This is a genomic window from Sphingomonas sp. GCM10030256 (genome assembly GCF_042666415.1).
GTDB lineage: Bacteria > Pseudomonadota > Alphaproteobacteria > Sphingomonadales > Sphingomonadaceae > Sphingomicrobium.
Window position 1 is genome coordinate 110,573 of record NZ_JBHTDI010000002.1, and the last position, 56,083, is coordinate 166,655.

52 protein-coding genes and 1 tRNA gene (2 of these 53 cut by a window edge) are annotated in these 56,083 nt (G+C 67.5%); 31 read left to right on the plus strand and 22 right to left on the minus strand.

Translation table 11 applies throughout. The annotated features are described in order from the left end of the window. The 3 genes from ACFQPG_RS08335 to ACFQPG_RS08345 form a co-directional block, all read right to left on the minus strand. Window positions 1-2,910, minus strand: the 5' portion of a protein-coding gene (locus tag ACFQPG_RS08335) for a TRCF domain-containing protein (protein WP_380811959.1). Its footprint begins 273 nt before the window's first position; the window shows 2,910 of its 3,183 coding nt (coding positions 1-2,910); it begins with the start codon at window positions 2,908-2,910; its stop codon lies off the left edge, out of view. 75 nt (window positions 2,911-2,985) lie between these two features. Next, a complete protein-coding gene (locus tag ACFQPG_RS08340) occupies window positions 2,986-3,414 on the minus strand; it encodes a DUF6766 family protein (RefSeq protein WP_380811961.1) in 429 nt (142 codons plus the stop codon). A gap of 132 nt (window positions 3,415-3,546) precedes the next feature. After that, complete coding sequence (locus ACFQPG_RS08345; RefSeq protein WP_380811963.1) at window positions 3,547-3,729, minus strand: hypothetical protein; 183 nt, start codon at window positions 3,727-3,729, stop codon at window positions 3,547-3,549. Window positions 3,730-3,922: 193 nt separating this feature from the next. Between ACFQPG_RS08345 and ACFQPG_RS08350 the strand changes: the two genes are divergently transcribed. Beyond that, entirely contained in the window at window positions 3,923-4,168 is a 246-nt protein-coding gene (locus ACFQPG_RS08350) for a hypothetical protein (RefSeq protein ID WP_380811965.1), read from the plus strand. A 320-nt stretch (window positions 4,169-4,488) separates the two neighbouring features. Here ACFQPG_RS08350 and ACFQPG_RS08355 read toward each other — a convergent pair whose 3' ends face one another. The 5 genes from ACFQPG_RS08355 to ACFQPG_RS08375 form a co-directional block, all read right to left on the minus strand. Next, the gene (locus tag ACFQPG_RS08355) at window positions 4,489-4,833 is read right to left on the minus strand and encodes a hypothetical protein (protein WP_380811967.1); all 345 of its coding nucleotides are present in this window, start codon (window positions 4,831-4,833) and stop codon (window positions 4,489-4,491) included. A gap of 97 nt (window positions 4,834-4,930) precedes the next feature. Next, window positions 4,931-6,184, minus strand: coding sequence for an N-succinylarginine dihydrolase (locus tag ACFQPG_RS08360; protein WP_380813094.1), 1,254 nt, complete (start codon window positions 6,182-6,184; stop codon window positions 4,931-4,933). Beyond that, entirely contained in the window at window positions 6,181-7,194 is a 1,014-nt protein-coding gene (locus ACFQPG_RS08365; protein WP_380811969.1) for an arginine N-succinyltransferase, read from the minus strand. Before ACFQPG_RS08365 ends, ACFQPG_RS08360 begins: the two co-directional genes overlap by 4 nt. Beyond that, window positions 7,191-8,399 carry a hydrolase gene (locus tag ACFQPG_RS08370; protein WP_380811971.1) on the minus strand — a complete coding sequence of 403 codons (1,209 nt, stop codon included), beginning with the start codon at window positions 8,397-8,399 and terminating at the stop codon, window positions 7,191-7,193. The genes ACFQPG_RS08365 and ACFQPG_RS08370 overlap by 4 nt, the downstream gene beginning before the upstream one ends. A 133-nt stretch (window positions 8,400-8,532) precedes the next feature. Then, on the minus strand, window positions 8,533-9,000 hold the full coding sequence (locus tag ACFQPG_RS08375) for an RNA pyrophosphohydrolase (RefSeq protein WP_380811973.1): 468 nt from the start codon (window positions 8,998-9,000) through the stop codon (window positions 8,533-8,535). 160 nt (window positions 9,001-9,160) lie between these two features. Here ACFQPG_RS08375 and ACFQPG_RS08380 point away from each other — a divergent pair, with 160 nt between their 5' ends. The 6 genes from ACFQPG_RS08380 (at window position 9,161) to ACFQPG_RS08405 (ending at window position 16,754) form a co-directional block, all read left to right on the plus strand. Beyond that, the gene (locus ACFQPG_RS08380) at window positions 9,161-11,134 is read left to right on the plus strand and encodes a 2-oxoacid:acceptor oxidoreductase subunit alpha (protein ID WP_380811975.1); all 1,974 of its coding nucleotides are present in this window, start codon (window positions 9,161-9,163) and stop codon (window positions 11,132-11,134) included. Between the two features lie 73 nt (window positions 11,135-11,207). Beyond that, window positions 11,208-12,227, plus strand: a complete 1,020-nt coding sequence (locus ACFQPG_RS08385) for a 2-oxoacid:ferredoxin oxidoreductase subunit beta (RefSeq protein WP_380811977.1) — start codon at window positions 11,208-11,210, stop codon at window positions 12,225-12,227. Between the two features lie 57 nt (window positions 12,228-12,284). Continuing rightward, complete coding sequence (locus ACFQPG_RS08390; RefSeq protein WP_380811979.1) at window positions 12,285-12,950, plus strand: spermidine synthase; 666 nt, start codon at window positions 12,285-12,287, stop codon at window positions 12,948-12,950. Beyond that, window positions 12,950-13,978 (plus strand): metal-dependent hydrolase, encoded by a 1,029-nt coding sequence (locus ACFQPG_RS08395; RefSeq protein ID WP_380811981.1) that lies wholly within the window; start codon window positions 12,950-12,952, stop codon window positions 13,976-13,978. The genes ACFQPG_RS08390 and ACFQPG_RS08395 overlap by 1 nt, the downstream gene beginning before the upstream one ends. A 15-nt stretch (window positions 13,979-13,993) precedes the next feature. After that, window positions 13,994-15,358, plus strand: a complete 1,365-nt coding sequence (locus tag ACFQPG_RS08400; protein ID WP_380811983.1) for a cryptochrome/photolyase family protein — start codon at window positions 13,994-13,996, stop codon at window positions 15,356-15,358. A gap of 79 nt (window positions 15,359-15,437) precedes the next feature. Beyond that, window positions 15,438-16,754, plus strand: coding sequence for a class I SAM-dependent methyltransferase (locus tag ACFQPG_RS08405; protein WP_380811985.1), 1,317 nt, complete (start codon window positions 15,438-15,440; stop codon window positions 16,752-16,754). Here the strand turns inward: ACFQPG_RS08405 and ACFQPG_RS08410 are convergent. The 5 genes from ACFQPG_RS08410 to purF all read right to left on the minus strand — a co-directional run bounded on the left by ACFQPG_RS08410 (window position 16,751) and on the right by purF (window position 22,701). Beyond that, window positions 16,751-19,324, minus strand: coding sequence for a BTAD domain-containing putative transcriptional regulator (locus ACFQPG_RS08410; protein WP_380811987.1), 2,574 nt, complete (start codon window positions 19,322-19,324; stop codon window positions 16,751-16,753). The genes ACFQPG_RS08405 and ACFQPG_RS08410 overlap by 4 nt on opposite strands. Before the next feature lie 170 nt (window positions 19,325-19,494). After that, window positions 19,495-19,860 carry a UrcA family protein gene (locus ACFQPG_RS08415; RefSeq protein WP_380811989.1) on the minus strand — a complete coding sequence of 122 codons (366 nt, stop codon included), beginning with the start codon at window positions 19,858-19,860 and terminating at the stop codon, window positions 19,495-19,497. A 75-nt stretch (window positions 19,861-19,935) separates the two neighbouring features. Beyond that, complete coding sequence (locus tag ACFQPG_RS08420) at window positions 19,936-20,283, minus strand: UrcA family protein (RefSeq protein WP_380811991.1); 348 nt, start codon at window positions 20,281-20,283, stop codon at window positions 19,936-19,938. Between the two features lie 151 nt (window positions 20,284-20,434). Further along, window positions 20,435-21,151: an SDR family NAD(P)-dependent oxidoreductase gene (locus ACFQPG_RS08425; protein ID WP_380811993.1), complete on the minus strand. Its 717-nt coding sequence runs from the start codon at window positions 21,149-21,151 to the stop codon at window positions 20,435-20,437. A gap of 98 nt (window positions 21,152-21,249) precedes the next feature. Beyond that, window positions 21,250-22,701 (minus strand): amidophosphoribosyltransferase, encoded by a 1,452-nt coding sequence (gene purF, locus ACFQPG_RS08430; RefSeq protein ID WP_380811994.1) that lies wholly within the window; start codon window positions 22,699-22,701, stop codon window positions 21,250-21,252. A gap of 92 nt (window positions 22,702-22,793) precedes the next feature. Between purF and ACFQPG_RS08435 the strand changes: the two genes are divergently transcribed. Both ACFQPG_RS08435 and ACFQPG_RS08440 read left to right on the plus strand, forming a co-directional pair. Continuing rightward, complete coding sequence (locus ACFQPG_RS08435) at window positions 22,794-23,234, plus strand: hypothetical protein (RefSeq protein WP_380811995.1); 441 nt, start codon at window positions 22,794-22,796, stop codon at window positions 23,232-23,234. A gap of 323 nt (window positions 23,235-23,557) precedes the next feature. Further along, window positions 23,558-25,354 (plus strand): acyl-CoA dehydrogenase C-terminal domain-containing protein, encoded by a 1,797-nt coding sequence (locus tag ACFQPG_RS08440; RefSeq protein WP_380811997.1) that lies wholly within the window; start codon window positions 23,558-23,560, stop codon window positions 25,352-25,354. Between the two features lie 27 nt (window positions 25,355-25,381). Here ACFQPG_RS08440 and ACFQPG_RS08445 read toward each other — a convergent pair whose 3' ends face one another. From ACFQPG_RS08445 to ACFQPG_RS08455, 3 genes are all read right to left on the minus strand, one after another. Next, window positions 25,382-27,967 (minus strand): EAL domain-containing protein, encoded by a 2,586-nt coding sequence (locus ACFQPG_RS08445; protein WP_380811999.1) that lies wholly within the window; start codon window positions 27,965-27,967, stop codon window positions 25,382-25,384. A 149-nt stretch (window positions 27,968-28,116) separates the two neighbouring features. After that, the gene (gene cysK / locus ACFQPG_RS08450; RefSeq protein WP_380812001.1) at window positions 28,117-29,040 is read right to left on the minus strand and encodes a cysteine synthase A; all 924 of its coding nucleotides are present in this window, start codon (window positions 29,038-29,040) and stop codon (window positions 28,117-28,119) included. Then, window positions 29,037-30,317 carry an MFS transporter gene (locus ACFQPG_RS08455; protein WP_380812003.1) on the minus strand — a complete coding sequence of 427 codons (1,281 nt, stop codon included), beginning with the start codon at window positions 30,315-30,317 and terminating at the stop codon, window positions 29,037-29,039. The genes cysK and ACFQPG_RS08455 overlap by 4 nt, the downstream gene beginning before the upstream one ends. Window positions 30,318-30,506: 189 nt before the next feature. Here ACFQPG_RS08455 and radA point away from each other — a divergent pair, with 189 nt between their 5' ends. From radA to ACFQPG_RS08480, 5 genes are all read left to right on the plus strand, one after another. After that, window positions 30,507-31,868 (plus strand): DNA repair protein RadA, encoded by a 1,362-nt coding sequence (gene radA / locus ACFQPG_RS08460; protein ID WP_380812005.1) that lies wholly within the window; start codon window positions 30,507-30,509, stop codon window positions 31,866-31,868. 182 nt (window positions 31,869-32,050) lie between these two features. Continuing rightward, window positions 32,051-32,566, plus strand: a complete 516-nt coding sequence (locus ACFQPG_RS08465) for a CvpA family protein (RefSeq protein ID WP_380812007.1) — start codon at window positions 32,051-32,053, stop codon at window positions 32,564-32,566. After that, window positions 32,563-33,870 (plus strand): cysteine--tRNA ligase, encoded by a 1,308-nt coding sequence (gene cysS, locus ACFQPG_RS08470; protein WP_380812009.1) that lies wholly within the window; start codon window positions 32,563-32,565, stop codon window positions 33,868-33,870. The genes ACFQPG_RS08465 and cysS overlap by 4 nt, the downstream gene beginning before the upstream one ends. Before the next feature lie 28 nt (window positions 33,871-33,898). Continuing rightward, on the plus strand, window positions 33,899-34,345 hold the full coding sequence (locus tag ACFQPG_RS08475) for an iron-sulfur cluster assembly scaffold protein (RefSeq protein ID WP_380812011.1): 447 nt from the start codon (window positions 33,899-33,901) through the stop codon (window positions 34,343-34,345). Beyond that, window positions 34,342-36,120, plus strand: a complete 1,779-nt coding sequence (locus ACFQPG_RS08480; RefSeq protein WP_380812013.1) for a monovalent cation:proton antiporter-2 (CPA2) family protein — start codon at window positions 34,342-34,344, stop codon at window positions 36,118-36,120. Before ACFQPG_RS08475 ends, ACFQPG_RS08480 begins: the two co-directional genes overlap by 4 nt. A 3-nt stretch (window positions 36,121-36,123) precedes the next feature. Here ACFQPG_RS08480 and aroB read toward each other — a convergent pair whose 3' ends face one another. Together aroB and ACFQPG_RS08490 are read right to left on the minus strand one after the other, a co-directional pair. Next, window positions 36,124-37,194 carry a 3-dehydroquinate synthase gene (gene aroB / locus ACFQPG_RS08485; RefSeq protein ID WP_380812015.1) on the minus strand — a complete coding sequence of 357 codons (1,071 nt, stop codon included), beginning with the start codon at window positions 37,192-37,194 and terminating at the stop codon, window positions 36,124-36,126. Continuing rightward, the gene (locus ACFQPG_RS08490; protein ID WP_380812017.1) at window positions 37,191-37,748 is read right to left on the minus strand and encodes a shikimate kinase; all 558 of its coding nucleotides are present in this window, start codon (window positions 37,746-37,748) and stop codon (window positions 37,191-37,193) included. Before ACFQPG_RS08490 ends, aroB begins: the two co-directional genes overlap by 4 nt. Window positions 37,749-37,798: 50 nt before the next feature. Between ACFQPG_RS08490 and ACFQPG_RS08495 the strand changes: the two genes are divergently transcribed. From ACFQPG_RS08495 to ACFQPG_RS08515, 5 genes are all read left to right on the plus strand, one after another. Continuing rightward, window positions 37,799-37,960: a hypothetical protein gene (locus ACFQPG_RS08495; RefSeq protein ID WP_380812019.1), complete on the plus strand. Its 162-nt coding sequence runs from the start codon at window positions 37,799-37,801 to the stop codon at window positions 37,958-37,960. Continuing rightward, entirely contained in the window at window positions 37,935-39,761 is a 1,827-nt protein-coding gene (locus ACFQPG_RS08500) for a hypothetical protein (protein ID WP_380812021.1), read from the plus strand. Before ACFQPG_RS08495 ends, ACFQPG_RS08500 begins: the two co-directional genes overlap by 26 nt. Continuing rightward, on the plus strand, window positions 39,758-40,648 hold the full coding sequence (locus ACFQPG_RS08505) for a tyrosine recombinase (protein ID WP_380812023.1): 891 nt from the start codon (window positions 39,758-39,760) through the stop codon (window positions 40,646-40,648). The genes ACFQPG_RS08500 and ACFQPG_RS08505 overlap by 4 nt, the downstream gene beginning before the upstream one ends. An 11-nt stretch (window positions 40,649-40,659) precedes the next feature. Further along, a complete protein-coding gene (locus tag ACFQPG_RS08510) occupies window positions 40,660-41,601 on the plus strand; it encodes an acetyl-CoA carboxylase carboxyltransferase subunit alpha (protein ID WP_380812025.1) in 942 nt (313 codons plus the stop codon). 74 nt (window positions 41,602-41,675) lie between these two features. Further along, window positions 41,676-43,136 (plus strand): M48 family metalloprotease, encoded by a 1,461-nt coding sequence (locus ACFQPG_RS08515; RefSeq protein ID WP_380812027.1) that lies wholly within the window; start codon window positions 41,676-41,678, stop codon window positions 43,134-43,136. Between the two features lie 37 nt (window positions 43,137-43,173). On the opposite strand, the gene ACFQPG_RS08520 is transcribed toward ACFQPG_RS08515, so the two are convergent. Together ACFQPG_RS08520 and ACFQPG_RS08525 are read right to left on the minus strand one after the other, a co-directional pair. Further along, entirely contained in the window at window positions 43,174-43,344 is a 171-nt protein-coding gene (locus ACFQPG_RS08520) for a Flp family type IVb pilin (protein WP_380813097.1), read from the minus strand. A gap of 117 nt (window positions 43,345-43,461) precedes the next feature. Beyond that, window positions 43,462-44,202 (minus strand): SAM-dependent methyltransferase, encoded by a 741-nt coding sequence (locus ACFQPG_RS08525; RefSeq protein WP_380812029.1) that lies wholly within the window; start codon window positions 44,200-44,202, stop codon window positions 43,462-43,464. A 42-nt stretch (window positions 44,203-44,244) separates the two neighbouring features. Between ACFQPG_RS08525 and ACFQPG_RS08530 the strand changes: the two genes are divergently transcribed. The 8 genes from ACFQPG_RS08530 (at window position 44,245) to folE (ending at window position 48,814) form a co-directional block, all read left to right on the plus strand. Further along, window positions 44,245-44,976: a ComF family protein gene (locus ACFQPG_RS08530; RefSeq protein ID WP_380812031.1), complete on the plus strand. Its 732-nt coding sequence runs from the start codon at window positions 44,245-44,247 to the stop codon at window positions 44,974-44,976. A gap of 42 nt (window positions 44,977-45,018) precedes the next feature. After that, window positions 45,019-45,273: a glutaredoxin 3 gene (gene grxC, locus ACFQPG_RS08535; RefSeq protein ID WP_380812033.1), complete on the plus strand. Its 255-nt coding sequence runs from the start codon at window positions 45,019-45,021 to the stop codon at window positions 45,271-45,273. After that, window positions 45,270-46,100: a carbon-nitrogen hydrolase family protein gene (locus tag ACFQPG_RS08540; protein ID WP_380812035.1), complete on the plus strand. Its 831-nt coding sequence runs from the start codon at window positions 45,270-45,272 to the stop codon at window positions 46,098-46,100. The genes grxC and ACFQPG_RS08540 overlap by 4 nt, the downstream gene beginning before the upstream one ends. Next, a complete protein-coding gene (locus ACFQPG_RS08545) occupies window positions 46,097-46,510 on the plus strand; it encodes a DUF1178 family protein (RefSeq protein ID WP_380812037.1) in 414 nt (137 codons plus the stop codon). Before ACFQPG_RS08540 ends, ACFQPG_RS08545 begins: the two co-directional genes overlap by 4 nt. Before the next feature lie 35 nt (window positions 46,511-46,545). Next, a tRNA-Arg gene (locus ACFQPG_RS08550) sits at window positions 46,546-46,622 on the plus strand. A gap of 41 nt (window positions 46,623-46,663) precedes the next feature. After that, the gene (locus ACFQPG_RS08555) at window positions 46,664-46,909 is read left to right on the plus strand and encodes a DUF6356 family protein (protein ID WP_380812039.1); all 246 of its coding nucleotides are present in this window, start codon (window positions 46,664-46,666) and stop codon (window positions 46,907-46,909) included. Then, entirely contained in the window at window positions 46,899-48,206 is a 1,308-nt protein-coding gene (locus ACFQPG_RS08560; protein ID WP_380812041.1) for an FAD/NAD(P)-binding protein, read from the plus strand. The genes ACFQPG_RS08555 and ACFQPG_RS08560 overlap by 11 nt, the downstream gene beginning before the upstream one ends. Continuing rightward, entirely contained in the window at window positions 48,203-48,814 is a 612-nt protein-coding gene (gene folE, locus ACFQPG_RS08565; protein WP_380812043.1) for a GTP cyclohydrolase I FolE, read from the plus strand. Before ACFQPG_RS08560 ends, folE begins: the two co-directional genes overlap by 4 nt. Here the strand turns inward: folE and ACFQPG_RS08570 are convergent. Continuing rightward, window positions 48,808-50,115, minus strand: coding sequence for an APC family permease (locus tag ACFQPG_RS08570; RefSeq protein ID WP_380812045.1), 1,308 nt, complete (start codon window positions 50,113-50,115; stop codon window positions 48,808-48,810). The genes folE and ACFQPG_RS08570 overlap by 7 nt on opposite strands. Before the next feature lie 85 nt (window positions 50,116-50,200). On the opposite strand from ACFQPG_RS08570, the gene fabD reads away from it, so the two are divergent. Together fabD and fabG are read left to right on the plus strand one after the other, a co-directional pair. Beyond that, a complete protein-coding gene (gene fabD / locus ACFQPG_RS08575; protein ID WP_380812047.1) occupies window positions 50,201-51,139 on the plus strand; it encodes an ACP S-malonyltransferase in 939 nt (312 codons plus the stop codon). 100 nt (window positions 51,140-51,239) lie between these two features. Continuing rightward, window positions 51,240-51,980, plus strand: a complete 741-nt coding sequence (gene fabG, locus ACFQPG_RS08580) for a 3-oxoacyl-[acyl-carrier-protein] reductase (RefSeq protein ID WP_380812049.1) — start codon at window positions 51,240-51,242, stop codon at window positions 51,978-51,980. Here fabG and ACFQPG_RS08585 read toward each other — a convergent pair. Continuing rightward, the gene (locus tag ACFQPG_RS08585; protein WP_380812051.1) at window positions 51,934-52,908 is read right to left on the minus strand and encodes a phosphatase PAP2 family protein; all 975 of its coding nucleotides are present in this window, start codon (window positions 52,906-52,908) and stop codon (window positions 51,934-51,936) included. The genes fabG and ACFQPG_RS08585 overlap by 47 nt on opposite strands. 179 nt (window positions 52,909-53,087) lie before the next feature. On the opposite strand from ACFQPG_RS08585, the gene dnaK reads away from it, so the two are divergent. Then, window positions 53,088-55,031, plus strand: a complete 1,944-nt coding sequence (dnaK, locus tag ACFQPG_RS08590; protein WP_380812053.1) for a molecular chaperone DnaK — start codon at window positions 53,088-53,090, stop codon at window positions 55,029-55,031. Window positions 55,032-55,150: 119 nt separating this feature from the next. Continuing rightward, window positions 55,151-56,083, plus strand: the 5' portion of a protein-coding gene (gene dnaJ / locus ACFQPG_RS08595) for a molecular chaperone DnaJ (RefSeq protein WP_380812055.1). The gene runs 183 nt beyond the window's last position; 933 of the gene's 1,116 nt are visible here — the first part of the coding sequence; its start codon is at window positions 55,151-55,153; its stop codon lies off the right edge, out of view.

A 56,083-nucleotide genomic window follows, 5' to 3' on the forward strand; every position in this document is an offset into this window, starting at 1 on the left:
CTCCTCCTCGAACGCCTCGAGGGCCGCCACCTCCTTGATCCGTGCCAACCGGATGTAGAGATCGACGCGGGTCTCTTCCTCGGGAATCCACTCAGCGGGCAGGAGGCCGCCAGCGCCGAGATTCAGGACCGGGCTCCACTCGTCCACCTGCTCGCCGCGTGCTTCGCGCAACGCGGCGTGCAGCAGATGCTGGTACAAGTCGACGCCGATCAGCTTCATGTGGCCCGACTGCTCGTCGCTGAGGAGGTCGCCCGCGCCGCGCATGTCGAGGTCGCGGGCGCTGATGGCGAACCCTGCGCCGAGCCGGTCGAACGCCTGCAGCGTATTGAGCCGGGTCAGGGTGCGCGGGGCGATCTGCGCGTCCGGCTCCGTCAGCAGGTAGATCTGCCCGCGCCTCGCACCCCGGCCGACCCGCCCGCGGAGCTGGTGCAGCTGTGATAGTCCGAAACGATCGGCCCGCCACACGATCATGGTATTGGCGCGCGGTACGTCGAGCCCCGCCTCGATGATGTTCGTTGCAAGCAGCACGTCCCCATCGCCTCCGGCGAAGCGCACCATGGCTTCGTCGATTTCGGAAGCGGGCATCTTCCCGTGCGCCTGCAGCAGCTCCAGCTCGGGGACCAGCTTGACCAGGTGCGCGGCCATCCGCTCGATGTCCTCGATGCGCGGCACCACGACAAAGCTTTGCCCGCCGCGGCTTCGCTCACGCAGCAAGGCGGTGCGCACCGTGTCCGGGTCGAAGGCGGCGACGGTCGTCCGGATGGGCTGCCGACGCGCCGGCGGGGTGGCGATCACCGACATCTGCTGCAATCCCACAAGGGCGCTCTGCAAGGTGCGCGGGATCGGTGTCGCGCTGAGCGCCAGCACATGGCCCGCGCCAAGGGCCCGCAGCTTGGCCTTGTCGGCAGCTCCGAACCGCTGTTCCTCGTCGATGATCACCAGTCCGAGGTCGGCGTAGCGCAGCGTCTTGCCCGCGACCGCCCCGGTTCCCACCACGACGTGGATCGACCCGTCCTTCAGCCCAGCCGCGACGCGCTTTTTCTCCGCTGCGGAGGTCAGGCGCGAATAGCCCGCCACCTCGATCCCGCTGTCGGCGAAGCGCTCGCGGAACGTCTCCAGATGCTGCCGGGCGAGAACGGTTGTCGGCGCCGCCAGCACGACCTGCTTGCCCGCCAGCGCCGCGATTGCGGCAGCGCGTAGCGCCACTTCGGTCTTCCCGTAGCCCACGTCCCCGATCACCAGCCGGTCCATCGGCTTGCCTGCCGACAGGTCGCTTCGCACCGCCTCGATCGCGCGAGCCTGGTCTGCCGTCTCGGTAAACGGAAACCCTGCCGCAAAGCTTTCGTAGGCTGCGGCATCGGGCTCCAGCACCGGGGCGGTCTGCTTGATACGCTCCGCCGCCAGCGCGACCAGACCGCGCGCACTTTGCGCCACGCTCGCAGCAATCTCGCCGCTCCGCTTTTCCCAGCTTGACCCGTCAAGCTTGTCCAGCGTCACGGCATCCTCGTCCGCACCATAACGCCAGATCCGGTCAGCGTCGGACACTGGCACCAGCCGCCGGGTCTCGCCCGCGAAACGCAGAGCGAGCGCGTCGCCCGCCTCGTCGGGGAGCGCCTCCAGGCCGGCTACGACAGCGATGCCATGATCCTCATGGACGACCACGTCGCCAATGCGGATCTCGCCGAAGTCGAACAACTGCGCGTCGCTTCGGCCCGCCTGGTCGCTGTCCCGCTGCGCCCGGCTGCCGATCAGGTCGGCGGCTGAGATGGCAAGCGTGTCGCCCATCCTGAAGCCGCGCGGTACCGGCATCTCCAGCAGTTGAATGGTCCCGATCGGCGCCGCGATCGCCTCCGCCCAAGTGGTCGCACGCTGCGGTTCGGCTCCGACCGATCGGCTAACCCGGGCGGCGATGAAGCGCAGATCTCGCTCGCTGCCCAGAAGCACCACCCGACCGTTCTTCAGCGCTTCGAGCACCGCCTTGGCCGAAGCCCGGGCAGGGGAGCGCATCTCGACGAAACGGGGCGGTGGATCGCCGAAATCCTCGGCCAGCTCCGCTTCGGCATGCTCCTGGAGGGCCGCGCTCCACCGCTGGTCGGGGCAGATATCGCACATGGCCCGCTTCGGCCGGCGCCTGGCGGCATCCGCGGCGAGCGCCAGGAAGCGCCGCCGGCGCCGATCCGCACCGGCGTCCAGGGCGAGGGCGGCGCCCGGCAGATGGTCGAGCAGGGTCACCCCCTCGCCGAGCGCGGGCTCGCTGACCCGACCAAGCTCCAGCCGCTCGCACTCGCCGTTGGTCAGCTGGGTAGCGGCGTCATACGGCCGGATGGAGACGATGCGTCCATCCTGGACTTCGATCCGGAATGGCTCGCCGGCATCGGCTGGAAAGACATCGATCACCTGACCCCGGACAGCCAGCTCGCCCGGCTCGTCGACGCGATCGTCCTCTATGTACCCCAGGTCCTCCAGCTTGGCCGCGAACGCTTGCAGATCGAGTTCCTGCCCGTTTTCCACCAGCGGCGGCGCTGCGTCGAACCGGTCGGGAGCGGGGTAGAGGCGGGCGGCCGCTTCGCCGGTGGACACCAAGGCGATCCGCGGCCGCTCCTTCTCGCCAAGCGTCGCCCGCAAGCGTCGAAACGCCGCGGTGCGCTGGCCCACGTTGGATGGGGAGGGCGGCGCCGCATCGCCTGGCAGCGAGTCGCTGGCCGGGCAAAGGACCACCAGCACGTCCGGAGCGCCGCCCTGCAGCGCGCGCGCCAGCTCCAGCGCTCGTGGCTCGTCCGCGGCGAGCACGATGACATCCTGCTGTTTCAGCGCCGCCAACAGCGCCGCCGCATATTCGCCGAGCGGCCTTCTTTCTTCAGCCGAGCGCTTTGGCTCGGCCGCATCCACGTCTTTGATGGCGGTCGCCATTCACGTCCCTTACCCGCTGGAGCGACTGCCCGAACGGGTCAGGAACCGCTGCGTTCCGCTCGCTCGCGGCTCAACTCATTGCCGCGCCAATTCCTTCCCGGCAGTCTTCGACAACTCCGACCCGTGGCCGTGCGGAGTCGAGCCGCTATGCCGTTCGTATTCATGGTCGATTCGGGCGATCAGCTCATCCGCCTTGTCTCCTCCGATCGCGCGCAGGATCGCGTCGATCTTGACCTCCGAGCGGTCGTCATTCTCCTTCGACGAAGGCGACCCGACATAGAGGAAGTAGGCGAGCCCGACGACCTGCCATAGCAGTTGGAGAAACTCCGACTGCCAGTTCTCGAACGTATCGCGCATCATCTCGTTGAGGTAGCCGGCCCATTCGGCCGTCTGGCCATGCTGCTGGGCCTCGTCGGCGAACGCCCGCCATCCGAAGAACCAGTGCAACCCTAGGGACACCAGGAAAAAGGTCGCCGTGATCCACGCATAGGCATATTTACGCATCCCGTTCCTCCACACGCATTTTGTTCTGCGTGTGAAACGAACGCTACAACTGTAGGTTGCAGAGTAGATGCTGCCCGCAAGTCAGTTCAGGCTGGAGGGAGGGCCCCGAACTATTCCCTGGCTCGAAGGGCCTCAGGCTGCTGGCGCGAGCTGGTCGCACTCCGCGGCCCGGGCGGCGAACTGCCGGGCCAGCTTGGCATGCCATTCGCGTGCGGCATCGGTCATGGAACGCTGCGCGGCGAGCCGCTCTTCGGCTGCACGCCGGCTGTAATAACGCTGGTTCGACTCCACTGGCCCGCCCTCGCCTTTGCTCACGAACGTAGGTTCCCCGACGAGCAACTCTGCTCCCGATTTCCTTCCGAATGGTTAATGGCGCGCGACGCGCCTTGTCCCGGTGGAGGACAGACCTGTGCTTCCGGGGTGACAGGTTCCCCGAAGAAGCAGATCATCGACGAAACCGAACGACTCACCGCTCGTTGGACCCGAAACAGAGTCAAAGGACATGCCCATGCTGACCTCCATTGCTCATGCTCATCGGTCTTTCGATCCCGCCAAGCGCGGCTACCATGCAGTCTACCGCGAAAATGCGGTGAACCATTGCCCCGGCTGTGGTCGCTCGCATTGGATTATCGGCCGCATGCTGGCCGAGTGCGGGTTCTGCGCCACCGCGCTTCCGCTAAGCGAGGCGTCCGCCGCCGGCCACGCCAGCTTCATGCGCCGGGGTGGACACGGGATGCACGCCCACGCGGCCTAAGCAGCGTAGCCCGCTTTAACGCGGGCGCCCTCTGCGCTATAATCGTCATGTGAAAACGGCTCGCCTCCTCCTTGCGGCGGGGCTTCTCGCCTGGGCTCCCTCGGTAACGGCCGCGTCCGGCGACTTCATGCTTGTCAACGGCACCGGCCAGACGCTGAGCGAACTCAGCTTCCGCCCTGCGGAGGGCGGCAGCTGGAGGCCGCTGGCCGGCGGCGCGATCGGGGGCGGAGGCCGTCAGCCGGTCAGTCTGCCAGGCGAGACCTGCGCTTTCGATATCCGCGCGAAGCTACCCGGGGGTGGGCAGGTCACCTGGGCGGACGTCAATCTCTGCGATACGAAACTGGTGACCCTGAACCGGCGGGCCGACGGAACGAGCTGGGTCGACTACGGCTGATCCGCGGCGCGTGCCGCAATGGCACTGCCTGGCGCGGCGCAGCCGCCGCCTTGACCGGCTCCACCCGGACGCTGTCCAGCAGCTTGGCGCCGGCCAGGAACACGACCCCCGTGCAGGCAAGGAAAAACAGCCAGCCGGTGACGCCCGGATAGGTGTCGAGATACGTCCGGCCCCGCTCGACCGCGCCGAGGGAGATGGCCCAGATCACCAGCCACGCCTCCCAGCGTGTCTTGATCACGAACAAACGGCCAAGACGCTTCACCATCGTCATTGGTTAAGCAACGGCCATGCCAACGGCGCAGTTCCGCCGTTTTTCCGTTAATCATGCAGGTTAAACGTCAATTAACCCGACAGTGGTGAGTACCCGATCAGATCAACTCACCCAGGTTCAGCGCCTCCAGAAGCGCCGCCCGTGCCCGCTCCACCTGCGCAATCAACGCCGGGTCTCCAAGCTCGTCCACGTCAATGCGGTCTGGCCACTCGCGCCCAACCAAATCGACCAGCTGGTCGAGCCTGGACTCATCCACTAGGAAGCGCGGATCGATCGTCGCGGGATCAGCCACAACCCGGAGGCGGAGGCATGCCGGCCCGCCACCGTTGGCCATCGATTCACGAACGTCCACCACTTCGACCCGGCGGATGGCTCCATTGCCCGCCAGGTGCCGCTGAAGCCAGCCCCACACAGAAGCGGTTTCGTGGGCTTCCCCGGGGACGACCAGAGTCGTCACACCGTCAGGCGGGGTCACCAGCTGGGCGTTGAACAGGTAGGACCGGATCGCGTCATCCAGGCTGACCTCAGCGGTCGGAACCTCCACATATTCTAAGCCGGGCAACTTCTCGCCAAGCTCCTTCAAGAACCGCTCCTTGCCGGCGAACGCCAGTTCGTGCGCGAACAGGACCCGCTCGTTCGCCACCGCGACGACATCGTTGTGGAACGCCCCCGCCGCGATCGCCTCTTCCGATTGCTGCACGAACAAGGTCCGCGCCGGATCGAGCCGGTTCAGCCGGGCAATCGCCCGTGAGGCCTCGAGATGCTGACGCGCCGGGAACGCGCCGCCGCTCACGCCATAGACGAACACCTCCACCCCCAGGGCGTCGTGCCGCTCGGCCAGCCGCATGTGGTTGGCCGCACCTTCATCGCCGAACGCGGGTGGCACCGGGGCGTGGACCGCGAAGTGCCGCTCGTCGGCAAAGGCGACGCGCAGCTGTGCCATGGTCGCCAGCCATTCGTGGCTGCGATGGGGCATGGTTCGAAGGTTGGCGACAGTCAGGTGAGTCCGCCCATCAGCGGTGTCCGGGGCCGGGGACACAGTCGCAGCATTGGCCGCCCACATGGCCGACGCGGACATTGCGTTGGCCCGTAATACCGCATCCGCTTGCGCAGCGTCCGTCCCAAGATCCGCCAGCCAAGCGCGCGCGGGGCGCGGCTGCGGCACGAACAGGCCTTGCGCCAACCCGAGCCGCAGGTTGGCGCGCATCTTCTCCAGCCCCTGCAGCGCCGCCGCTCGGGGCCGGCTGACCGCCCCCGCATTACGCATTGCTGCCAGGTTGCCGAAGCTCAGGCCGGCGTAATTGTGGCTCGGCCCAACGATCCCGTCGAAATTGATCTCCCGCAGCATCAGCGGCTCACCGCCACGACGCTGTCGCCTTCGCCGATCTCGAGTAGCTCGGCCGCTTCATCGCTGATGCCGACTCCATCGTCGGTCCGCTGGATTTCGGCCATGCAAGCGCGGAACTGCTTCAGCCGCCCGGCCGCCAGCAGCACCTTCAACGGGCCTCCCGCCCCAACGCTGGCGACCCGCTCCTGGGTCGCCTCGCGCACCGTGCGGATCTGGTCGGTCCGCGCGGTCACCGTCGGACCGCCATCGAAAATGTCGACGTAGCGGTCGTACGCAAACCCTTCCTGCTCCAGCATGCGCAGCGCCGCGCGGCCGGTCGGGTGAGGCTGCCCCATCACCGCCCGGGCGCTTTCCGGAAGCATCGACACATAGATCGGCGTCTTGGGCATCAGGTCGGCGATGAACTGCGTTCCGTGCATCGCGTTGAACTGGTCCGCTTCCGGAAAGCTCATGTCGAAGAATCGCCCGGCCAGCGCGTCCCAGAACGGTGAATTGCCCGCCTCGTCCATGACCCCGCGTAGCTCCGCGATCACCCGGTCCCCGAACCGCTCGCGATGCTGCTTTATGAACAGATAGCGGCTACGGGCGAGCAGCAGGCCCAGGCCGCCGGCTCGCATCGCCGGGTGCAGGAACAACCCGCCGACCTCGCTCGATCCCTCGAGGTCCGTGGTCAGGGTCAGCGTCTGGTTGCGGAAGGTCTTGCCAAGCTCGGGCGACCATTGGGTCAGGGTCGACACGTGGTAGCTGTAGAACGCCTGGGTCACCCCGACCTGGCCGAACACCTGGCAGGTGCCTCGGATCAGCGGCTCCTTGGGATCTTCCAACATGAAGATGTAGCAGCTGTTGCTCTGGCTGTCCTCGCTCTGGGCGAAGGCGCTTTCCGAGTGGGCGAGCTTCTGCACGAGCGTGCCCTTGTCGGCTGGAAGGTTGGTGAACCCGCCGCCGGTCAGCTTGGCCATTTCGTACATGGCGTCGAAGTCGTCCGCGCGCGCCGGACGCACCCGGAAGCTCATTGCGCGCCTGCCGCCAGGCGAAGAACGGTCAGCGCCGACAGCGCCGCGCGCTCGGCCAGAGACTCGACGATCAGATATTCCTCCATGCTGTGGATCTTGCCGCCGCGCACGCCCATTGTGTCCACTACCGGCACCCCGCATGCGGCGATGTTGTTGCCGTCGCACACGCCGCCGGACGGCTGCCAGCCGATGCTCTGGCCGAGGTCGGCACCCGCCTGCCGAACCAGCCCAAACAGGCGCTCCGCACCCGCGCTCATCGGCTTGGGCGGACGGCCAAAGCCGCCGTGCACGTGCACCTGGACGTCATGCTCGGCCGCCACCATGGCCACGGCCGCATCGATCAGGCTCTGCGCCCGAGCCTGGTCCTCGGCGGTGGCCGGTCGCAGGTTGACGCGCAGCACCGCGTGGTCCGGAACCACGTTGTTCGGTCCGCCGCCATCCACCCGCGCGACGTTGACCGACAGCCGTGGCCCCTTGCCCTTGTCCAGCCGCAGCGCGAGATCGGCGGCGGCGACGATCGCGTTGCGTCCATCTTCCGGATTGCGCCCGGCGTGGGCCGATCGTCCCGCAATCACGAAACTGAAATTGCCGCTGCCCGGCCGGGCCCCGGCGAGCGTCCCGTCCGGTAGCGCCGCGGGCTCATAGGTCAGCGCCGCCCGTTTTCCCCGCGCCGCCTGCGCGAGCAGCGCCGCGGAGGAGGGCGAACCGACCTCCTCGTCGGAGTTGATGACGATCTCATAGCCAAGCCCCGAGGCGAGGGAAGTGCTCTCGGCCGCCCTCAGCGCCGCGAGCATCACGGCGAGGCCGCCCTTCATGTCGGCGACGCCCGGCCCACCGAGCACGCCGGCCTCCTTCCAGGTCAGCGACTGGAACGGATGGTCGGCGCCATAGACCGTGTCCATGTGGCCGGTGAACAGCAGTTGCACCGGCGCGTCCGGCCGGACCATCAGGTGCAGGTGCCGTCCGTGGTCAAGCTCACGCACGCGTCCGTCCGGCTCGACATGCTTCACCGGTGCTGCTTGAACCAGGTTCAGTGTGCCCGGCAGGGCCGAGAAGGCCTCCGCCAGCATCGCTGCCATGGTGTCGAGGCCGACCAGGTTGGAAGACCCGCTGTTGACCGTCGCCCACTGCTCGACCTGGGCCAGCATCGGCTCCGCGCCCGCGCGCTCCACCGCATTGTGTTCGAGGCTCGTCAATTCCCCCATGGCCGAGCGCTCTAGCGAAGGGAGAAGGGGAAGGCCACATGCACGTCATTGCGAGCGGAGCGAAGCAATCCAGTTCTTCTTTCAGCGAAGATCACTCGATTGCCGCGGAGCCCGCGGCCCCTCGCAATGACGATCAAAGATACTCCGCCCAATGTTCGATCAGGCAGCGGTACAGGTCCCGTTTGAACGGCACGATGATGCCGGGAAGCTGGCGCGCGTCGATCCATTTCCAGTCGCAGAACTCCGGGTGCGCCGTGGCGATGTTCACGTCGCTCTGCCGGCCGAGGAAACGGCACAGGAACCAATCCTGCTCCTGCCCACGCCACTTGCCGCCCCACAGGTGCGGGCGAAGCTCGTCGGGAAGATCGTAGCGCAGCCGCTCCGGATGGTCCGCAACCCGCTCGACGAGGTGCGGCGGGATTCCCGTCTCCTCCTCGAGCTCGCGAAGCGCGGTTGCCCACGGCTGCTCGCCTGCGTCGATCCCGCCCTGCGGCATCTGCCAGGCCTCATCGGTATTATCGATCCGCCGCCCGACCCAGACCTGCTTGTCGGCGTTCAGCAGCATCACGCCGACCCCGCGGCGGTATTCGGTGTTGGTCATGTCCCGTCATTGCGAGGAGCGTGGCGACGAAGCAATCCAGTTTTCTTGCCGGAAGAAACTGGATCGCTTCGCTTTGCTCGCGATCACGCCGGCAACCCTCGCAATGCTGCCACAATGGGATTAGAGAGGAAGGGAACACCCTAAAATCGCAGGACTTCGCATGGCTACGGCCACACATCTCCTTACCCCCGAAGAATCGCACGCCGACGTTCACCCCGAAGCCGTGGTCGTCCGCTTTGCCGGCGACAGCGGCGACGGCATGCAGCTGACCGGCGGCCAGTTCACCCTGTCCACCGCGCTGGCCGGCAACGACCTATCGACCTTTCCGGATTTCCCGGCCGAGATCCGCGCGCCGCAAGGGACGACGTTCGGCGTCTCGGCGTTCCAGATCAATTTCGGTTCGGTCAGCATCGACACTGCCGGCGACCAGCCCGACGTGCTGATTGCGATGAACCCGGCGGCACTGAAGACCAATGTCGAGCAACTGCGCGACGGCGGGCTGATCATCGCGGACGAGGGCGAGTTCTCGCAGCGCAACCTCGCCAAGGCGGGCTACGACGCCAACCCACTGGAGGACGATAGCCTCCATCGCTGGCAGCTGGTCAAGTTCAACATCTCGCAGCTGACCCTCGATGCGGTCAAGCCGTTCGGCCTCGGCAACAAGGAGGCGCTGCGCTGCAAGAACATGTGGACGCTGGGTCTCGCGCTGTGGATGTTTGACCGCAGCCGTGAGCCGATCGTCGACTGGCTCAAAAGCAGGTTCGCCAAGGCGCCCCAACTCGCCGAAGCCAACATCGCGGCGCTCCACGCCGGCCACGCTTATGGCGAGACGGTGGAGCTGGGCGCCTCCATCAAGCCGCGCCACATCGATCCCGCGCCTGCGGAGCCAGGCCTTTACCGCACCGTTACCGGCGCCGAGGCGCTTGGCGTAGGGCTTGTCGCGGGCGCGCAGCTGGCCGGCCTGCCGATGTTCTTCGGCTCCTATCCGATCACCCCGGCCTCGCCGATCCTTCACCACCTGTCGCGCCTGAAGGAGTTCGGAATCACGACCTTCCAGGCGGAGGACGAGATTGCTGCAATTTGCGCCGCGATCGGTGCCTCCTATGCGGGGCAGCTTGGCGTCACCTCGTCGTCCGGCCCCGGCATCGCGCTCAAGACCGAGGCGATCGGCCTTGCCGTCATTACCGAGCTGCCGCTGGTGATCGTCAACTCGCAGCGTGGCGGGCCCTCGACCGGCTTGCCCACCAAGACCGAGCAGTCCGACCTTTATCAGGCGGTCTATGGCCGCAACGGCGACGCTCCGCTGCCGGTGATCGCCGCCCGCTCGCCGGCGGATGCGTTCGACTGCGCAATCGAGGCGTGCCGCCTTGCGGCCCACTACATGACCCCGGTGATGCTGCTGACCGACGGCTACATCGCCAATGCTGCCGAGCCGTGGAAGGTGCCGGACATGAGCACCTACCAGCCATTCCCGATCTCGTTCTTCGACGAGGCTCCGGGGGAGAGTGCCAAGGTCCTTCCGTTCGAGCGCGACGCCAAGCTCGCCCGCCGCTGGATCAAACCGGGTACGCCGGGCCTGATGCATCGCATTGGTGGCATCGAGAAGAAGCCCGGCAGCGGCGACATCGACTATTCGCCGACCGCCCACGCCGAAATGACTCGGGTTCGCGCCGCCAAGATCGCTGGGATCGCGGACAGCATCCCGGACCAGGACGTGTGCCTCGGCAATGAGGGTGGGCGGCTCGCCGTGGTCGGCTGGGGGTCGACTTTCGGGCCGATCCACCAAGCGGTCCGCCGCATGCGGGCACGCGGCCTGGACGTCAGTCACATCCACCTGCGCCACATCGCGCCGATGCCGAAAAATCTCGGCCCGCTGCTCCAAAGCTACGACCGGATCATCGTGCCCGAGATGAACACCGGCCAGCTGAAGACCATCCTCCGCGATCTTTTCCTGGTCGACGCGAGATCGCTGACCAAGGTTTCGGGCCAGCCTTTCCGCATCTCCGAGATCGAGGAAGCGATCGAAGAGGCGCTCGCCGGACAGGTCGGCGGCGATCTTCCGGCCGACCCAACCCAGCTGCCCGAGCCGGAATCCGGCCGTGACCCCGGCATTGGCCAGAGTACGGCGGCATGAAACCGATCAACGCATTTCCGCTGATCATGATGCTGATCATCGTCCTTTTCCTCGTCTACTGGCTTGTGTTCCGATGAACGAACTTTCCACCATCCAGAAAACCACCGCAAAGGACTGGGCCTCCGACCAGGAGGTTCGCTGGTGTCCGGGTTGCGGCGACTATGCCGTGCTGAAGGCGGTGCAGCGCACGATGCCGGACCTCGGCGTCGCGCGTGAGAAAACCGTGTTCGTCTCCGGGATCGGCTGCTCGAGCCGCTTTCCCTATTACATGGAGACCTACGGCTTCCACACCATCCACGGCCGCGCGCCGGCGGTGGCGACGGGCATCAAGCTGGCCAATCCCGAGCTCGACGTGTGGATCATCACCGGCGACGGCGATGCGCTGTCGATCGGCGGCAACCACACGATGCACGTGCTGCGCCGCAATCTCGACTGCCAGATCCTGCTGTTCAACAACGAGATCTACGGCCTGACCAAGGGGCAATATTCCCCCACCAGCCGCATCGGCACCCGCTCGCCCTCGACCCCGTTCGGCTCGGTCGATCGTCCCGCGCGGCCGTGCGCCTTTGCGCTCGGCGCTGGAGCCCGCTTCGTCGCCCGCGGTATCGACGTGCACAAGAGCCTGCCCGACGTGCTCAAGGCCGCTCACGCGCACAAGGGTGCGGCATTCGTGGAGATCTTCCAGAATTGCGTCGTCTACAATGACGACGTCTTCGCGCCCTTCACGGCGCGTGAGGCGGCGAGCGAGATGCAGCTGTGGCTGAAGCCCGGCGAGAAGATGCTGTTCGCGGGCGGCGCCAAGGGTCTCGCGCTGGATACGGAAATGCTGACCTTGCGCGTGGTCGCGGGCGACGACCCTGCCGTGCTGGTCCACAATCCGAAGAACCGGATGCTCGCCCACATGCTGGTCGAGATGCCGGGGCAGGGCTTCCCCGTCGCACTCGGCGTGCTCTACGACGATCCCGCCCCGACGTTCGAGGCCGCCGTCATCGAGCAGAACGCCACGGCCGCGGCGGGCAAGACGCCGGACCTTCAGGCGCTGGTCAGCAAGGGCCAGAGCTGGCAGGTCGAAAAGGAGCCGCGTGCGGAGTAAGCCGCTCACCCTTCTTGCGAGCGTCACCTTCGGCTTTCTCGCAGTGACGAACGCGGCGTGATCCCCCGCGAACTGATCGCCACCGCCCGCACCCCCGGCGGCGAGGAGATGCGGCTGTTCCGCCGCGGCTCCGACCATATGATCCTGGTCGGCCGCGACGAGCTCATGTCCACCCGAATGAGCGGTTCGGAGGAGGCGCTGGCCCAGCTGACGGCGGCGCGGCTCGGCGAACGCAAAGCCCAGCACTGGCTGATCGGCGGCTATGGCATGGGCTTCACCCTCCGCGCCGCGCTGGCCGAGCTTTCGCCCGACGCGCAGGTCACGGTCGCCGAACTGGTGCCCGAGATCCTCGAGTGGGCGCGTGGCCCGATGGCCGAACTGACCGGCGGAAGCCTCGACGACGAGCGGGCAACCATCCGCATCGGCGATGTCGCCGACGCGATCGCCGGTGGCCGGTTCGACGCGATCCTGCTCGATGTCGACAACGGCCCCGACGCGCTGGTCCGGCCGGAGAACGACCGGCTCTACTCCCCCGGCGGGCTCGGCGCCGCGCGCGCCGCGCTGAAGCCGGGCGGCCTGCTCGCCATCTGGTCCGCCGCGCCCGACCCGCGCTTCACCCGCACGCTGCAAGCGGCCGGCTTCAAAGTAGACGAAGAGGTTGTCCGCGCCCGGGCCAACGGCAAGGGCCCGCGTCACCACATCTGGTTCGCAACCCCGCGCTGATGGACAATCTGACGCACAGCCTGGCCGGCGCGCTGCTCGGCCAAATGGGGCTCAAGCGCCTTACTGCGCGGGCTATGCCGACCCTGATCATCGCCGCCAACATCCCTGACCTGGATGCGATCACCACGGTTCTCGGGACCGAGAGCCTGGCAATGCGCCGGGGCCTGACCCACGGACCGGTCGCGCTCCTCGTTCTGCCGCTGCTGCTCACCGGCCTGATGCTGCTGTGGAACCGCTGGCGGCCCGCGGAGCAGCAGGTCCGGCCCGGCGCCCTCCTGCTGGTGGCGTATATTGGCACGCTCAGCCACCCCGCCCTCGACTGGCTCAACAGCTACGGCATCCGCCTGCTCGAACCGTTCAGCAGCCGCTGGTACGCCGGCGACACCCTCTTCATCATCGATGTCTGGGTCTGGGCCGCGCTGATCATCGCATTCGGCTGGTCGCGCTTTCATGAAAAGCGCAGCAGGAAATGGCAGCGTCCGGCCTGGCTCGGATTCACCGCCATCTGTGCCTACATCCTCGCCAATGGGCTGATCACCGGCCAGGCCGAGGCGCTCGGCCGCCAGGCCGTGCCTGCCTTGGTGCGGCAGGACATCGGCTCCCCGGCCGACGGGCTGAGCTATCGGTCCGAAATGGCGGGGCGTTCCGCCGGAACGCCGGTGGTGCCGGAGCTTGTCGTCGCCAATCCGCAGCCCCTCCGCTTCTGGCGTCGCCGTGTCCTGTGGCGCGGGTCGGGGCTGGCCGGGGCGCTGGACTATGACTGGCTGCGGGAAAGCGACGGCATCATCTTCCGCGGGCCAACGTACCGCACCCAGCTCGATCACCCCGCGCTCGCAGCTACGCGCGGCCGCCCGGAAGTGGTCGCCTTCCTGTTCTGGTCGCGCATGCCCTACGTCACGGCTGAGGAGGGCCGATTTGTGCTGAAGGACCAGCGCTTCGCGTCCTCGCTGCGCCGCTCCGCTGGCCGGACGGTGGGCGAGTATGATCCGTTCACCGTCCCGCTCTCCCCGGAACCGAAGCGCCGGTAGCTCGCTCCGCTGTCCATGTCCGACACTCAACTCGTCTGGCTCCGCCAGGACCTTCGCCTTGCCGACCAGCCCGCCTTCACGGCCGCCGCGAAAGCGGGACCGGTGCTGGCGCTCTACGTCCTCGACGACGAGACCCCTGGGGAATGGTCGATCGGCGGCGCCCAGCGCTGGTGGCTGCACCACAGCCTCGCCAGCCTGCAGCATGATTTGATTGCTAGGGGCGGAGCGCTGATCCTCCGGCGCGGCCGCTCGGTCGAGGTCGTGCGGCAGATGGCCCAAGAGGCCGAAGTGGCGGCCATCCATGGCACCCTCCACTACGAACCCTGGTGGCGCCATGCGGAGGAGGAACTCGGCGATCGACTGACGCTGCACGAGGGCGATGTGCTGCACGAGCCGTCCACGATCCGCTCGGGTAGCGGCGGCGGGTTCAAGATATACGGTCCCTACTATCGCGCGTTGTCCCGCCATCTCCCGCCGCCGCAGCCCTTGGCGGCTCCGACGCGGCTGGACGCGCCTGCCAATCGGCCCGCCAGCGACCGTCTGGAGGATTGGCAACTGCTCCCCACGCGCCCGAACTGGGCGGAAGGCTTCTCCATCTGGAAGCCAGGAGAGCATGGCGCGGCTGAGCATCTCGAGCGTTTCGCCGAAGAGGTCGGCCGCTATGCCGAGCGCCGCGACCTTCCGGCCGAGGTCGGCACTTCCAACCTGTCGCCTCATCTGCATCATGGCGAGATCAGCCCGCGCCAGGTCTGGCATTCCCTCGGCGGAAGTGCGGGCGACAAGTTCCGCCGCGAGCTGGCTTGGCGGGACTTTGCCCGTTCCGTACTGCTGAACTTCCCGGACCTCGGCAGCCGCGAGCAGCGGCCGAACGGCCTCGCTCACCGCACCGGCAAGCAGGCTGACTCGGATCTCGAGGCGTGGAGCAGGGGCCGCACCGGTTATCCGATCGTCGACGCCGGCATGCGCCAGCTGTGGGCGACCGGCTGGATGCACAACCGGGTGCGGCTGATCGCCGCGAGTTTCCTGGTCAAGCATCTGCTCCTCGACTGGCGGCGCGGCGCGCGGTGGTTCTGGGACACGCTGGTCGATGCGGACTATGCGAACAACGGCCAGAACTGGCAGTGGATCGCCGGCACCGGCTTCGACAGCCAGCCCTTCTACCGTGTCATGGCGCCGCTGCTGCAATCAGAGAAGTTCCGTGCGGCCAACTTTATCCGGCGCTGGGTTCCGGAGCTGGCGCACCTGCCGGATCGCACCATCCACGATCCCTGGCACCACAACGCCGCACCCCAAGGCTACCCCACGCCCCTGATTGGCCACGGCGAGGCGCGGGAGCGGGCATTGGCGGCTTACCGGGACGCGCGAACCCGGTCCTCCTGACCCCTCGCTCGGAGCGTAGCATGGCGGCGCTTCGCAACGTGTCTCGACTTCGCTCGATAGGAACGGATAGGGGAACGTCATGGCCACTCGCGGCGAACATCTGGTGCGGGCCGACCGTGCGTTTGCAACCGGGGGCGGGCTGCTCGGGAGGATCGCGGCGCCTGCGTTCGCGCGAGTGCTCCACCAGCTCGATGAGCGGCTTCGCGAAGGCGGCATCCACGCGACCCTACCCAATGGCGAGCGGCGCCGCATCGGCTTTCACGCGTCGGGACCGGAGCCGATCGTCGAGCTGCGCAGCTGGCTGGCGCTGGTCCGACTCGCCACGTCGGGCAGTGTCGGCTGGTACAAGGCATGGGAGCGGGGCGAGTGGGCCTCGCCGGACCCGGTTTCATTGTTCGAGCTGTTCATGCGCAACGCGGTTAGCCTCGGCGCCGCCGCCCGGGCGAAAGGGCCGGCCCGGTGGATCAACAAGCTCGCCCATCTGGCGCGCGACAATGCGCCCGGCCAGGCCCGCGAGAATATCGCCGCGCATTACGACCTCGGCAACGACTTCTATGCCGCCTGGCTCGACCCGAGCATGACCTACTCGAGTGCGCGGTTCGGCTACCCGGAACCCCTGCCGGTGCATGGTTCTTTCCCTGCCGGCGAGAGGGGGCAGCCATTCGACAAGCTCAGGGTGGACGGCGACCTGGAACAAGCCCAGCTTCGCAAGGTCCACCTCCTGCTCGACCGGCTTGACCTCAAGCCCGGGGATCGCCTGCTGGAAATCGGCTGCGGCTGGGGTACGCTCGCGATCGAGGCGGCGAAGCGCGGCGCGAGCGTCGTCGGCCTGACACTATCGACCGAGCAGAAGGAGTGGGCCGACCGCAAGCTCGCGGAAGCAGGCCTGTCTGGTCAGGTCAAGATCCGCCTCCAGGACTATCGTGAAAACCGCGCGCGCTTCGACGCCGTGGCTTCCGTCGAGATGGTGGAGGCGGTCGGCGAACGCTGGTGGGGCGCCTACCTCGACTGCATCGCCGATGCGTTGCAACCGGGCGGCCGCGCGGCGCTGCAGTTCATCGCGATCCGCCCCGAACTGTTCGACCGCTATGCGGCGAGCGCCGACTTCATTCAGACCTACATCTTTCCTGGCGGCATGCTGCTGGACGAGCCGCGGTTTGCCGCCATGGCCGCGGAGCGAGGGCTGGGCTGGAGCGATCTCGACCGCTTCGGCCTTGATTATGCGGACACGCTGAGGCTCTGGCGCGAGCACTACGACCTAGCTGTCGCCGACGGGCGGCTCCATGGGTTCAGCGATGCCTTTCACCGGCTCTGGCGCTATTATCTGATGTACTGCGAGGGCGGGTTTCGCGGGCAGGGGATCGATGTCGCCCAGGTGACGATGCAGCGGCGCTAGGAGGAGATAAGCGCATCGGCCTCTCGCCGTTCGCGAGTGCGCCATGCCAGATGCTCGCGCCGCAACTTTTCGAATGCCGGCACGCCGCGCAAGGAGGCCAGCATCGGGTCTTCGCCGATGTCGCCGTGAACCCGGTTCAGCCAGTTCCAACGCCGCGGATCCGTCCCGGCCAACAAGGTCAGCGCACGATCCTTGCGCCCCTGAGCCGCCTCGTTCGCTGCAATGGCGAAAACGTCTTCGTCGGGGATATTCCGGGACCGCAGCGCATACCGTCCAGCCTCGTCCGCGGCTTTCCAGTAGCGCAGGGCTTGCGCCTTGCGGCCCAGCTTCTCGAGGGCCAGCGCAATGCGCCCCGCGTTGGTGAGCCGGGCCACGCGGTTGCCGAGCCTGATTTCGTCGAGGCCGCTCAGCCGCGTGTCGGGAATTCGCGTCAGGCCGACCAGCTGGTCATACCGGCCAGTCCGCAGCAACTCCCACACCGCCAGTTCCAGGAGCCATGGGTCGCCGTGGACGCGCGCTTCGGCGGCGATCTCGGCAGCGGTGACGGGCCGACGGTTCAGCAGCCGGTAGCCGGTGCTGGAAAGCTGCGCACCCGTACTGGCGCACTGGTCAAATCGGCCAAGCCCGATCCATGCCTCGCAAGCTTCATAAAGCATCGACGTCGGAACACGCACGTTGCGCTGCCGCGCGAGCGCGACAACCCTGGACAAGTCACCGGTCGATCTGGCCAGCGCAATTTCGGCAACGACTGCTGCCGCTGGGTTGCCCTTGCGCATCACGGCGAGATAGCGGCTGGCTGCCGCATGATCGCCGCGCTCGGCCGCCCATTCAATGGCTGCCGACACAGGCCGATGCCAGAGCGGATCGAGTTGCGCGGCCTTTGAGACCGCGCGTTCCTGCAAACGATAATCCGCGCTCTCGGCCAGCGCTCCGCCCCACCAGTAGACGGTTTGCGGATCGTTGGGGTTAAGCGCCATGGAGCGGGCCAGGTGCGCCCGACCCGCCGCCGATTCGGTGCCCAGCACCAGCGCCCGCATGGCGTGCGCCTCAGCCGAATTCGGGTCGAGCGCCAGCGCGCGCCCGGTGGCAGCCAGTGCCTTGCGCCGCCAGTCTTCGTCGCCGGCCATTGGCCCAAGCTGGATGGTTCCGCCCAGCAGCGCCCAGGCAGGCGCAAAGCCCGGGTCCATGCGCACCGCCTGCTCCAGCAATTCCCGAGCGGCGATCGTGCTGGCTTTGTCCCGCTCACGGAACAGGCCCTTCGCCCGCAGGTACAATTGGTAGGCGTCCTGCCGTGGAACCCGGCTCGCGACCTGCTCCTCACCGACATTCAGCGCCCCACGGATTCCTTGCCCGATCGAAGCATGAATGGGCGCGCCCAGCCCGGTCGGCCCGTCGAACCGCTGGGTCCACACGGTACGCCCGTCACTTGAGTTGACGAGGGCGGCGGTAACCAGCAGCCGTTCGCCGCTCTTCCGGACGCTGCCCTCCACGATATAGCCGACGCGCAGGTTGCGCCCGATCTGCCGGAGGTCGCCCGCCTTGTCCTTGTACAGCCAGGCCGAAGTCCGGCCGGTCACGCGAAGGTCGGGGTGGCGAGCAAGGTCGGACAGCAATTCTTCGGAGAACCCATCCACCAGATAGGGGTCGACTCCGCCAAGCGCCCGGAACGGCAAGACCGCTAACGACGGGGGCGTGGCGGCGGCTGCGGTCGATCCGAACAGATATTGCGCACCAAGGATGCTGAGCGCGAGCACGATGCTCATCAGCACGTGGACCGGGCTCGACCGGGGCGGCTGCACTTCGGCTGCACGGAACGGCGGAGGTTGCTCGCCGCCCTCGTGCTCGCCGCGGTGGCCGCCATCTCCCGTGAGTTCCTCCAGCAGCCGGTCGTGCAGCGCCCGGATTTCCGCCGGCAGCCCGACCCCGAACTCCTCGCGATTGCGGGCCTCGGTCTCCTGGTAGCGCTGCTGCAGCGCCGAAGGCCGCTTGGCCTGGCACTCGGCCCGCATTGCCAGCGACAGGGTGGTCTCATCGTAGGGATCGAGCCGTGTCATGCGGTCGAGCAGCGGGATGGCGTCCGCCCCGCGCCCCGCGGCAAGGAGCCGTTCGACCTCCCGGCGTTGACCGTCAAGCACCTCCGCGGTCCGTCGGTTCCGCTCCATCGCCAGCCAGGCGTCGAACTCTGGCGTCAGATGGTTGAGGTCGTCGAACAGGGGCGAGTCGTCCGGCTCGTCCGCCGTTTCCGGCAGGATACGCTCGGCGGGGATCCAGACATGCTCGCGGTCGGCCTCGACAAACGGCAGCTCGGTCGCGTGGCGGATCTCCAGCAATGCCTGGCGAAGGCTCGCGCGGGCGTGGGCGTCGGGTCGGTCGCCCCACAACAGCTCGGAGAGCCGCTCGCGCGGGATCTTGGTCCCCGGGTGGCTGACCAGATAGGCCAGGATCGCCCGGGCCTTGCGACTCCGCGGGGTCAGGTCGCGCGTGCGGGACGCGTCGAGCAGCGCAAAGCTTCCCCACTGCCGGACGTGGCAGGCCGAGATGCCGAACAGCGTCTCACTGCGGACAAGCACGTGCTTTGCGCCCCTTTGAAGGCCGCTCCCGCCGCGCGACATTCCCCTCAGGATCCGCGGCCTTCAGCATTTACCATGGTGCGGCGACTGGCACGAGCTTGTGCCGGCCCCTTCGTCGAAGAATAAGTATGGTCCCACCGAAAAACCGCCGCTCGGACGTCTGGCGGGCCCTACTTCGCCGCTACGACGACAATGATCGTCGCCGATGCGGCTGCGGCCACGCCGCCGTGGAGTGCCCGGTCGATCTGTGGCCGGCTGTCTCCCCAACTCGCCTTGTGGCAAGCGGTCTGCGCGTAGAAGATCGGCGACGGCCCTAGCGCTTCGGCGCAGACGGTACGCACCGCCCGGTCAACCCGCCGGTTCAGCATGCTCCGCCCGGCGGCCGAGCCGAGGTCCAGGTCCGCGAACGAGACCGTTCGCGTGATCAGGTTCGGCGACGGAGCCGTGACCACCGTCTCGGGAGGCACAGCGCCGCCCTGCACCGGCACTGCGGCAAGCAGACAGAACGCACATAGACCGATTGGCAAACGAGCCATGATAGCCCTCCATCGCTTGGGACACGGCATCCTCCCCCCGTCCGGCGGCAGTCCGGACGGAGGGAGGGCCCCGCGTCAACGTGCCCGGACGACCAGCGCGGTGGCGGCCAGCGCCGCTCCGCTCCGCCGCGAGGCGACGATCCGGTCGATGTCCGAGAAGCCGGCGCTAATCGCACCACGATAGCAGCGCATCGCCTTCAGCCTTGTGTCGAGCACCTCGATGGAATTGCTGTTGCAAACGCGATCCGCGGCACCCCGGACGCGCCATCTCAGGCTGTCGACGCCGCCTTCGGTGGTCAGGTTGAGGTCGGCGAAGCTGACCCGTTCCTGTGGGAAGCGCGTCGCTTCCACGATTACCGGCGGCTGGGCGAGCGCGGCGCTGCTCAGCGTGGCCAGAACGGCCGCGAGAATCCTGTTCCTCATATCCCACTCCCTTGCCCGGGCGCCCCAACGCGACCGGCTGGAAGGGGAGATGAAGGAGGCTCGTCAAAGCGGACGCGATTGCAGCGTCAAAACAGCGTCAAATCGACGATTGGCCATCGCTGCTCGACAAAATGCCTGGAAAACCGAGCAATCAGGCAGGTTCGTCGACTCGCCAGCGGCTGCCGGTCGGCAGGTCGGAGCCAAGCCGCTCCACGATAGCGGCAGCGACCGCTTCGGGCGGCTTGACGCTGTCCGGCTCCTCTCCGGGAAAGGCCAGCCCCCGCATCCGGGTGCGAGTCGCGCCCGGATCTACGATCGTCACACGCAGCTTGCCGGTGTAGGCCGTTTCGTCCGCATAAGCGCCGAGCAGCGCCTCCAGCGCCGCCTTGGACGATCCGTAGGCGCCCCAGAACGCCCGCGGTTCGCTTCCGACCGAGCTTGTCACCCCGACCACGTCAGCCCCGTCGGACTGCCGCAGCAAGGGATCGAACGCCGCAATCAGCGCCTGGTTGGCCAGCAGGTTAATGCCGAGGATCCGGCCGTATTCCTTGGCGTCGATATGCTCGACCGGCGTCAGGCTGCCCAGCATGCCGGCGTTGAGGATCAGCATGTCGAGCTTTTGCCAGCGCTCGGCGACTGCTGCGGCCAGCTTGCCGATGGCCTCGCCGTCCGTGAGGTCGATCGGGGCGATCGTCGCACTCCCACCGGCCGCATGGATCCGGTCCTCGACCTGCTCCAGGCCAGGGGCTGAGCGGGCGACCAGGATCACGTGCGCACCCTGCGCGGCGAGAGCCTCGGCCGTGGCTGCGCCGATCCCGCGTGACGCCCCGGTCACGAGGGCGAGTTTTCCATCAAGGGGTTTGGTCATGGAGGGGGCCTGTAGAGCGCTAGCCGCTTCTCATCAAACCACTCGGGTCGAGCAGAGGCTGCTCCAGGCGAAGAGGGGGAGCCACGAGGTGGCCCGTTCTAGCGGCTCGCCACGAGGGCCAGGCCGGTCGCCTCCGCATTCTTGTCGGTGAGGTCGGTCAGGCGGGTCGGATAGTCGCCGGTGAAGCAGGCATCGCAGCGCTGCGGCGCGGCTGGATTCCGATGATCGCCAAGCGCACGGTAGAGGCCATCGATGGAGATAAACGCCAGGCTGTCGGCGTTGATGAACTTGGTCATCGACTCGACGTCCATCTGCGCCGCCAGCAGCTTGGCGCGCTCGGGCGTGTCGACTCCATAGAAGCAGCTGTGCCGTGTCGGCGGCGAGGCGATCCGCATGTGCACTTCGCGCGCGCCGGCATCGCGCATCATCTGCACGATCTTGTGGCTGGTGGTCCCGCGGACGATCGAATCGTCGATCAGCACCACGCGTTTTCCCTTGATCAGGGCATGGTTCGCATTGTGCTTCAGCTTGACGCCGAGGTGCCGGACCTCCTGGTTCGGCTGAATGAAGGTCCGCCCGACATAGTGGGAGCGGATGATGCCAAGCTCGAACGGGATGCCCGATTCCTGGCTGAAGCCGAGCGCCGCCGGCACTCCGCTGTCGGGCACCGGAACGACGATGTCCGCCTCGACCGGCGACTCCTGGGCCAGCTCCGCGCCAATCTTCTTGCGGCTTTCGTAGACGGAGGTGCCGTCGACCACGCTGTCCGGGCGGCTGAAATAGACATGCTCGAAGATGCAGGGGCGCGCCTGTTCGGCCGCGAACGGGCGGAAGCTGCGCACGCCGCTGTCATTGACGACGATCATCTCGCCCGGGGCGACGTCGCGCTCGAAGCGGGCGCCGATCACATCCAGCGCCACGGTTTCCGAAGCGAAGATCACCGAATCGCCGACCCGCCCCATGACCAGCGGCCGGATGCCCAGCGGATCGCGGCAGGCGACCAGGCCATGCTCGGTTAGGAGCACCAATGAATAAGCGCCTTCGACCTGGCCCAATGCGTCCACCAGCCGGTCGATCAGGCTGTTGTGGCTGGAGGTCGCGACCAGGTGGATGATGACCTCGGTGTCGGAGGTCGACTGAAAGATCGATCCGCGCCGATTGAGCGTGCGGCGAAGCTTCATCGCATTGGACAGGTTGCCGTTGTGGGCCACCGCGAACCCGCCCTGCGCCAATTCGGCAAACAGCGGCTGCACGTTGCGCAGCGCCGACGAGCCGGTCGTCGAATAGCGAACATGGCCGATCGCGGTCCGGCCCGCGAGCGCCCGGATCACCTCGTCCTTGTCGAAGTTGCCGGCGACGTGGCCGGCTGCCCGATGAGAGTGGAAGCTGGTCCCGTCGAAGCTTGTGATCCCCGCCGCCTCCTGCCCGCGATGCTGCAGGGCATGGAGCCCCAGGGCGACGAAGCTGGCTGCGCCGTCGGCATTCCAGATACCGAATACGCCGCATTCTTCGCGGAGCTTGTCGTCCTCGAAAGGGTCTGTCGTCAGCATCAACCTGCCGCCTATGTGGGAAGTGGCCGCCATATAGGCCCGCGCACGCCATTTGTCTTGCCATCTCTGAACGGGCCTTGAAGAGGAACCTCATGCACTTTGCAGTTCCCCTCGCCGCCGCCATTTGCCTGTCTGCCTGCGAGCGGCAGGATCAGCCCTCCGAGGAGCCGCCGGGGCAGGCGGCCGCGCCCGCACCGCCGCAACCATCGACCCTCGTCTTCGCCGGAGCGGGGCGAGACCGCCTTTGCCTCAATCCGGAGACGAAGCGGGCCGGGTTCATCACATACGGCCAGGCCGGAGCCAACTGCAGCATGCGCGGCAGCCTCGGCGAGGGCGGCGTTTTCCAGCCGGACGGCGACGCTGCCTGCCCCGTGCGGTTCACTCTCAACGGCGACGAGGCGTTCCTCGGCGACGGGCCGTCGGGTGCTTGCGCGTATTACTGCGGTCCCGGCGCGACCTACTCAGGCAGAAGGTTCACCCGCATGGCTCAGCCGGACGGCGCGACCGACCTCGCCGGGGATCCGCTCTGCTGAACATGTGCCCCGGCGCAGATCGGGGCCCAGGCGCGAAGCGATCACCTCGGTGCTGTCCTACAGCCTCCCAGTTCGATACAACAGGTGCCGGTTCTTTCTTCCCATGGCTTGCCTCGCCTCCTGGGCTGAAAAGCTGGATAATCCGGGCTCGTTACCGTGAACATTGTGAACATTCGGGTCGCCTGAACCCACAGCGGGGGTACTTTTGCCTAACCTTTGGCCCCGGTGCATGATCCCCGCCGAACACCTACTGACACAAATGTTGACTAACTGATTCGCGCCAATACACCCGCCCTGACCCCCTGAGACGAAGGACTTGCCGGATGCCCGTCTACACCGCTCCCGTTCGCGACACCCGTTTCGTCCTCGACCATGTCGTCGGGATGCAGAACTACGGCAATCTGCCGGGCTTCGCCGATGCGACTCCCGACCTCGTTGAGGCGATCCTGGAGGAGGGCGCACGATTCTGCCAGGACGTGCTCGCGCCGCTGAACCGGGTGGGGGACGAGGAGGGCTGTACCCGCCACGACGATGGGGCGGTGACCACGCCCCAGGGGTTCAAGGACGCCTACCGGCAGTTCTGTGAGCTTGGCTTCACCAGCCTATCGGCTCCGGCCGAATATGGCGGGCAGGGGCTGCCGCACGTTCTGGCAACGGCGATGAGCGAGTATGTGCTCTCTGCCAACCAGAGCTTCGAGATGTACCATGGCCTGACCGCCGGCGCGATCGCGTCCATCCTGGTCAAGGGTTCGGATGAGCAGAAGGCGACCTACCTTCCCAAGATGGTGGCCGGCACCTGGACCGGCACGATGAACCTGACCGAACCGCATTGCGGCACTGACCTGGGCCTCCTCAAGACCCGCGCCGAACCGCAGGCGGACGGCAGCTACAGGATCTCCGGCACCAAGATTTTCATTTCCTCGGGCGAGCACGACATGTCCGAGAACATCATCCACCTGGTGCTCGCGAAGATCACCGGCGCTCCGGACAATGTGAAGGGCATCTCCCTCTTCATCGTCCCCAAGTTCATGGTGGGCGATGACGGCAGCCTGGGCGAGCGCAACGGTGTCTCCTGCGGCTCGATCGAACACAAGATGGGCATTCACGGCAACTCGACTTGCGTCATGAACTATGACGGGGCGACTGGTTACCTGGTCGGTGAGCCGGAGAAGGGCCTCGCCGCCATGTTCATCATGATGAACGCGGCGCGTCTCGGCGTCGGCCTGCAAGGCCTGGCGCAGGGCGAGGTCGCCTATCAGAACGCCGTCGCCTATGCAAAGGACCGCCGCCAGGGCCGCGCCCTCCGTCCCGACCAGCGCGAAGCGGACGCGAAGGCCGACACCCTGTTCGTCCATCCCGACGTGCGCCGCATGCTTATGGAAGCGCGGGCCTTCAACGAATCGGCCCGCGCCCTTGTGCTGTGGGGCTCGCTGCAGGTCGATCTCAGCCGCAAGGCGGAGACGGAAGAGGAGCGGGTCCAGGCCGAGGACATCATCTCGTTGCTGACCCCGGTCATCAAGGGCTACCTGACGGACAAGGGCTTCGAGGCTGCGGTCAACGCCCAGCAGGTGTTCGGCGGTCATGGCTACATCCGCGAATGGGGCATGGAGCAGTTCGTCCGCGATGCGCGCATCGCGCAGATCTACGAAGGCACGAACGGTGTGCAGGCGATGGATCTGGTGGGCCGCAAGCTCGCCCAGAACGGCGGCCGTGCGGTCCGCACCTTTTTTGAGGTGGTCGGCCGCGACATCGCCGATGCCCGCGCAGCCGGCGACCCTGCCGGTCTCGCGGCGCCGCTCGAGCAAGCGATGGGCGAGCTGCAAGCGGCAACGATGTGGCTGGCGCAGAATGGCATGGCCGATCCCAACAATGCCGGCGCCGGGGCTTATGCCTACATGCAGCTGATGGGCGTCGTGACGCTCGGCTGGATGTGGCTCAAGATGGCAGGCGTCAGCGCGAAGTTGGTGGACCAGCCCGGCGAGGACCGCGCGTTCCACGAGGCCAAGCTGACCACCGCCCGCTTCTACGCTCAGCGCGAGCTGACCGCGGCCGGCGCTTACCGGCGTAAGGTCGAGGCAGGTGCCGAGGCGCTGATGGCGTTGCCGGTGGACGCCTTCTGACGCCGGACCGCGAGCAAGCGCCGCCGCTTACTCGCCAACCGCCTTGTCGACATACCACGGCCGCAACATCGTGACGTCGTTCAGCTTGCGCTGCTTCGGGGCGAGCCGGCCGAGGTCGAAATCATCGTCGAACTTGACCCCGAACTGCCGTTGCTGCGCCCAGCGGACGGTTCCGGTCACCGGACCAACCCCGACGATATCGATCGTGATCTGCGTTCCGGGTGCGACCGGCTGAGTGCATTCGACCAGCGTGCCCATCGACGAGATGTTGCGCAGCTTGCATTCGACTACAGCGCCGTCGATCACCGTCAACGCCCGCCGCATCAGGCGCTGCCGCGGCTGCCGGGTGCACTGATGGCCTTCCGCCTCGAGCGAGCGGCTGGCGGCGATAGCCAACGCGACGTCCGCCGCAGCAGGCCGCCCGAAGATGTAGCCTTGGACCTGGCTGACTCCCAGGTCGCGCACCAGATTGAGGTCGTCGTGAGTCTCGACCCCCTCGGCGACGGTGTCCATGTTCAGGCTTTCGGCCAGGGTGACGATCGCCCGGATGATGGCGGCGTTGCGCGTGGAAATGGACGCCGCCCCACGGACGAAGCTTTGGTCGATCTTGATCTTGTCGAACGGCGCTTTCTTCAGATAGCCAAGCGACGAGTAGCCGGTTCCAAAATCGTCCAGGGCCAGTCGAACCCCGAGTTCCTTTAATTTAGCGAAGGTAACGTCCGTGGCATCGCTGTCGGCCAGGAACACGCCCTCGGTGATCTCCAACTCCAGCCGCCCTGGTCGTACCCCCGACTCCGCGAGCGCGTCCCGCACGACATCGACGATGCCGGGATCGTTGAACTGGATCGGCGACAGGTTCACCGCGACCTTGACCACGTCGGGCCAGCGTGCAGCCTCGGCGAGCGCCTTGCGGAGCACCCACGCGCCGATCCGCCCGATCATGCCGCATTCCTCGGCAAGCGGGATGAACTTGACCGGCGAAATCGCGCCGCGCACCGGGTGCTGCCAGCGCACCAATGCCTCGAACCCGGCGATTTCCTCGTTCGTGGCAAGAACGATCGGTTGGAAATGCACCGACAACTCGTTCCGCTCGATCGCCTGCCTCAGGTCGTTCTCCAGCAACTGCCGGTCGGACGCCTCGCTGTGCATGGCGGTCTCGTAGAAGCAGTGCTTGCCACGCCCAGCCGCCTTGGCCGCGTAGAGCGCCAGGTCCGCGTTGCGCACGAGGCTGTCAGCGCAGCAGCGCCCGGGATCACCTATCGCCACTCCAACAGACGCGCCAATGGTCACCCGGTGACCTTCGATCAGGTAAGGGCGGGAGACTTGTTCGATCAGGGTCTTGGCGAGCGATTCCAGCAGGCCAGTCTCGACCGTTCCGGGGAGCACGGCCTTGAACTCGTCACCGCCAAGCCGTCCAATCTGTCCATGGTTGCCCATCACGCTGGTCAGCCGCTGCGAGACCTGCCGGAGGAGCGCGTCGCCAATCGGATGGCCAAGCGTATCGTTGACGTTCTTGAACCGATCAAGGTCGATCAGGAACAGGGAGCAGCCCTTCTGGCGGCGGGCGGCATTACGCAGCGCTTCTTCCAGTGTCTGCCGCATCATCGCGCGGTTCGGCAGCCCAGTCAGCGAATCGAAGCGCGCGAGGCGACTGATTTCCTGCTCGGACCGGCGCTGTTCAGTGAGGTCGGTGCCGATTCCGCGGAATCCCAGGAAACGGCCATTCTCGTCGAAAATCGGATTGCCGGACAACGACCAATGGACATTTTCGTCACTGGCCGGTCGCACGACGACGTCGGAGAAGGGGAACCGGGCCGAAAGGTGGAAGCCCAGCGTGCGCTCCTCCCGCAGGTCGTCGCCGGAGCCGGAGTCCACCGACAACAGGTCGGTGAACTGCCGGCCAAGCAGCGCCCCTGGCTCCGTCTTGAAGTCGTCCGCAAGCTGCTGCGAGACATAGGACAGGGTCCCGACCGAGTTTGTTTCCCAGAACCAGCCGCGTCCGGATGCTTCGAACTCCGCGACGAAGTTCAGGGCCTTCTTGGCGTGCCAGTCGAGCTGCAGGCGCCGACGGGTGCTGGTCAGCATTAGGCGGGTGACTGACACGCTGTAGCCGACCAGAAGCAGGCTCAGGGCGCCCAGGACGGCGTGGATCGCCGGCTCAGCGGCGAAGAACAGTCCGCCCAGGACGGCAACCATCGCGTTGGCGACAGTCAAGGGCGGCGAACTGACGGCCAGAGCCGCGGTGATCGCCAGGACACCGCCGAGGCCGAGCGGAAGCATGGTGGACATGGCACCCGGATCAAGGCTCGCTGCGACCGCCATCCACAGCCCGCCGGCAGCAGTGACGTAGGCCAGCATGGCCCGTCGCACGACATGCGGCCGCACCTTCATCGGGCCGGACAAGCGGAGCATCACCGCTGCTGCCGCATCGAGCAGGAGGCTGCCCGCAAACAAGGACAGGGCGGCGACGGTTGCGGGAGCGTTCCAGAGCAGAAGCGCGCCAAGCACCAGGTGCGTGGAGAGCAGCAGGTATGGTGCGAAGGCGAACAGCGACAGCCGCTTGGCCGCGACGGCGCTTTGATCATCGCAGTCGGGCGCGGCGATGTCGAACATCAACGCTTCCCAGACAGACGCACGGGATGGCGCGCCCCGGTCCACCTCGGCAATGCCCAATCTAGCTCGACGCATAAATCCCCACAATCCGAGGGGAAGTTAACGTGGAGCAGTTAACGGACTCTCTACCCGTCGTCCTTGCCGGCGAATTAAGCCTGTTCCGGCAGGAAGTCCGGAACCGACAGGTAACGCTCGCCAGTGTCATAGTTGAAGACCAGCACCCGGGCGCCTTGCCCAAGTTCCGGCAGCTTCATCCGCGCCGCGGCGAGGGATGCGCCGGACGAGATGCCGACCAGCAGGCCTTCCTCCCGAGCGGCCCTGCGCGCCATCTCGCGGGCGTCCTCCGCATCGACGTCGATCACCCCGTCCAGCACGCGCTGGTTGAGGATCGACGGGATGAAGTTGGCGCCGATGCCCTGGATGGGGTGCGGGCCGGGCTTTCCGCCGTTGAGGATCGGCGAGAGCGCGGGTTCGACGGCGAACACCTTGAGGCCGGGCCATTTCGGCTTCAGCACTTCGGCGCAGGCGGTGATGTGGCCGCCGGTACCGACCCCGGTGATGATCGCGTCGAGCGGCTGGTCGGCGAAGTCGCGAAGGATTTCCTGAGCGGTGGTGCGGCGATGCACCTCCAGGTTGGCCGGATTGTCGAACTGCTGCGGCATCCAGCTGTTGGGGATCTCGTCAAGCAGCTCGCGGGCGCGGTCGACGGCGCCCTGCATGCCCTTTTCCTTGGTCGTGAGGTCGAACCTGGCGCCGTAGGCGAGCATCAGGCGGCGCCGCTCCAGGCTCATGCTTTCGGGCATGACCAGCAGCAGGTCGTAGCCCTTGACCGCGGCGACCATGGCAAGGCCGATGCCGGTGTTGCCGCTGGTCGGCTCGACGATGGTGCCGCCGGGCTTCAGCGCGCCGGAACGCTCCGCATCCTCGATCATCGACAGCGCTATGCGGTCCTTGATCGAGCCGGCCGGATTGGCCCGCTCCGACTTCATCCACACGTCGGCGTCAGGAAACAGGCGGCTGATGCGGATGTGCGGGGTGTCGCCGATGGTCTCGAGAACGGAACTGGCCTTCATGCGGGCTTCTCCTCTTCCAGGGCTTCGGCGAGCACGGTCGGCGGAGGGTCGAAGGTCCGCGCTCGCCTGAGTTCGGGGAATAGATAGGACCACAACCCCGCAATCGCCACCGCGGCTCCACCGCCCGCCACCACCGCACCTACCGGACCGAGCAGGGCAGCGGCGATGCCCGACTGCAGCTCGCCCAATTCGTTGGAGGCGGAAATGGCGAGCCCGGACACGGCGGAGACGCGTCCCCGCATCATGTCCGGAGTGTGGAGCTGGACCAGGCTGGAGCGGACGTAGACGCTGAGCATGTCCGCTGCGCCGAGCAGCGCCAGGGCAAACAGCGACAGTGGCATCGACTTGGACAGGCCAAAGACGATCGTCAGCAGGCCGAACGCCGCCACGGCCGCCAGCATCTTGACCCCGACATTGTGGTGCAGCGGGCGGATCGCGAAAATGGCAGCGACCAGCGCGGCCCCGACCGCCGGTGCGGCGCGGAGCAGGCCCAGGCCCTCGGTTCCGACATGAAGGATGTCGCGGGCGAACACCGGGAGCATGGCCGTCGCTCCCCCGAGCAGCACGGCGAACAGGTCCAGCGTGATCGCACCGAGCAGGAAGCGATGGCCGCGCACGTAGGTCAGCCCGTCGACCATCTGGCGGATGGGATGCAACTCGCGCGACATTGGCGGCGGGACCACCCGCCGGATCGGGGAGAGGGTGAGAATGGCGACGCCCAACAAGGCGGCGGCAGTCCAGTAAGGGAGGGCCGGGTCGGCGGCGTAAAGGAAGCCGCCGATCGCCGGTCCGAGGACGGTCGCGCCCTGCCAGGCAATGGAGGACAGGGCGATTGCCTTGGGCAGAAGCGCCGGCGGAACGATGTTGGGGGCGATCGCCGACATGGAGGGGCCGACAAATACCCGGGCAATGCCGTGCAGGGCGGCAAAGCCGAACAGCAGCGGCAGGCTCAGCCAGTCGTTGGACGTGGCAAGCGCAAGGCCGAGAGCGACGCTCAGGTCCACCGCATTGGCCAAGCGGGCGACGGTGCGCCGTTCCCACCGGTCGGCGGCCCAACCCGCGACGGGGGTGAGGATGGCCAGCGGGACAAACTGGGCCGCGCCGAGCAGCCCGAGGATCAGCGACGCCTCGCGGATCGACATGCCATAGTCGGCCCTGGCGGTGTCGTAGACCTGGTAGCCGATGATGACGACCATCCCCATGGTGGCCAGCACCGCGCAGAAGCGGGCGACCCAGTAGAGCTGAAAGTCGCGAATTTGCAGGGGGGAGGTGGTCACCTGCGGCGCTTAGCGGTGGGGGTGGATGGGGGCAACCGGGCGCCGAATCGAAGATGACTGGAGGTCGATGTCCAAGGTGCCGAGCGGTGACGGGTGCCGCGCCGACCGGTCCTCATTGGGCAAGCGGCCTGAACGGGCGGGGACGGCCGCGTTGCCCTCGTTTCGCCTGCGGGCTAGGTGAAGCGCCTCATGGCCAAGCCGAAATCGAGATATGTCTGCCAGGCCTGCGGGTCGGTGAGCAGCCGCTGGCAGGGGCAATGCGCCGACTGTGCCGAGTGGAACACGCTGGTGCAGGAGGCGAGCAACGTGACCGTCTTCTCGGCCAGGCATGACCTGTCGGCAGGCGGCAGAGCGGTGGAGCTGGTCGGGCTGGACGCGGATATCGCTCTGCCGGAGCGGGTGCCGAGCGGGATCGCGGAGCTGGACCGGGCGATCGGCGGGGGGATCGTCCCGGGCAGCGCGATGCTGCTGGCGGGCGACCCGGGGATCGGCAAGTCGACGCTGCTGCTGCAGGCGGCGGCGAAGGTGGCGCTTAGCGGGCGCGGCGCGGTCTATATCTCGGGCGAGGAAGCGGTCGACCAGGTCCGCTTGCGGGCGCTGCGATTGGGGCTGGGCGGAGCTCCGGTGCGGCTGGCGGCGGTGACGTCGGTGCGCGACATCCTTACGACCCTGCAGGCGGGACCGCCGCCGGCGCTGCTCGTGATCGACAGCGTGCAGACGATGCACTCAGACCTGATCGAGGGTGCGCCGGGGACGGTCAGCCAGGTGCGGGCGAGCGCGCTGGAGCTGATCCGCTTCGCCAAGGAGCGGGGCACGGCGCTGATCCTGGTCGGGCATGTGACCAAGGATGGCAGCATCGCGGGGCCGCGGGTGCTGGAGCATATGGTCGACGCGGTGCTCAACTTCGAAGGGGAGCGCAGCCACCAGTATCGCATCCTGCGGGCAGTGAAGAATCGCTTCGGCGGGACGGACGAGATCGGCGTGTTCGCGATGGAAGGCGCCGGGCTGGCTGAGGTGCCGAACCCAAGCGCGCTGTTCCTGACCAAGCGCGACGATCCGGTCAGCGGGACGGCGATCTTCCCCGCGCTGGAGGGGACACGGCCGGTGCTGATCGAGGTGCAGGCGCTGGTGATGCGGCTGGCGAGCGGGGCGACCCCGCGGCGGTCGGCGGTGGGCTGGGACGGCGGACGGCTGGCGATGCTGCTGGCGGTGCTGGAGGCGCGATGCGGGATCAGCTTCGCGGCGGCGGAAGTCTATCTGAACGTCGCCGGCGGGTACCGGCTGCAGGACCCGGCGGCGGACCTGGCGGTGGCGGCGGCGCTGGTGTCGGCGATGGCGGAGCGGCCGGTGCCGGCTGAAGCGGTGGTGCTGGGCGAAGTGGCGCTGTCGGGCGAGGTGCGGCCGGTGGCACATTCTGCGCTGCGGCTGAAGGAAGCGGCGAAGCTGGGGTTCGAGGAAGCGTGGGTGCCGGGCAGCACGGAGGCGAACGGCATCAAGGTGGCGCGGTTCGGGGCCTTGAGGCAGTTGGTGGATCGGGTGTTGGGGCGGTGACTGGTCCTTCGAGACGAGCCTTCGACTGCGCTGCGCTCCGCTCAGTCTCTCCTCAGGATGAGCGGCACCTCACACCGCTCTTCCTGAGAAGAGACTGAGTAGCTCCGCAAGGAGCGTAGCGAAGGCTCGTCTCGAAGGACCGGGTCTAGCCACCGCTTTTCGGCTCTTCTATCGCTCACCCCGTGACCGCACTCGATATCTTCGTTCTTCTGCTGCTCGGCGGCGGGGCCCTGGTGGGGTTCGTGCGCGGGTTCGTGCATGAGGCGCTGGCGCTGCTGGCGTGGATCGCGGCGATCGTCGCGCTGAAACTGTTCCACGGCGATGTGCAGGGCATGGTGGGCGGAGCGACGTCGAGCGCGACGGGGGCGGCGGCGCTGGCATTCGCGCTGCTGTTCCTGCCGGTGTACCTCGGCGTGCGGCTGCTGGCCCGGGTGATGGGGCGCGGGGCGCGCAAGTCGGTGCTCGGGCCGGTGGACCGGTTCCTAGGCGGCGGGTTTGGGATGCTGAAGGGATTGGTCGGCGCGACCCTGTTCTTCCTGCTGGCGAACCTTGCCACCGACATGGTGTATGGCGCCGAGGCCGAGCGGCCCGAGTGGATGACGCAGAGTCGCACCTTTCCGCTGCTGAACGCAAGCGGCCGGGCAATCGTCGACTGGGTCGAGGAGCAGCGCGGCCGGGAAAGACAAGAGAGCCGATGATCCGCCTGTACAACACGATGGCGCGCGAGAAGCGCGAGTTTGTCCCCGCCGACCCGAGCCGCATCACCATGTATGTGTGCGGGCCCACGGTGTACGGCCGCGCGCACATCGGCAATGCGCGCCCCGCGGTGGTGTTCGACACGCTCGCGCGGCTGATCCGCCACCAATATGGCGCGGACAGCCTGGTCTATGCGCGCAATGTCACCGACGTGGACGACAAGATCATCGACGCGGCGCGGTCCGAGGGCGTGGCCCCGGAAGTGATCGCCGAGCGATACGAGGGTTTCTATCTTCAAGACACCGGTGCGCTGGGGGTCGAAGCGCCGACCCGCGCGCCGCATGCCACGCAGGAAATCGCGGGCATGGTGGCGATGATCGGCGAGCTGATCGCCAAGGGCCACGCTTATGCTGCAGAAGAGCATGTGCTGTTCGATGTCGGGTCCGACCCGGACTATGGCGCGCTGTCGCGGCGGGATCGCGAAGCGATGCTGGCCGGGGCGCGGGTCGAGGTGGCGCCGTACAAGCGCTCGCCCGGTGACTTCGTGCTGTGGAAGCCGAGCGCGGACGGCGTGATAGGGTGGGACAGCCCATGGGGGCGCGGACGGCCCGGGTGGCACATCGAATGCTCGGCGATGATCCGCGAGCATCTGGGCCAGACCATCGACATTCATGGCGGCGGGATCGACCTCATCTTCCCGCACCATGAGAATGAGCTGGCGCAGAGCCGCTGCGCCCACGGCGGGGCGCCGCTGGCGAATTACTGGCTGCACAACGGCTTCGTGGATTTCGGTGCCGAGAAGATGTCCAAGAGCCTGGGCAATGTGGTGTTGATTAACGACTTGCTCGATGCCGGGCACCGCGGCGAGGTGCTGCGGCTGGCGCTGCTGAGCGGGCATTACCGGTCCCCGCTGCCGTGGACGGAGGCGCTGATTGCCCAGAGCAGGGCTGTGTTGGATCGGCTTTATCGTACGGCCGGAGATGCGGACGCCGGAGAGGCCGATGCGGGGGTAATCGGTGCTCTGGAGGATGACCTGAACACCCCGCTGGCGCTCGCCCGGCTTGGACAGATCGACGACCCTGCGGTGCTAAGGGGCAGCGGAGCGCTGCTCGGGCTATTCGGCCAGACGGCGGATCAGTGGTTCCGAGGCGATGGCAGCTCGGACGTGGACACGCGGATGCAGGCCCGCACCGAGGCCAAGGCCCGCCGCGACTTTGCGGAGGCGGATCGGATCCGGGATGAGCTGAAGGCGGAGGGTATTCTGCTGGAGGATGGGCCGGGTGGGACGACGTGGCGGCGGGCGTGAACATCATCCCTGACGCGGTTGTAGGCCTATGAACGCCCCACTCTACACGACCGAAATCCTGCGGCTGGCGGCGTCGCTGCCGCTGGCGAGCAGCCTCGCTGCGCCGCACGGGCGGGGGGAGAAGAGGTCGGCAACGTGTGGGAGCGTGATCCGGACGGAGGTTCTCCTGGAAGGCTCGCGGGTGATTGAGTTGGCGCAAGGCGTACAGGCTTGTGCGTTCGGGCAGGCGAGTGCGGCGCTGGTGCAGCACTTTGCGGTGGGCAAGTCGCGAGCGGAGATTGGGGCGGCGCGTGACCGCCTTGCGGGTTGGCTGCGAGGTGAAGGCGTGGCTCCGGTCGGGTTCGATGTGCTGGCTCCGGCAAAGGCAAAGGTGGGGCGGCATGGGGCGATACTGCTGCCGTTCGATGCGCTGATTGCGGCGTTGGAAAGCTCAGCTGCGGCGCCCCTCGTAGGTGAGGGGGACGCGTCCGGATGACCACCGTCCTGATCAGCGGTGCGGTGATGCTTGGGGCAGCGCTGCTGTTCGTGACCATTTTCCGGCGGCTCGGGCTGGGTGCGACGCTGGGGTACATCCTGGGCGGAGCGGTGATCGGGCCGCAGATCCTCGGCCTGATCGGCGATCCGCAGGCGATCATGAGCGTGTCGGAAATCGGCATCGCGCTGCTGCTGTTCCTGGTCGGGCTGGAGCTTCGGCCGAGCCGCTTATGGCGGTTGCGGAGGGATATTTTCGGGCTTGGCCTGGCGCAGGTGGTGCTGTCAGGGCTGGCCCTGGCGGCGCTGATCCATTTCGTCGTCGGGGTCAGCTGGCAGGCCAGCCTTGCGCTGGGCCTGCCGCTTGGCCTGTCGTCCACCGCGCAGGTGCTGCCGATGCTGCGGTCGTCGGGCGAACTCAATTCGCCCTACGGCGAGCGGGCCTTTTCGATCCTGCTGTTCCAGGACCTGTCGCTGATCCCGCTGATTACCATTGTCGGCGCCCTGTCGCGCGCGCCGCAGCCGGACCAGCCGGCGGGCTGGGTGCTGGCGCTTTATACCGTTGCCGCGGTGGCCGGACTGGTGCTGGCCGGGCGGTTCCTGATCAACCCGTTCTTTCGGCTGATCGGCCGGCTGGGCGAGCGCGAGCTGTTCGTGGTCGCGGGGCTGTTCACCGTCATTGCCGCCTCCGCGCTGATGCATTCGCTGCACCTGTCGGTCGCGCTTGGGGCGTTCGTCGCCGGAGTGATGCTGGCGGAGAGCCCGTATCGGCACGAGCTGGAAAGCGACGTCGAGCCGTTCCGCTCGGTCCTGCTCGGCCTGTTCTTCATGTCGGTGGGCATGTCGCTGGACCTGGGAGTGATCGCTGATCGGCCGCTGACGGTGGTCGGACTGGCGCTGATGGTGATCGCGGTCAAGGCGGCGCTGCTCTATCCACTCGCCCGGGCATTCGGAATGAAGCAGGGCCGGGCGATCAGCCTTGCCCTGCTGCTGAGCCAGGCCGGCGAATTCGGCTTCGTCCTGTTCACGCAGGCGACGGCGGCGCAGCTGATCCTGCCGGAAGGTGCGAGCCTGTTCGGTGCGGTCATTACCCTGTCGATGGTCTCGACCCCGTTCCTGATGCGCTTCATCGATTGGCTGCAGGCGCGAATGTCGGCGCGCGGCGAGGTCGACCTGGAAGGGCCGGAGTTCTCGCCGGAAACCAACGCGATCGTGGTCGGCTACGGCCGGTTTGGGCAGACCGTGGCGCAGATGCTGATGGCCAAGCGCATCCCGGTCACGCTGATCGACAGCAAGCCGTCGCAGATCGAGCTGTCCAGCGAGTTCGGGACCAAGGTCTATTATGGCGATGGCACCCGGCTGGACCTGCTGCGCACGGCGGGGGCGGAGCGGGCGGAGGCGATCCTGTTCTGCCATGACGACCCGGCGTTCGATGCCGGGGCGCTGAAGCCGGTGCTCGAAGCGTTTCCGCACGCGCTGGTGATGGTGCGGGTGTTCGACCGGCGTCAGATGATCGCGCTGGATGGCTGCGACGTTCCCCTGCTGCAGCGGGAGGTATTCGAAAGCGCGGTGGTGATGGGCCGCGAGGCGTTGCGCAAGCTCGGCATCGCCGACCGCGAGGTGGCGCGGGTCGAGGGCGAATATCGCCAGCGCGACAGCGAGCGGCTGCAGATGCAGAGCGAAAGCGGCGACCTGCATTCCGGAATGGATCGTAGCTTCGGACCGACCCAGTCGCTGCCGGACGAAGTGATCAAGCAGGACGCTCCCCGCTCGACCTGAGCTTCACTCGACCGAGGCCAAAAACTGCCGGAGCTGCTCGGCATCCACTCCGTCGCTGAGGAACGCCCGGCCGATCCCATGCGACAGGACCAGGCGGAGGCGGCCGGCCTGATTCTTCTTGTCGCCGGCCATCAGCGGGAGCAGCGCGCCCGGATCGACCCTGACTTCGGCCAGGGTCGTCGGGAGACTGGCCTGGGCGAGGTGGCGGCGGACGCGCGCGGCCTCGCTGGCGGGACACAGGCCAAGCTTCGCGGAGAAGGCGGACGCCAGGACCATGCCGATGCTGACGGCCTCGCCATGCAGGACGCTGCCGAGCCCGGCGACGGACTCGATCGCGTGGGCGAAGGTATGGCCGAAGTTGAGCAGCGCGCGCAGCCCGTTGCGGTCCTCGGGGTCGGCTTCGACCACCCGAACCTTCGCGGCGATGCACTGCCGCACCGCTTCCTCGCGCATCTCGCGATTGCCGGAGAGGATGGCGTGGCCATGGTCCTCCAGCCAGTCGAACACAATCTGGTGCCCGATCAGTGCATATTTGACGATCTCGGCATAGCCGGCGCGCAGCTGGCGCTCGTCGAGCGTATCGAGGAAGCCGACGTCGGCGAGGACCAGCGCGGGCTGGTGGAACATGCCGACGAGGTTCTTCTGCCCCTCGGCATCAATCGCGGTCTTGCCGCCAACCGCGCTGTCCGCCTGAGCTAGCAGGGTGGTGGGGATGTGAATCACCGGGCAGCCGCGCTTGAACAGGCCGGATGCGAGGCCGGTGAGGTCGCCGATCGACCCGCCGCCGAGCGCGATCACGGGGCTCGATCGATCGAGGTTCATGGCGGTGAACCGGGCGATGAGCTGCCGAAGCCCCGCCCAGTCCTTGGCCGCTTCGCCTTCAGGCACGAGGATCGGCTCGACCGGAAGGATCGCGGCGAGCCGCTCACCATGGAGGAACCACACCCTCTCGTCGGTAACAACGGGCAGGGTGCGGCCCGCGGCCAGCCGGCGAAGGCTGCTCCGGGCATGTTCGAGCGCGCCGACGATGATGTCGTAGCTGCAGGTCCCGGCTTCGGCGGAAATGATCATCATGGGGAAGCGAGATGGTCCTTGAGGGCGTGGATGATGGCATCGACCACGTCGCCGTGGGAGCCGCCGGTGCTGGGCACCCTTATGTCAGCCTCGGCATAAGACGGGCGCCGTTCTTGGATCAGCTTACCGAGAATCGTCGAGCGGTCCCCCTGCTTCAGCATGGGTCGGGTGTCGGGCCGGCGGGCGGTGCGGTCCGCGAGGATGTCGACGGGGGCATCGAGCCAGACGGTGATCGTCCGGTCCTTCAGCAGCTTGCGGGTCTGTTCGTTGACGAAGGCCCCGCCGCCGGTCGCGATCACCTGGACCGGACCCTCGACCAGCCGGGCGACGAGGCGGCGCTCGCCATCGCGGAAATCCTCCTCGCCGAAGCGCTCGAACACCTCGCCTGCAGGGAGGCCGGCGGCGTCCTCGATCGCGGCGTCACTGTCGACGAACGGCAGGCCCAGGCGGCGGGCGAGACGGCGGCCGACGGTCGATTTGCCGGCGCCCATCAGGCCAACGAGGACGATCGGGCGGTCCAGGCGGTCAGCAAGGCTCGGTGACGGTTCGCTCATCGCCGGAGGGGCTATACAGCGGCGTGAGCCCACGGCAAAAGGCCGCCACCATGGCCATCCGCAGAAAGCCGCCGCACCCGGCGCGTATCCCGATCATCCTGCTTGTTCTCCTTGCGCTGGTGATCGCCGGGCTGGTTGCCCTGTCGCAGTCTGTCGAGGAAGTTCCGACCCGTCCGATCGAGGTCGATGTCACTCGTGCGCCGGCGCAGTAAGCTCTTCATCACCGCTGCGGTTGTTGGCGGCCTTGCGCTGCCGGCGCTGGCGCAGGAGTCGATCCTGCCGCCGGGCTTCGGCAACGAGCAGACGCCGCCCGCGCAGCCGCAACCACAGCCGCAGCAGCCGGCCCAGCCGGCAACTCCGGGCACCACGGCTCCGACCCGCCCATCTCCGGCGCGCCCGGCCCGGCCGCAGCCGGCACAGCCGGGCGACGTGGTCGAGACGACGGAAGACGAACTCGAAGAGGAGCTTCCGCCACCGCCTCCGCCGATCGAGATTCCGGAGTCGTCCCGGCGCGATCCGCGCACGGCCGGGGTCATCGATCCCGCCGCCTGGGGCTATGGCGCGCGCCCGTGGGGCGCGGCCGATGGCAAGTTCCTGTCGGCGCTGCTCCGGCGGCAGTCCGCTCCGTTGCCACTGCGCTGGCTGCACATCACCTTGCGCAATGCGCTGCTGGCGCGGGCCGAGGCGCCGGGCAACGTCCATCCGGTCGACTGGGCCGCCGAGCGGGCCTGGCTGCTGCTCCGCATGGGCGAAGCGGATGCGGCGCGGATGATCGTGTGGAGCGTGGATTCGCTCGATTTCACGCCCAAGATGACCCAGGTCGCCGTGCAGAGCGCGCTGGCCAGCGCCGATCCGGCCGGACTGTGCCCATTGCGCGAAGGAATGGGCCGGGTCGAGCCGCAGATCCTGCCGCTGACCCAGGCGATGTGCGCCGCGCTGGAAGGCGAGCCGTCGACGGCTTCGGTGAACATCGAGCAGGCGCGCCGCCGGGGGCGGATCAGCGGCATCGACCTGGTGCTTGCCGACAAGGTGGTCGGCGCTGGCGCCAATACGGCGCGCGCGGTCACCGTGGAGTGGGAGCCGGTCGACTATCTCACCAGCTGGCGCTTCGGGCTTGCCACCGCGACCGGGATGGAAGTGCCCGAGCGCCTGATGAACGATGCATCGCCGCAGATGCGCGCCTGGCACGCGCGGGCGCCCTTGCTGACGCCCGAACAGCGGCTGCCCTCGGCGCGACTGGCGGCGGGGCTGGGGGTCTTCTCCTCCGGATCGCTCGTCGATCTGTATTCGCTGATCTACGACCGGACCGACCCGTCGGACCTGCCCGGCACGGACGCATGGCGGCTTCGCACCGCCTTCGCTGGCCGTGACCAGAGCGCGCGGCTGGAGGCGATGCGGCAGCTGTGGCGGATCGGCGACGGCGACCTGGAACGGGAAGCGTCGCGGGCGCTGGTGGCCGGGGCGGCGACGCGGATCGCGCCGTCGCCCGACTTGCAGGAAGACGCGGCGAACCTGATCGCGTCGCTGCTGGCCGGCGGGTTCGACCGGGAAGCGGCACGGTGGGCGGCGGCGGTGCGGCAGATGGATGACGGACCGGCCGACCGCGCCTGGGCGATGCTGGCGCTGGGCACCGACAGCGATGCGGTGGATGTCAGCTATGGGCGGATCGACTCGTTCATCGGCCGCGACGAAAGCCGCAACAAGCAGCGCAGCCGGTTGCTGGTCGCCGGTCTGGCCGGCACCGGGCGGATCAACGGCGAGACCGCGTCGCAGCTCAATGAGAGTCACAGCCTTGGCCTCGGGCGAAGCTCGGTGTGGACGCAGATGGTCGGCGGCGCTGGCCAGCGCGGGCAGGCGGGCACCGCGGCGGTGCTGGCGGCGATCGGGATGCAGGCGAGCAGCCCCGACCGGGTCCCGTCGGCGCACTTCTACCGTGCGCTGACCGCGCTCCGGCTGGCCGGCCTGGAGTACAATGCGCGGATGATCGCCGCCGAGGCGCTCGCCCGGACGTGACCCCGGAAGATCGCGCGCTGATGGACCGCTTCTGCGACATGCTGGCGGCGGAAGCGGGAGCGTCGCGGAATACGCTGCTGGCCTACCGCGGGGACCTGGCGGCGGCGGCGGAGACGCTGGGCAGCGTGGGCGAGGCGAGCATGGAGAGCTTGTCCGCGCTCGGACCCGCGTGGTCAGGCCTGTCGCCAGCGACCGTCGCTCGCCGTTCGGCGGCGCTGCGGCGCTTCTACGGCTTCCTGCATGAGGACGGCCTGCGGGCGGACGACCCCTCGTCAGCGCTTCCCCGCCCGGCGACCGAGCGGCCGCTCCCGCGCATACTGGAACCGCACGAGGTGGAGGCGATCTTCGCCGAAGCGGAGGCCCGCGCGACGAGCGGCCAGCCCAATGCGCTGCGAAACCTTGCCTTGCTGGAGCTGCTCTACGGATCGGGCCTGCGTGCGACGGAGCTCGTGTCGCTGCCGCGCGGGGTGCTTCGGCGCAAGGAGCCGTTCCTGATCCTGCGCGGGAAGGGTGGCAAGGAGCGGATGGTGCCGATCTCCCAGCGCGCCTGCGCCGCCGTCGAGAACTGGCTGCCGCATGTGTCCACGAAATCAGCCTGGCTGTTCCCCGGCGGCAAGGCGCATCTCAGCCGGGTGCGGCTGTTCCAGCTGGTGCGGGAGATGGCGGGAGTGGCCGGGATCGCGCCCGAGCGGGTCAGCCCGCATGTGCTGCGCCACGCGTTCGCGACCCACCTGCTGGCGGGCGGCGCGGACCTGCGCGTGCTGCAGGCCTTGCTTGGTCACGCCGACATCGCGACCACGCAAATCTATACGCATGTCGACAGTGCGCGGCTGGTCGAGCTGGTCAACCAGCGCCATCCGCTTGCCACCAACCGCCGGGCCGTCTAGCCCGCCCGGCCATGCGGAACTTTCTCGATTTCGAAAAGCCCATCGCCGAACTGGACGCGCGCGTCGCCGAACTGCGCGAGACTGCAAGCAATGGCGACATCGACATCGATGCGGAAATCGGCAAGCTGGAAGGCAAGTCGACCCGGCTGCTGAAGGATACGTACGCCAGGCTGACGCCTTGGCAAAAGGCGCAGGTCGCCCGCCATCCCGACCGGCCGCACTTCAAGGAGTATGTGGCCGGGCTGACTGACGAGTTCGTGCCCCTCGCGGGTGACCGGGCGTTCGCCGACGACCAGGCGATCGTAGGCGGGCTCGCCCGGATTGACGGGCGCAAGGTGCTGCTGATGGGGCACGAGAAGGGCGATGACACCGCCAGCCGGCTCCGCCATAATTTCGGGATGGCGAAGCCGGAAGGCTATCGCAAGGCGATCCGGCTGATGGGTCTGGCCGACCGGTTCGGACTGCCGGTGGTCAGCCTGGTCGACACGCCGGGCGCCTTTCCTGGAGTGCAGGCGGAAGAACGCGGCCAGGCCGAGGCGATCGCGCGGTCCACCGAGACATGCCTCGCGCTCAAGGTGCCGCTGATCGCCGCCATCGTCGGCGAGGGCGGGTCGGGCGGCGCGGTGGCGATTGCCGCGGCCAACCGGGTGCTGATGTTCGAGCATGCGGTTTATTCGGTCATCTCGCCCGAAGGCTGCGCGTCGATTCTTTGGCGCACCGCTGACAAGGCGGCGGATGCGGCGGAAGCGATGCGGATCACCGCGGCGGACCTGCAGGGCCTTGGCGTCATCGAGCGGATCATCCCCGAGCCGCTCGGCGGCGCGCACCGTAACCCGGCGGAAGCGATTGCCAACCTCAAGCAGGCGATCGTCGAAGAGCTGGATGGCTACGCATCGCTGTCCCGCGAGGACGTGCTGAAGCAGCGGCAGGCCAAGTTCCTCGCGATCGGCTAGGGGCCGGAGACCGGAACTCACCCGAAACATTGCCGTTCATGGTGGCGACATTCCATCCTGAGCAAGGTAGCGTCATGCGTAGAACCATTCTCCTCGCCACTGCGGCGGCCGTAGCAATCACTCCCGGCGTCTTGTCGGCCCAGGCCTCAAATCGCGGTCTTCCGGCACGTTACGTGCAGGACGCCCAGAAGGAGCATCCGGCGCTGGTGGCGGAGTTCGGCGGCGCCGAGACCGGCGCGCGCGGAGCCTATATCGACAGCATTGGCCGCCGGATCGCGGGCCAGTCCGGGGTCAACCCGCAGGCCTACCGCTTCACCGCGCTCAACTCGGCGGTGGAGAATGCCTTCGCGGTGCCGGGCGGGTACATCTATATCACTCGTCAGCTGATGGGCATCATGGGCGACGAGGCCGAGCTGGCCTTCGTCCTGGGGCATGAGGTCGGCCACGTGGCGGCCAATCACGCCCAGGCGCGGCAGCGGGCGACCCAGACCAGTGCGATCGGCGGCATTCTTGGTGCCATCCTCGGCAGCGTGGTCGGCGGCGGGTTCGGCAATCTGATCGGCCAGGCGCTGCAGACCGGGTCGCAGCTGCGAACGCTGAGCTTCACCCGCGCCCAGGAATATGACGCGGACCGGCTGGGCATCAGCTATTTGACCCGCACTGGCTACGACCCGTCGGCGTCGGCAACCATGCTGGCCTCGTTGGCCCGCTCGCAAGCGCTGGAAGCGCGGGTGCAGGGGCGAGACAGCCGTTCCACGCCGGAATGGGCGAGCACCCACCCCTTGTCCGAGAACCGGACCCGGCAGGCCGCGGCCGAGGCGCAGCGCACCGGTCGCGCGGGCCAGGGCCTGCGCAACCGCGACCAGTTCCTCAACCAGCTCGACGGCATCGTCGTCGACGACGATCCGGCTCAGGGCGTGATCGAGGGGCGGAATTTCACCCATCCCGACCTGCGGCTGCAGTTCACCGTGCCGACTGGCTACCTGATGCAGAACGGCACTCGGGCAGTCAGCATCGAAGGTGCGGCGGGCAAGGCGCAATTTTCGACCCGCCAGTTCAACGGCGACCTCGACCAATATGTCGGCGGCGTGCTGCAGGACCTGACTGGCGGGCGGACCCAGATCCAGCTGGTCGACCAGCGCCGGACGACGATCAACGGGATCCCGACGAGCTACATCGTCGGCCGGGCGCAGACCTCGTCCGGCGTGGTCGACGTCAGCGTCTTTGCCTATCAGTTCGACCGGGATTCGGCGTTCCACTTCGCCACGCTGACCCGCGGCGGAACCGGCGTCGGGCCGTTCGGGTCGATGGTGAACAGCCTGCGCCGGATCACCGCGCAGGAAGCGGCGGCAATCCGGCCGCGAGTGATCGATGTGGTGACGGTCCGCCAAGGGGACACTGTGCAATCGCTGGCGAGCCGGATGGCTTACAGCAGCTTCCAGGCGGAGCGGTTCCTGTCGCTTAACGGGCTTCCGGTGAACGCTCGCCTCGCGCCCGGCCAGCGGGTCAAGCTGGTTGTGTTCGGCAGGCGTTGATCAGAAGGCGGGCTCGCGGCTCCGGCTGCGGGTCTGCCTAGCCGGCGAAGGCGGCCGCGACCTTCGTGTCGACCTTGCCCCACATGCCGCCCGTACCGCCGCCGAGCGCGCTCAGGCCGCCAATCATGGCGACGCAGATCAGGGCTGCAATCAGGCCATATTCGATCGCCGTCGCCCCCCGCTGGTCGGAGCGCAACCTGCGCAACATCGTCCGGATAGCGATCACGCCACCCTCCTCTGGTCCACGTCCACGAACCCGGAGTAAGCGCACGCGGTTAACGACGCATGCGGCAAGCGGCGTTAGCGCGGCGTTAGGAACAATTATTCAGCGCGGCGTCCATGCCGCGAAATGGACCAGCTCGACCGTCTCGGTGGTCGCTGAACCGTCGCCCGCGGCATCGAACGCTGACGCGGCGGCGGCGAGCGCGGTGCGGGTGAGCGGCGTGCGGGAGCGGCGGACAAGCGCATTGGTCGCTCCCATGCCGCGCAGGTCCGCGACAAGGTCGGTCAGGCGGCGGTAGCGCAGGCGAACCCGATCGATATCGATCACCGGCATGACGAAACCGGCCGCTTGCAGCAAGGATGCGACCGATGCCGCGTCGATCCGCGGGTGGACCCGTGGGCTCGCACCAAGGCCGGTCGCTTGGTCGGCGGCGAGCATGGCGGCCCGGAGCACCGGAAAGCTGTCGTTGCCGGCGAACGCCCCGAGCAGCAAGGCATCCGGCTGCAGCATCGCGCCCAGCAGGCGCAGGGTCAGCTGCACGTCGTTGGCGGTGTCGAGCACGCCGACTATGATGCAGAGGTCGAACTGGCCGAGGCTTTCGGTCCCGGCATTCTCGACCCGGTCGGCGAAGCGCAGGCGCCCGGCGCAGCGGCCGAGCTGATCGCGCAACGGGCCTGGCGGACAGCCGACGACCAGTGCGTTGCGGAAGCGTCGCTGGACGTAGACGAGACGATCGAGGAGATCATCGATCGCCCGCTCGTGAAGGAAAGTGCGGAAGCCCTGGCGCTCGGCGCGGTTGCGCCGAAGCCACTGCAGGTGCGGATCGAACAGGTCGTCGGCCATGGTGCCTTGTGCGGCGGAGCGGGGACTTGGACAAGCGCGCCGATGAGCCCGCTTCGCCTTGCCCTACAGACTGGCCGTGCCGCACTGGATTTCGCGCTTCCGCCGCGCTGCGCCGGGTGCGGAGCGATCACCGCGGAAATCGACCTGTTCTGCCAGCAATGCTGGGGCGAGGTGGAGTTTCTCGGCGCGGGCGGGTGTTCGACCTGTGGCATACCGCTGGAGGCGACGGACGCGGAGACCTGCGGGGCTTACCTGGCGAGCCCGCCGCGGCTCGACCGGGTTCGTGCGGCAGTGGCCTATGGAGACACGGCGCGGGCGCTGGTGCTGCGGCTCAAATATGGCCGCAAGACCGCCCTGGCGCGGACCATGGCGGCGTACATGAAGCGGGCACTGGGCGATCTTCAGGACGCTTTGCTGGTGCCGGTGCCGCTCCACCGCTGGCGGCTATGGCAGCGAGGGTTCAACCAGTCCGCACTGATCGCCGCGGCGCTGGCGCGGACCACGGAGCGCAGCGTTGCGGTCGACCTGCTGCGCCGGACCCGGGCAACGCCCAAGCTCAAGGGGATGAACGTCGCCGCGCGGCGCAAGGCGGTGGGCGGCGCGTTCGCTCTGAGGAAAGGCGGGGAGGTGCGGGGCCGGCGCATCATCCTGGTCGACGACGTGTTCACCACCGGAAGCACGGCGGAAGCCTGCGCCAGACTGTTGAAGAAACATGGCGCGGCGAGCGTTGAGCTGGTTGCATGGGCGCGGGTGGTCCGCCCAACGGTGGCGTAACGGCGGCCCGGCCCTACATAGGTCGAGAAGCAAGGAGTGAGCATGCCGAAAGTCGAGATGTATCTGAAGACCACCTGTCCGTACTGCGTGCGCGCGGCCCATCTGCTGTCGCAAAAGGGTGTTCGGCCCGAGGAGTATAACGTGGAGCGGGGCGGCCCGTTGAAGGAGGAAATGGTGCAAAGGTCGGGCCGGATGACCGTTCCGCAGATTTTCATCGGCGGCAAACATGTCGGCGGCTGTGATGACCTGTTCGCGCTGGAACGGCAGGGCAAGCTGGACGAATTGCTGGCGGCGTGACCCGGGTTGCCCTCTTCCAGGCCCAGAGCGGCATCGATCCCCGGCGCAATGCCGATGCGCTGGTCGAGGCGGTGCGGGCCGCGAAGGCGAGCGGCGCGGAGATGCTGTTCACGCCGGAAATGTCGGGATTGCTCGATCGCGACCGAGAGCGGTCGGCGGCCAACGTGCGCAGCGAGGAAGAGGATAGCGTGCTGGCCGCAGTGCGCGAGGCGGCGCGCGTGGATGGCTTGTGGGTCCATCTCGGCTCGCTGGCGCTGAAGGGCGATGGCGGGCGGCTGGTCAACCGCGGGTTCGTGATCGACTCTGCGGGGAGCGTCCGAGCGAGGTACGACAAGCTCCACCTGTTCGACGTTGACCTGCCGACCGGCGAAAGCTGGCGCGAATCGGCCACGTACCGGGCCGGCGAGCGGCTGGTGGTGGTCGACGGAACTCCGGTCGGAAAGCTGGGGCTCGCAATCTGCTACGACATCCGTTTCCCGGCGCTGTTCGCGGCGCTGGCGGAAGCGGGGGCGGAGGTGATTGCGGTGCCGGCGGCGTTTACCGTGCCGACCGGGCAGGCTCACTGGCAAGTGCTGCTGCGGGCAAGGGCGATCGAGGCTGGGCTGTTCGTCATCGCCGCGGCGCAGGCTGGACGGCATGAGGACGGGCGCGAGACCTACGGGCACAGTCTTGTCGTGGGCCCGTGGGGCGAGGTGCTGGGTGAGATGGGCGGTGAGCCAGGGCTGGCCTTTGCGGACGTCGACCAAACCCGGATCGCGGAAGTCCGCAGCCGGGTGCCGGCGCTGAGCCACCGCCGACCGATGCCGCCGGTGGAGGTGGTCCGGTGATCGTCTACGACCTCAGCTGTACGCCCGGCGGGCATGTGTTCGAAGCGTGGTTCGGCTCCAGTCGCGACTATGACGAGCAGCAGGCGCGGGGCCTGGTCACCTGCCCGCTGTGCGGATCGGGCGAGGTCGCCAAGGCGCCCATGGCTCCGGCCGTGCGCGGCGCAGGCGAGACGCTGGACCCCAAAGCGATGCTGGCGATACTGGCGGCAGCGCAGGGCAAGGCGCTGGAGAATAGCAACTGGGTCGGGGACGGCTTTCCGGAGCAGGCGCGAGCGATGCACCTGGGCGAGGCCGAGCACCGACCTATCCATGGCCGGGCGTCTCCGGCGGAAGCGAAGTCACTCGCGGACGAGGGCGTTCCGATCGCCCGGCTGCCGCTGCCGGTAGTGCCGCCGGACGAAGCGAATTGATCTGCGCGGCCCGCCTCCTGTAGGGCGGTGGCGGCGGCCCCGTAGCTCAGCAGGATAGAGCGCCGGATTCCTAATCCGTAGGTCACAGGTTCGAATCCTGTCGGGGTCACCATGTTCGCCTGGATTCGGCGGACGAATGAATGGACGAGGCGCATGTTCAACCGGTTGTTCACCCACCATCCGCGATCGCTGGGCATGAGCTGGCTCGAGCATGGCGTTGGCGCGGTCAGGATCGGAGCGGCGATGATCGGTTCGGGCATCGCTTGCCTGGTCCACGCGGTAGTGCCCGGCCTGTTCACCGAGACCGCGGGCCGGACGGTGGTGCGGCTGCACGACCATATGCAGAAGCGCCGCGCCGGATCGCCCGATCCGCAGACCTGGCCCGACTATGAGATCTGACCGGGCGCAGCCGGACGTGGCGATCGTCGGGGGTGGCTTTTCCGGAACGATGACGGCGGTGCATCTCGCCCGGCGCGGACTGGCGGTGTGCCTGATCGAAGGCGCCGACCGGATCGGCCGCGGGGTGGCTTATTCCACGACGGAGGCCGCGCATCTGCTGAACGTGCCGGCGGCAAAGATGAGCGCCTGGCCGGACAAGCCCGCCGATTTTGCCGACTGGCTTGCCGACGACGGCGGTTCGTTCGCGGAACGGCGGCAGTTCGGTCGCTATCTCGGGGCGATCCTCGATGCGGCGGAGGGCGTCGAGCGGATCGGCAGCGGCTGTGTGTCCGCCGAGCGGAATGGCTCAGGGTGGGTCCTTCGACTGGATGATGGCCGCGAGGTGGCGGCGTCGGTGATGGTGCTCGCCAACGGCAACCAGCCGCCCGCAGCGATGGCCGTGGCAGCCGGACTGCGGCCGGAGCTGTTCGTCAACAATCCGTGGACGGCAAGCGCCGCCTCCGCGCTCGCCCGGGCTGTCGAGGAAGACGGCGATGTGCTGATCCTGGGGACCGGGCTGACGATGATCGATACGGTTTTGTCGCTCGATGCCGCCAGGCATCGGGGACGGATCGTGGCATTGTCCCGGCGCGGACAGATCCCGCGTGCCCATGCTCCAAACGAAGCGTCGAGCGTTGGCGCGGACGAGCTGCCGACCGGCAATGCGCTGGCGCTGTGCCGCTGGCTTCGGCGGCGGGGTGGAGAGGTTGGCTGGCGATCGGCGGTGGACTCGCTGCGCCCGCACAGCCAGGCCTTGTGGCAGGCTTTTTCAACGGCCGAGAAAAGGCGCTTCCTGCGGCACGCTCGGCCGTGGTGGGACGTGCACCGGCACCGGATCGCACCGCAGGTGGCGCAACGGATCGCCTCGCTGGTCGCGGAAGGGCGGCTGCAGATCGTTGCCGGGCGGATCGCATCGCTGGCGGAGCAGGACGGTCAAATCGCGGCGAGCATCGTTCGTCGTGGACGCGGCGAGGCGGTCAGCGAGCGGTTTGCGCTGGCGGTCAATTGCACCGGTCCACTTGGAGAGATTAAGCGCACGGCCGACCCGCTGCTGCGACAGTTGCTGGGCGACCAAACCATCGCGGTGGACGAGCTTGGCATGGGCCTCAACGTGGACAGCGGCGATCGCGCGGGTGACCGGCTGTGGGCGGTCGGACCGATGACCAAGGGCCGTTACTGGGAAATCGTCGCCGTCCCGGACATCCGCGGCCAGGCGGCGGCCGTGGCCGAGACGATACAGCGGGAGCTTGGGAAATGAACGGCACTCCGGACGATGGCGACCTGATCGCGCCGGTCCCGAAGATTCCGGTACCCGAGGAGATCGCTGAAGCGGTGCGGACCCTGATCCGCTGGGCCGGCGACGATCCCGATCGCGAGGGGCTGCTCGACACTCCGGCTCGGGTTGCGCGGGCATGGAAAGAATATGCCAGCGGCTACCGCGAGGACCCTTCGCTGCACCTGTCGCGCACCTTCGAGGAAGTGGGCGGCTATGATGAGATCGTGCTGCTGCGGGACATACCCTTCCAATCGCATTGCGAGCACCACATGGCACCGATCATCGGCAAGGCGGCGATCGCCTACCTGCCGGGCAACCGGGTGGTCGGCATCTCCAAGCTGGCCCGCGTGCTCCACGGCTTCGCGCGCCGGTTGCAGGTGCAGGAGCGGCTGACGGCCGAGGTCGCGGACTGTGTATGGGAGCATCTCGAGCCCAAGGGCGTCGCGGTGGTGATCGAGGCCAGCCACGCCTGCATGACGGCGCGCGGCGTTCAAACGCCCGGCGTGATGATGACCACCAGCCGAATGATGGGCACCTTCCGCGAGGACGAACGCAGCCGCAAGGAAGTGCTGGCGCTGATGGGCTATTGAGCGTCGGGACGGGCCAAGCGGCGGGATAGCCAGCGGACCGGCAGGCCGGCCAGCGCCAGTGCGACGCCCCAGAGCGTTGCCTCCAACCCGGCGCCGACGAACATCGCCAGCGCGTAAAACAGGCCGAGCAGAGCAAGCAGCGGCCAACGCCCCGCGACCTTGAGCTTCATCGCCGCCGCCGCGCATGCGACGTAGAGGATCAGCGAGGCGACGGTCGAGACCAAGGCGATGAACACGTAGACTGAAACGAAGCTGTCCGACGTGCTGGCGAGCACGAGCAGCGCGGCCACGGTGGCTCCCACGAGCAGTGAACCGACCGGGACACCCGCGGCGTTGGTGCGGCGGAATAGCGGCGGCAGGTCGTTGGCGCCGGCAATGGACCGCCCGACTTCGGCCGACAGCAGCAGCAGCGCGTTGCAGGTGCCGAACGCGCTGACCGCTGCAATGATTGCAACCGCGCCTCCCGCCGCCGAGCCTAAGATCGGGGCGATGGCGTCGGCGAACGGCGCACTGCTTTTCGCCGCAAGTATGCTCGGCAGGAGGAGCAGGGTGGAGACGGTCGCGGTGAGATAGATGAGGCCGGTCAGGCCGGTGCCGTAGATGGTCGCCTTGGGCACCGTGTCGGCCGGATCCTCGGTCACATTGGCGGTGACCGTCGCCGCTTCGAACCCGGTCAGCGAGAAGAGCATCAGGGCGGCGGCGGCGGCGATTCCGGCGAGGGTCAGCGGGACCGGCGCGAGCGGCTCGACGGGCGCACCGCCGCCGAGGCGGGCGGCGACGAACAGGACGACCGCCACCAAAGGCACGATCTTGATCAAGGTCGCCACGACCTGGACCCAGCCGGCCGAACGGGCGCCGGTCAGGTTGACGGCGGTGAGGATAATGATCGACGCCAGCGCGACGAGGGTCAGGTTAAAGCCCGATGCGGCTCCCGGAACCACGTGGCCGATGGCTCCGCCGACCGCGACGGCGACCGCGGCGACGCCCGTCCATTGGGAGATGAGATAGCTCCACAAGGTGAGGAAGGCCGCGGTGTCGCCGAACGCCGTGCGAACATACAGGAACGGTCCGCCTGCAATCCGGGCCGACAGCCGCGCGAAGGTCCATGCGAGGAACATCGTCCCGCAGATCGTCACCGTAAAGGCTGCGAGCAGGTTGGGGCCGTAGGGCGCGAGGGTGGTCGGCAGCAGGTAGATGCCGGAGCCGATCATGGTCCCAACCACCATGGCCATGCTCATTCCCCGCCCGAGGCGCTTGGACGGCGGCGGAACGGCGGCGGAGCTGATGACCTGTTGATCCATTAGCTGCGCTTCGCACTCGCCTCGTGGCTTGGCAATCGGCACGGGCGGGCTTAACCGCCCGGCTCGGCGATTTGTGGGGAGAACCATGCGCGCATTTCTGTTTCCGGGGCAGGGCAGCCAGAGCGTCGGCATGGGCGCCGCGCTTGCCGAGGCCAGTCGCACGGCTCGTGACACGTTCGAGGAAGTGGACGAAGCGCTCGGCCAGGCGCTGTCGCGGCTGATGCGCGAAGGGCCTGAGGATCAGCTGACCCTCACGGAGAATGCGCAGCCCGCGATCATGGCGAATTCGCTCGCCGTGTTCCGCACGCTGACTCGCGATGGCGGGGTCGATCTTGCCAAAGCTGCGCAGTTCGTCGCCGGCCATTCGTTGGGCGAATATTCCGCTCTGTGCTCGGCGGGAGCGTTCGACCTGTCGACGGCCGCCAGGCTGCTGAAACTGCGCGGCCAGGCGATGCAGGCCGCGGTGCCGGTCGGGCAGGGCGCGATGGCGGCGCTCCTCGGCGCGGATGTCGAAAAGGCGCGGGCGATTGCCCAGGCGGCGGCACAGGGCGAGGTGTGCACGGTCGCAAACGACAATGATCCGGGCCAGGTGGTCATCTCCGGGCACAAGGGGGCAATCGAGCGGGCGATTGCCCTGGCCAAGGAGATGGGCGCCAAACGCGCCGTTCTGCTGCCGGTGTCGGCCCCGTTCCACTGCCCGCTGATGCAGCCGGCGGCGGAGAAGATGTCCGACGCGTTGAGCCAGGTCGTAGTCGAAGCTCCGGCGGTGGCGCTGTTCGCCAACGTCACAGCGGCTGCGGCCAGCGACCCGGACACCATCCGCAGCCAGCTGGTCGACCAGGTCACCGGATTGGTCCGCTGGCGTGAAAGCGTCGCCAACATGGCGGAAGCCGGTGTCGAGGAGTTCGTGGAACTGGGCGGCAAGGTGCTCGGCCCGATGGTCAAGCGCATCGCGCCGGATGCGAAGGTGACGAGCGTGGTGTCGATAGACGATGTCGAAGCGCTGACGCGGGAGTTGGCTTAGCCGTCACCCTGAACTTGTTTCAGGGTCCACCCGCCCGCGGGAACGGCACGGATCGTCGAAGAATGGATGCTGGAACAACTTCAGCATGACGGAGAATGGAATGTTCGATCTTTCAGGAATGACTGCCCTGGTGACCGGTGCGTCGGGCGGGCTTGGCAGCGCCATCGCGAAAGCGCTCGCGGCGCAGGGCGCGCGGCTGGCGGTGAGCGGGAGCAATGCGGACAAGCTGGAGGGCTTTCGCGGATCGCTGGGGGGCGCTCATGTGGCGCTGCCGTGCAACCTGTCGGATGGTGCGGCGGTGGACGCCCTGGTGCCGCAGGCGGTCGAGGCACTGGGGGGCAAGCTGGACATCCTGGTCAACAATGCGGGGGTCACCCGTGACAATCTGCTGATGCGGATGAAGGACGAGGAGTTCGCGGAGGTCCTGCGGATCAACCTGGAAGCGGCGTTCCGGCTGATGCGGGCCGCGGCCAAGCCGATGATGAAGGCGCGGTTCGGGCGCATCGTCTCGGTGACCTCGGTTGTTGGGGCGACCGGCAATCCCGGCCAGGCGAACTACGTCGCGTCCAAGGCCGGATTGGTCGGCATGTCCAGGGCGGTCGCACAGGAACTGGCGAGCCGCAACATCACGGTGAATTGCGTCGCGCCCGGCTTCATGACGTCAGCCATGACCGAGGCGCTGAACGATCAGCAGAAGGCAGCGATCCTCGGCAAGATCCCGATGGGGGCGATGGGGACGGGCGAGGACATCGGGGCGGCGGTGGTCTATCTCGCCAGCCGTGAGGCCGGCTATGTTACCGGACAGACGCTGCACGTGAACGGCGGAATGGCGATGCTGTGAGGCTGAGCGCCGGGGCCCAGCGCACCGCTCGCTCCGCAATAGCGATACTCAAGAATCCGATCGCGCAGCCGGCGAGCACGTCGACCAAATAATGGCCGCCATCCACTGGAGTTGCCAGGATGGTCAGCGCAGCGGTGGTGCAGCCGACGGCGCGCATGGGCAGTAAGCCGCTGCGCCAGAACCCCCAGAAGGTCACCGTCGCGAGGCCCGCATGATAGCTGGGGAAGGTGATGATGCCTTGCATCTCCGGCAGGCGGATGGTGAGCGGCATGCCGCTTCGCAGGGCCTGATAGTGGCTGAGGTGGCTGTAGCCGGCGAACGGATCGACATGGTCGAAGTCCGCTGCGCTGAGGCCGAGGTGAACGAAATTGCTGACCGCGGGAAACAAAGATGACAGCATCACGATCGCCGTGCCGCTGATCATCGCCGCCAGCAGCACGGCGCGCATCAGTGCAACCCGGCCGGTGAAGCCGAGCACCAGCACGATCACGATCACCTGTGGGATCAGGGAGGCGTAGGCTGCGCGGTAGGTCGCGGCCAGCCACGCTTTCGAATCCACCCAGCGGACGTAGGCGAGCCAGTCGAAGCCGAGTGCCTTGTCCCATCCTGCAAGCCGACTGTCCCACAAGGCGCCCCCCTCCCGCGCCAACGCGTAGGACAAGAGGGCGGCCAGCGCGCTGAACAGGAGCACCTGAATCAGCCCGACGCACATTGCGGCGAAGGCGGGACGGGGCCGGTAACGGGAGTAGAAGATCGCCGCGCCGGCAAGCGTGATGCTCGCCACAACCAGCTTCAGCAGCCCGGCCGGCTCGATCGCCAGCGGGGCTCGCAACTGCACCAGCAGGAGAGAGACGGCGAGGCCCGACAGCATCGCCCAGGACGCCGCGTCGCTGGTTCGCGGCGGGTGGAGAGAAGAAGCGCTTGCCACTCGGACGCGCTAGCCCAAGGCTGGTTAACGCCCTGCAAAGACGATGGTGTTGCGGCTAGGCAACGCCGGTGCTCGCCACCCTTGTTGCGCGCCGAGCGCCACCTATATCGCCGCCGAAACAGTGAGTTCGGGCGTGCCTTTATGGGCGTCCGGGGGCGAATGAAAGGCAAGAGAAAACTATGGCGAAAGTGATCGGGATCGACCTCGGCACGACCAACAGCTGTGTCGCGGTGATGGAGGGCGGCAAGCCCAAGGTTATCGAGAATGCGGAAGGCGCGCGCACGACGCCGTCCGTTGTGGCGTTCACCAAGGACGGCGAGCGCCTAATCGGGCAGCCGGCCAAGCGCCAGGCGGTCACCAACCCCGACAATACCGTATTCGCGGTGAAGCGGCTGATCGGCCGCCGGTTCGACGATCCGATCACCAAGAAGGACACCGAGCTGGTTCCGTACAAGATCACTCGCGGGCCGAACGGCGACGCGTGGGTCGGCGCGGGCGGCAAGGACTATTCTCCGTCGCAGATCAGCGCCTTCATCCTGCAGAAGATGAAGGAAACCGCCGAAGCCTACCTCGGCGAGACGGTCACACAGGCGGTGATCACCGTCCCGGCTTACTTCAACGACGCGCAGCGCCAGGCGACCAAGGACGCTGGCCAGATCGCGGGGCTTGAGGTGCTGCGCATCATCAACGAGCCTACGGCCGCGGCGCTCGCCTACGGGCTTGAGAAGAACGACGGCAAGACGATCGCGGTCTACGATCTTGGCGGCGGTACCTTTGACGTGTCGATCCTGGAGATTGGCGACGGCGTGTTCGAGGTGAAGTCGACCAACGGCGACACGTTCCTCGGCGGTGAGGATTTCGACGCCAAGATCGTCGAATTCTTGGCCGACGAATTCAAGAAGGAGAACGGGATCGACCTGAAGCAGGACCGGCTTGCGCTGCAGCGGCTGAAGGAAGCCGCGGAGAAGGCGAAGATCGAGCTGTCGTCGGCTTCGACCACCGAAGTGAACCTGCCCTTCATCACCGCGCGCATGGAAGGTGGGGCGACGACCCCGCTGCACCTGGTCAAGGCGATCACCCGCGCGGACCTGGAGAAGCTGGTTGGCGACCTGATCGACCGTACGCTCGAGCCGTGCCGCAAGGCGCTGGCCGATGCAGGCGTCAAGGCAGCCGACATTGCCGAAGTGGTGCTGGTTGGCGGCATGACCCGCATGCCGCGGGTGCGCGAAGTGGTGAAGGACTTCTTCGGCAAGGAGCCGCACACCGGCGTCAACCCGGACGAAGTCGTCGCCATCGGTGCAGCGATCCAGGCGGGCGTGCTGCAGGGTGACGTTAAGGACGTGCTGCTGCTGGACGTGACTCCGCTGAGCCTCGGCATCGAGACGCTGGGCGGTGTGTTCACCCGGATGATCGATCGCAACACGACCATTCCGACCAAGAAGAGCCAGGTCTTCTCGACGGCGGACGACAACCAGAATGCCGTGACCATTCGCGTCTTCCAGGGCGAGCGCGAGATGGCGGCGGACAACAAGATGCTCGGCCAGTTCGACTTGGTCGGCATTCCGCCCGCGCCCCGCGGCGTGCCGCAGATCGAGGTCACCTTCGACATCGATGCGAACGGCATCGTCAACGTGTCGGCCAAGGACAAGGGCACCGGCAAGGAGCAGCAGATCCGCATCCAGGCCTCGGGCGGCCTTAGCGACAACGACATCGAGCAGATGGTCAAGGACGCCGAGCAGTTCGCCGAAGAGGACAAGAAGCGGCGGGCCGGAGCCGAGGCGAAGAACCAGGCCGAAAGCCTGATCCATTCGACCGAGCGACAGCTTGCCGAGCATGGCGACAAGGTCAGCGCGGAAGTGAAGACGGAGATCGAGACCGCCATCGCCGAAGCCAAGACTGCGGTCGAGGGCGGCGACGCGGAAGCGATGAACCAGAAGGCGCAGGCGCTGGCCCAGTCGGCGATGAAGCTTGGGCAGGCGATCTACGAATCGTCTCAAGGCCAGGCTGCCGGCGGTGAGTCGGGTGCGGCTGGAGCCGAGACGGCCGATGGCGGCTCCTCGGCCGGCCAGGAAGACGTCGTCGACGCGGAATTCTCCGAAGTCGACGAAGACAAAAAGGCGTAACGGTCATGACCGTATGGCCTGAGCTCATCGAAGGGCTGTTCTTCTCTTCCGCAATGAAGAGAGGCAGGCCTTCGACAGGCTCAGGCCGTGCGGGACTGGGTGGGGTTTCATGAACCGTCATGGTTGATACTGATTATTACGAACTGCTCGGAGTGGAGCGCGGGGCTGACGGGGCGACGATCAAGTCGGCCTACCGTCGCGCCGCGATGGATTGCCATCCCGACCGGCACGGCGGCTGCACCGACAAGGAAGCGCATTTCAAGGCGATCAGCGAGGCCTACGACTGCCTCAAGGATCCACAGAAGCGTGCCGCCTACGACCGCTTCGGCAAGGCCGCATTCCAGAACGGCGGCTTCGGCGGCAACGGCGGCGGCGGACCCGGATTCGACGGCTTTTCCGATATTTTCTCATCGATCTTCGGCGAATTCATGGACCCGCGCGGCCAGCGCCAGAATGCCGCGCGCGGCGCCGACCTGCGCTACGACCTGGAGCTGAGCCTAGAGGAGTCCTTCGCCGGCAAGAGCGCGTCGATCGATATCGAGACCCTGCAGCCGTGCGAACCGTGCGGCGCCGACGGGTCCCGCGGAGGAAGCAAGCCGAAGACCTGCACCACCTGCAACGGCATGGGCAAGGTGCGTGCCCAGCAGGGCTTTTTCACGGTCGAGCGCGGCTGTCCGTCGTGCCACGGCCATGGCGTAACGATCGCCGATCCGTGCCCGCAATGCGACGGCGAGGGCCGGGTGCTCAAGCGGCGGCAGCTATCGATCCAGATTCCAGCAGGCGTCGACGAAGGCACCCGCATCCGCGTTGCGGGTGAGGGTGAGGCGGGGGTGCGCGGTGCCCCCAATGGCGACCTGTACCTGTTCGTACACCTGAAGCGACACCCAATCTTTCAACGGGACGGGACAACATTAGTCGCCGATTGCCCGGTCAGCTTCACCACCGCCGCGCTTGGTGGGGCGATTACCATGTGCGGGATCGACGGCAAGCCGATCGAGATCAAGGTTCCGGCCGGTATCCAATCGGGCGAAACGCTGCGCCAACGCGGGCAG

Coding starts and splice junctions, on each gene's coding strand:
- ACFQPG_RS08340 (WP_380811961.1), bottom strand. CDS start 3,414: ATGCGTAAATATGCCTATGCGTGGATCACGGCGACCTTTTTCCTGGTG.
- ACFQPG_RS08350 (WP_380811965.1), top strand. CDS start 3,923: ATGCTGACCTCCATTGCTCATGCTCATCGGTCTTTCGATCCCGCCAAG.
- ACFQPG_RS08355 (WP_380811967.1), bottom strand. CDS start 4,833: ATGACGATGGTGAAGCGTCTTGGCCGTTTGTTCGTGATCAAGACACGC.
- ACFQPG_RS08365 (WP_380811969.1), bottom strand. CDS start 7,194: ATGAGCTTCCGGGTGCGTCCGGCGCGCGCGGACGACTTCGACGCCATG.
- ACFQPG_RS08370 (WP_380811971.1), bottom strand. CDS start 8,399: ATGGGGGAATTGACGAGCCTCGAACACAATGCGGTGGAGCGCGCGGGC.
- ACFQPG_RS08375 (WP_380811973.1), bottom strand. CDS start 9,000: ATGACCAACACCGAATACCGCCGCGGGGTCGGCGTGATGCTGCTGAAC.
- ACFQPG_RS08380 (WP_380811975.1), top strand. CDS start 9,161: ATGGCTACGGCCACACATCTCCTTACCCCCGAAGAATCGCACGCCGAC.
- ACFQPG_RS08385 (WP_380811977.1), top strand. CDS start 11,208: ATGAACGAACTTTCCACCATCCAGAAAACCACCGCAAAGGACTGGGCC.
- ACFQPG_RS08395 (WP_380811981.1), top strand. CDS start 12,950: ATGGACAATCTGACGCACAGCCTGGCCGGCGCGCTGCTCGGCCAAATG.
- ACFQPG_RS08400 (WP_380811983.1), top strand. CDS start 13,994: ATGTCCGACACTCAACTCGTCTGGCTCCGCCAGGACCTTCGCCTTGCC.
- ACFQPG_RS08405 (WP_380811985.1), top strand. CDS start 15,438: ATGGCCACTCGCGGCGAACATCTGGTGCGGGCCGACCGTGCGTTTGCA.
- ACFQPG_RS08415 (WP_380811989.1), bottom strand. CDS start 19,860: ATGGCTCGTTTGCCAATCGGTCTATGTGCGTTCTGTCTGCTTGCCGCA.
- ACFQPG_RS08420 (WP_380811991.1), bottom strand. CDS start 20,283: ATGAGGAACAGGATTCTCGCGGCCGTTCTGGCCACGCTGAGCAGCGCC.
- ACFQPG_RS08425 (WP_380811993.1), bottom strand. CDS start 21,151: ATGACCAAACCCCTTGATGGAAAACTCGCCCTCGTGACCGGGGCGTCA.
- purF (WP_380811994.1), bottom strand. CDS start 22,701: ATGCTGACGACAGACCCTTTCGAGGACGACAAGCTCCGCGAAGAATGC.
- ACFQPG_RS08435 (WP_380811995.1), top strand. CDS start 22,794: ATGCACTTTGCAGTTCCCCTCGCCGCCGCCATTTGCCTGTCTGCCTGC.
- ACFQPG_RS08440 (WP_380811997.1), top strand. CDS start 23,558: ATGCCCGTCTACACCGCTCCCGTTCGCGACACCCGTTTCGTCCTCGAC.
- ACFQPG_RS08445 (WP_380811999.1), bottom strand. CDS start 27,967: ATGTTCGACATCGCCGCGCCCGACTGCGATGATCAAAGCGCCGTCGCG.
- cysK (WP_380812001.1), bottom strand. CDS start 29,040: ATGAAGGCCAGTTCCGTTCTCGAGACCATCGGCGACACCCCGCACATC.
- radA (WP_380812005.1), top strand. CDS start 30,507: ATGGCCAAGCCGAAATCGAGATATGTCTGCCAGGCCTGCGGGTCGGTG.
- cysS (WP_380812009.1), top strand. CDS start 32,563: ATGATCCGCCTGTACAACACGATGGCGCGCGAGAAGCGCGAGTTTGTC.
- ACFQPG_RS08475 (WP_380812011.1), top strand. CDS start 33,899: ATGAACGCCCCACTCTACACGACCGAAATCCTGCGGCTGGCGGCGTCG.
- ACFQPG_RS08480 (WP_380812013.1), top strand. CDS start 34,342: ATGACCACCGTCCTGATCAGCGGTGCGGTGATGCTTGGGGCAGCGCTG.
- aroB (WP_380812015.1), bottom strand. CDS start 37,194: ATGATGATCATTTCCGCCGAAGCCGGGACCTGCAGCTACGACATCATC.
- ACFQPG_RS08490 (WP_380812017.1), bottom strand. CDS start 37,748: ATGAGCGAACCGTCACCGAGCCTTGCTGACCGCCTGGACCGCCCGATC.
- ACFQPG_RS08495 (WP_380812019.1), top strand. CDS start 37,799: ATGGCCATCCGCAGAAAGCCGCCGCACCCGGCGCGTATCCCGATCATC.
- ACFQPG_RS08500 (WP_380812021.1), top strand. CDS start 37,935: ATGTCACTCGTGCGCCGGCGCAGTAAGCTCTTCATCACCGCTGCGGTT.
- ACFQPG_RS08510 (WP_380812025.1), top strand. CDS start 40,660: ATGCGGAACTTTCTCGATTTCGAAAAGCCCATCGCCGAACTGGACGCG.
- ACFQPG_RS08515 (WP_380812027.1), top strand. CDS start 41,676: ATGCGTAGAACCATTCTCCTCGCCACTGCGGCGGCCGTAGCAATCACT.
- ACFQPG_RS08520 (WP_380813097.1), bottom strand. CDS start 43,344: ATGTTGCGCAGGTTGCGCTCCGACCAGCGGGGGGCGACGGCGATCGAA.
- ACFQPG_RS08525 (WP_380812029.1), bottom strand. CDS start 44,202: ATGGCCGACGACCTGTTCGATCCGCACCTGCAGTGGCTTCGGCGCAAC.
- ACFQPG_RS08530 (WP_380812031.1), top strand. CDS start 44,245: ATGAGCCCGCTTCGCCTTGCCCTACAGACTGGCCGTGCCGCACTGGAT.
- grxC (WP_380812033.1), top strand. CDS start 45,019: ATGCCGAAAGTCGAGATGTATCTGAAGACCACCTGTCCGTACTGCGTG.
- ACFQPG_RS08555 (WP_380812039.1), top strand. CDS start 46,664: ATGTTCAACCGGTTGTTCACCCACCATCCGCGATCGCTGGGCATGAGC.
- ACFQPG_RS08560 (WP_380812041.1), top strand. CDS start 46,899: ATGAGATCTGACCGGGCGCAGCCGGACGTGGCGATCGTCGGGGGTGGC.
- folE (WP_380812043.1), top strand. CDS start 48,203: ATGAACGGCACTCCGGACGATGGCGACCTGATCGCGCCGGTCCCGAAG.
- ACFQPG_RS08570 (WP_380812045.1), bottom strand. CDS start 50,115: ATGGATCAACAGGTCATCAGCTCCGCCGCCGTTCCGCCGCCGTCCAAG.
- fabD (WP_380812047.1), top strand. CDS start 50,201: ATGCGCGCATTTCTGTTTCCGGGGCAGGGCAGCCAGAGCGTCGGCATG.
- fabG (WP_380812049.1), top strand. CDS start 51,240: ATGTTCGATCTTTCAGGAATGACTGCCCTGGTGACCGGTGCGTCGGGC.
- dnaK (WP_380812053.1), top strand. CDS start 53,088: ATGGCGAAAGTGATCGGGATCGACCTCGGCACGACCAACAGCTGTGTC.